This is a genomic window from Mesorhizobium sp. C395A (assembly GCF_030323205.1).
In the GTDB taxonomy this organism is placed as follows: domain Bacteria; phylum Pseudomonadota; class Alphaproteobacteria; order Rhizobiales; family Rhizobiaceae; genus Mesorhizobium.
In genome coordinates, this window is the sequence record NZ_CP100473.1 from 625969 (window position 1) to 681247 (window position 55279).

Annotated in this window: 58 protein-coding genes (2 of these 58 running past the window's edge); 28 read left to right on the plus strand and 30 right to left on the minus strand. The window is 63.7% G+C overall.

Going from position 1 to position 55279, the window contains the following annotated elements; genetic code table 11:
• Together NLY37_RS02975 and pssA are read left to right on the plus strand one after the other, a co-directional pair.
• Positions 1-10, plus strand: the end of a protein-coding gene (locus NLY37_RS02975) for a phosphatidylserine decarboxylase (RefSeq protein WP_280790543.1). The gene continues 773 nt to the left of window position 1, outside the view; 10 of the gene's 783 nt are visible here — the last part of the coding sequence; the start codon falls outside the window, past its left edge; it ends in the stop codon at positions 8-10.
• Positions 11-13: 3 nt separating this feature from the next.
• Entirely contained in the window at positions 14-829 is an 816-nt protein-coding gene (pssA, locus tag NLY37_RS02980) for a CDP-diacylglycerol--serine O-phosphatidyltransferase (protein WP_023672701.1), read from the plus strand.
• A 159-nt stretch (positions 830-988) separates the two neighbouring features.
• Here pssA and NLY37_RS02985 read toward each other — a convergent pair whose 3' ends face one another.
• Both NLY37_RS02985 and NLY37_RS02990 read right to left on the minus strand, forming a co-directional pair.
• Complete coding sequence (locus NLY37_RS02985) at positions 989-3211, minus strand: AMP-binding protein (protein WP_023743473.1); 2223 nt, start codon at positions 3209-3211, stop codon at positions 989-991.
• 166 nt (positions 3212-3377) lie between these two features.
• On the minus strand, positions 3378-3785 hold the full coding sequence (locus NLY37_RS02990) for a tautomerase family protein (protein ID WP_023743474.1): 408 nt from the start codon (positions 3783-3785) through the stop codon (positions 3378-3380).
• Between the two features lie 101 nt (positions 3786-3886).
• On the opposite strand from NLY37_RS02990, the gene NLY37_RS02995 reads away from it, so the two are divergent.
• The gene (locus tag NLY37_RS02995) at positions 3887-4750 is read left to right on the plus strand and encodes a LysR substrate-binding domain-containing protein (RefSeq protein ID WP_023743475.1); all 864 of its coding nucleotides are present in this window, start codon (positions 3887-3889) and stop codon (positions 4748-4750) included.
• Positions 4751-4884: 134 nt separating this feature from the next.
• On the opposite strand, the gene NLY37_RS03000 is transcribed toward NLY37_RS02995, so the two are convergent.
• The 3 genes from NLY37_RS03000 to NLY37_RS03010 form a co-directional block, all read right to left on the minus strand.
• Complete coding sequence (locus tag NLY37_RS03000) at positions 4885-5793, minus strand: DMT family transporter (RefSeq protein ID WP_023743476.1); 909 nt, start codon at positions 5791-5793, stop codon at positions 4885-4887.
• A 52-nt stretch (positions 5794-5845) separates the two neighbouring features.
• Positions 5846-6733 (minus strand): DMT family transporter, encoded by an 888-nt coding sequence (locus tag NLY37_RS03005; RefSeq protein ID WP_023743477.1) that lies wholly within the window; start codon positions 6731-6733, stop codon positions 5846-5848.
• A gap of 151 nt (positions 6734-6884) precedes the next feature.
• Positions 6885-8390 carry a S10 family peptidase gene (locus NLY37_RS03010; protein WP_023743478.1) on the minus strand — a complete coding sequence of 502 codons (1506 nt, stop codon included), beginning with the start codon at positions 8388-8390 and terminating at the stop codon, positions 6885-6887.
• A gap of 287 nt (positions 8391-8677) precedes the next feature.
• Here NLY37_RS03010 and NLY37_RS03015 point away from each other — a divergent pair, with 287 nt between their 5' ends.
• Entirely contained in the window at positions 8678-9184 is a 507-nt protein-coding gene (locus NLY37_RS03015) for an OsmC family protein (protein WP_023743479.1), read from the plus strand.
• A 326-nt stretch (positions 9185-9510) separates the two neighbouring features.
• On the opposite strand, the gene NLY37_RS03020 is transcribed toward NLY37_RS03015, so the two are convergent.
• From NLY37_RS03020 to NLY37_RS03090, 15 genes are all read right to left on the minus strand, one after another.
• Positions 9511-9843 carry a transposase gene (locus NLY37_RS03020; protein ID WP_353621661.1) on the minus strand — a complete coding sequence of 111 codons (333 nt, stop codon included), beginning with the start codon at positions 9841-9843 and terminating at the stop codon, positions 9511-9513.
• The gene (locus NLY37_RS03025) at positions 9759-10592 is read right to left on the minus strand and encodes a hypothetical protein (protein WP_286443029.1); all 834 of its coding nucleotides are present in this window, start codon (positions 10590-10592) and stop codon (positions 9759-9761) included. Before NLY37_RS03025 ends, NLY37_RS03020 begins: the two co-directional genes overlap by 85 nt.
• Positions 10593-10668: 76 nt before the next feature.
• Complete coding sequence (locus NLY37_RS03030) at positions 10669-10890, minus strand: hypothetical protein (protein ID WP_023689120.1); 222 nt, start codon at positions 10888-10890, stop codon at positions 10669-10671.
• 135 nt (positions 10891-11025) lie between these two features.
• On the minus strand, positions 11026-11655 hold the full coding sequence (locus NLY37_RS03035; protein ID WP_023733853.1) for a hypothetical protein: 630 nt from the start codon (positions 11653-11655) through the stop codon (positions 11026-11028).
• A gap of 77 nt (positions 11656-11732) precedes the next feature.
• Positions 11733-12488, minus strand: a complete 756-nt coding sequence (locus NLY37_RS03040) for an SDR family NAD(P)-dependent oxidoreductase (protein WP_023742309.1) — start codon at positions 12486-12488, stop codon at positions 11733-11735.
• Positions 12489-12518: 30 nt separating this feature from the next.
• On the minus strand, positions 12519-14000 hold the full coding sequence (gene purF, locus NLY37_RS03045; RefSeq protein WP_023711952.1) for an amidophosphoribosyltransferase: 1482 nt from the start codon (positions 13998-14000) through the stop codon (positions 12519-12521).
• A gap of 108 nt (positions 14001-14108) precedes the next feature.
• Complete coding sequence (locus NLY37_RS03050) at positions 14109-14795, minus strand: CvpA family protein (protein WP_023731145.1); 687 nt, start codon at positions 14793-14795, stop codon at positions 14109-14111.
• A 48-nt stretch (positions 14796-14843) separates the two neighbouring features.
• Positions 14844-16247 carry a DNA repair protein RadA gene (radA, locus tag NLY37_RS03055; protein WP_023672716.1) on the minus strand — a complete coding sequence of 468 codons (1404 nt, stop codon included), beginning with the start codon at positions 16245-16247 and terminating at the stop codon, positions 14844-14846.
• Positions 16248-16477: 230 nt separating this feature from the next.
• The gene (locus tag NLY37_RS03060; RefSeq protein ID WP_023672717.1) at positions 16478-17971 is read right to left on the minus strand and encodes a replicative DNA helicase; all 1494 of its coding nucleotides are present in this window, start codon (positions 17969-17971) and stop codon (positions 16478-16480) included.
• Positions 17972-18193: 222 nt separating this feature from the next.
• Positions 18194-19171: a small ribosomal subunit Rsm22 family protein gene (locus NLY37_RS03065; RefSeq protein ID WP_023742311.1), complete on the minus strand. Its 978-nt coding sequence runs from the start codon at positions 19169-19171 to the stop codon at positions 18194-18196.
• 157 nt (positions 19172-19328) lie between these two features.
• Positions 19329-20678, minus strand: coding sequence for a cyclopropane fatty acid synthase (locus NLY37_RS03070; RefSeq protein WP_023742312.1), 1350 nt, complete (start codon positions 20676-20678; stop codon positions 19329-19331).
• Between the two features lie 186 nt (positions 20679-20864).
• Positions 20865-21452 (minus strand): 50S ribosomal protein L9, encoded by a 588-nt coding sequence (gene rplI / locus NLY37_RS03075; RefSeq protein WP_023742313.1) that lies wholly within the window; start codon positions 21450-21452, stop codon positions 20865-20867.
• 265 nt (positions 21453-21717) lie between these two features.
• Positions 21718-21966 carry a 30S ribosomal protein S18 gene (gene rpsR / locus NLY37_RS03080; RefSeq protein WP_006203718.1) on the minus strand — a complete coding sequence of 83 codons (249 nt, stop codon included), beginning with the start codon at positions 21964-21966 and terminating at the stop codon, positions 21718-21720.
• Positions 21966-22466, minus strand: a complete 501-nt coding sequence (rpsF, locus tag NLY37_RS03085) for a 30S ribosomal protein S6 (RefSeq protein WP_023672722.1) — start codon at positions 22464-22466, stop codon at positions 21966-21968. Before rpsF ends, rpsR begins: the two co-directional genes overlap by 1 nt.
• A 311-nt stretch (positions 22467-22777) precedes the next feature.
• Positions 22778-24706 carry an LTA synthase family protein gene (locus NLY37_RS03090; protein WP_023742314.1) on the minus strand — a complete coding sequence of 643 codons (1929 nt, stop codon included), beginning with the start codon at positions 24704-24706 and terminating at the stop codon, positions 22778-22780.
• A 277-nt stretch (positions 24707-24983) separates the two neighbouring features.
• On the opposite strand from NLY37_RS03090, the gene fabD reads away from it, so the two are divergent.
• The 7 genes from fabD (at position 24984) to gmk (ending at position 31776) form a co-directional block, all read left to right on the plus strand.
• A complete protein-coding gene (fabD, locus tag NLY37_RS03095; RefSeq protein WP_023742315.1) occupies positions 24984-25931 on the plus strand; it encodes an ACP S-malonyltransferase in 948 nt (315 codons plus the stop codon).
• A 60-nt stretch (positions 25932-25991) separates the two neighbouring features.
• Positions 25992-26729, plus strand: coding sequence for a 3-oxoacyl-[acyl-carrier-protein] reductase (gene fabG / locus NLY37_RS03100; RefSeq protein WP_023685686.1), 738 nt, complete (start codon positions 25992-25994; stop codon positions 26727-26729).
• Between the two features lie 221 nt (positions 26730-26950).
• Positions 26951-27187 (plus strand): acyl carrier protein, encoded by a 237-nt coding sequence (locus NLY37_RS03105; RefSeq protein WP_006203723.1) that lies wholly within the window; start codon positions 26951-26953, stop codon positions 27185-27187.
• A gap of 34 nt (positions 27188-27221) precedes the next feature.
• Entirely contained in the window at positions 27222-28484 is a 1263-nt protein-coding gene (fabF, locus tag NLY37_RS03110; RefSeq protein WP_023685687.1) for a beta-ketoacyl-ACP synthase II, read from the plus strand.
• Between the two features lie 201 nt (positions 28485-28685).
• Positions 28686-29942 carry an endolytic transglycosylase MltG gene (gene mltG, locus NLY37_RS03115; protein WP_023715070.1) on the plus strand — a complete coding sequence of 419 codons (1257 nt, stop codon included), beginning with the start codon at positions 28686-28688 and terminating at the stop codon, positions 29940-29942.
• A gap of 262 nt (positions 29943-30204) precedes the next feature.
• A complete protein-coding gene (locus NLY37_RS03120) occupies positions 30205-31095 on the plus strand; it encodes a YicC/YloC family endoribonuclease (RefSeq protein WP_286441496.1) in 891 nt (296 codons plus the stop codon).
• A 6-nt stretch (positions 31096-31101) separates the two neighbouring features.
• Positions 31102-31776, plus strand: coding sequence for a guanylate kinase (gene gmk / locus NLY37_RS03125; RefSeq protein ID WP_023672729.1), 675 nt, complete (start codon positions 31102-31104; stop codon positions 31774-31776).
• A gap of 85 nt (positions 31777-31861) precedes the next feature.
• Here gmk and NLY37_RS03130 read toward each other — a convergent pair whose 3' ends face one another.
• The 8 genes from NLY37_RS03130 to lptF form a co-directional block, all read right to left on the minus strand.
• On the minus strand, positions 31862-32431 hold the full coding sequence (locus tag NLY37_RS03130; protein ID WP_348625866.1) for a Fic/DOC family protein: 570 nt from the start codon (positions 32429-32431) through the stop codon (positions 31862-31864).
• A 16-nt stretch (positions 32432-32447) separates the two neighbouring features.
• On the minus strand, positions 32448-32660 hold the full coding sequence (locus tag NLY37_RS03135) for a hypothetical protein (protein ID WP_156933956.1): 213 nt from the start codon (positions 32658-32660) through the stop codon (positions 32448-32450).
• A gap of 105 nt (positions 32661-32765) precedes the next feature.
• A complete protein-coding gene (rsmA, locus tag NLY37_RS03140; protein ID WP_023742317.1) occupies positions 32766-33602 on the minus strand; it encodes a 16S rRNA (adenine(1518)-N(6)/adenine(1519)-N(6))-dimethyltransferase RsmA in 837 nt (278 codons plus the stop codon).
• A 53-nt stretch (positions 33603-33655) separates the two neighbouring features.
• Positions 33656-34684, minus strand: a complete 1029-nt coding sequence (gene pdxA / locus NLY37_RS03145) for a 4-hydroxythreonine-4-phosphate dehydrogenase PdxA (RefSeq protein ID WP_031246316.1) — start codon at positions 34682-34684, stop codon at positions 33656-33658.
• A 12-nt stretch (positions 34685-34696) separates the two neighbouring features.
• Positions 34697-35626 carry a peptidylprolyl isomerase gene (locus NLY37_RS03150; RefSeq protein ID WP_023742319.1) on the minus strand — a complete coding sequence of 310 codons (930 nt, stop codon included), beginning with the start codon at positions 35624-35626 and terminating at the stop codon, positions 34697-34699.
• 91 nt (positions 35627-35717) lie between these two features.
• Entirely contained in the window at positions 35718-38150 is a 2433-nt protein-coding gene (locus NLY37_RS03155) for an LPS-assembly protein LptD (protein WP_023742320.1), read from the minus strand.
• A complete protein-coding gene (gene lptG / locus NLY37_RS03160) occupies positions 38150-39232 on the minus strand; it encodes an LPS export ABC transporter permease LptG (protein WP_023742321.1) in 1083 nt (360 codons plus the stop codon). The genes NLY37_RS03155 and lptG overlap by 1 nt, the downstream gene beginning before the upstream one ends.
• A 2-nt stretch (positions 39233-39234) precedes the next feature.
• Positions 39235-40434 (minus strand): LPS export ABC transporter permease LptF, encoded by a 1200-nt coding sequence (gene lptF / locus NLY37_RS03165; protein ID WP_023672737.1) that lies wholly within the window; start codon positions 40432-40434, stop codon positions 39235-39237.
• A gap of 32 nt (positions 40435-40466) precedes the next feature.
• Between lptF and NLY37_RS03170 the strand changes: the two genes are divergently transcribed.
• The 11 genes from NLY37_RS03170 (at position 40467) to NLY37_RS03220 (ending at position 49674) form a co-directional block, all read left to right on the plus strand.
• On the plus strand, positions 40467-40760 hold the full coding sequence (locus NLY37_RS03170) for a hypothetical protein (protein WP_156933957.1): 294 nt from the start codon (positions 40467-40469) through the stop codon (positions 40758-40760).
• Between the two features lie 49 nt (positions 40761-40809).
• Complete coding sequence (locus tag NLY37_RS03175) at positions 40810-42300, plus strand: leucyl aminopeptidase (RefSeq protein WP_023742322.1); 1491 nt, start codon at positions 40810-40812, stop codon at positions 42298-42300.
• Positions 42301-42308: 8 nt separating this feature from the next.
• Positions 42309-42758 (plus strand): DNA polymerase III subunit chi, encoded by a 450-nt coding sequence (locus NLY37_RS03180; protein WP_023738611.1) that lies wholly within the window; start codon positions 42309-42311, stop codon positions 42756-42758.
• A gap of 143 nt (positions 42759-42901) precedes the next feature.
• Entirely contained in the window at positions 42902-43840 is a 939-nt protein-coding gene (locus NLY37_RS03185; RefSeq protein WP_245270981.1) for a 3-oxoacyl-ACP synthase III family protein, read from the plus strand.
• On the plus strand, positions 43837-44841 hold the full coding sequence (locus NLY37_RS03190) for an NAD-dependent epimerase/dehydratase family protein (protein WP_031246318.1): 1005 nt from the start codon (positions 43837-43839) through the stop codon (positions 44839-44841). The genes NLY37_RS03185 and NLY37_RS03190 overlap by 4 nt, the downstream gene beginning before the upstream one ends.
• A complete protein-coding gene (locus NLY37_RS03195; RefSeq protein WP_023742325.1) occupies positions 44838-45662 on the plus strand; it encodes an MBL fold metallo-hydrolase in 825 nt (274 codons plus the stop codon). The genes NLY37_RS03190 and NLY37_RS03195 overlap by 4 nt, the downstream gene beginning before the upstream one ends.
• Positions 45659-46915 (plus strand): F390 synthetase-related protein, encoded by a 1257-nt coding sequence (locus tag NLY37_RS03200; protein WP_023824135.1) that lies wholly within the window; start codon positions 45659-45661, stop codon positions 46913-46915. The genes NLY37_RS03195 and NLY37_RS03200 overlap by 4 nt, the downstream gene beginning before the upstream one ends.
• Positions 46912-48045, plus strand: a complete 1134-nt coding sequence (locus NLY37_RS03205) for a GNAT family N-acetyltransferase (RefSeq protein WP_050588442.1) — start codon at positions 46912-46914, stop codon at positions 48043-48045. The genes NLY37_RS03200 and NLY37_RS03205 overlap by 4 nt, the downstream gene beginning before the upstream one ends.
• Complete coding sequence (locus tag NLY37_RS03210) at positions 48042-49046, plus strand: Rieske 2Fe-2S domain-containing protein (protein WP_023824134.1); 1005 nt, start codon at positions 48042-48044, stop codon at positions 49044-49046. Before NLY37_RS03205 ends, NLY37_RS03210 begins: the two co-directional genes overlap by 4 nt.
• A 45-nt stretch (positions 49047-49091) precedes the next feature.
• Positions 49092-49379, plus strand: coding sequence for a type II toxin-antitoxin system RelE/ParE family toxin (locus NLY37_RS03215; protein WP_023727340.1), 288 nt, complete (start codon positions 49092-49094; stop codon positions 49377-49379).
• Position 49380: 1 nt separating this feature from the next.
• A complete protein-coding gene (locus NLY37_RS03220; RefSeq protein WP_023672747.1) occupies positions 49381-49674 on the plus strand; it encodes an addiction module antidote protein in 294 nt (97 codons plus the stop codon).
• 58 nt (positions 49675-49732) lie between these two features.
• Here NLY37_RS03220 and NLY37_RS03225 read toward each other — a convergent pair whose 3' ends face one another.
• Positions 49733-50890 carry an ATP-grasp domain-containing protein gene (locus NLY37_RS03225; protein ID WP_031246321.1) on the minus strand — a complete coding sequence of 386 codons (1158 nt, stop codon included), beginning with the start codon at positions 50888-50890 and terminating at the stop codon, positions 49733-49735.
• 182 nt (positions 50891-51072) lie between these two features.
• On the opposite strand from NLY37_RS03225, the gene NLY37_RS03230 reads away from it, so the two are divergent.
• From NLY37_RS03230 to NLY37_RS03250, 5 genes are all read left to right on the plus strand, one after another.
• Positions 51073-51687 carry a hypothetical protein gene (locus NLY37_RS03230; protein WP_023684715.1) on the plus strand — a complete coding sequence of 205 codons (615 nt, stop codon included), beginning with the start codon at positions 51073-51075 and terminating at the stop codon, positions 51685-51687.
• 7 nt (positions 51688-51694) lie between these two features.
• Complete coding sequence (locus tag NLY37_RS03235; RefSeq protein WP_023705344.1) at positions 51695-52543, plus strand: 23S rRNA (adenine(2030)-N(6))-methyltransferase RlmJ; 849 nt, start codon at positions 51695-51697, stop codon at positions 52541-52543.
• Between the two features lie 238 nt (positions 52544-52781).
• A complete protein-coding gene (locus NLY37_RS03240; protein WP_023705343.1) occupies positions 52782-53285 on the plus strand; it encodes a MarR family winged helix-turn-helix transcriptional regulator in 504 nt (167 codons plus the stop codon).
• On the plus strand, positions 53273-53695 hold the full coding sequence (locus NLY37_RS03245) for a VOC family protein (protein ID WP_023684718.1): 423 nt from the start codon (positions 53273-53275) through the stop codon (positions 53693-53695). The genes NLY37_RS03240 and NLY37_RS03245 overlap by 13 nt, the downstream gene beginning before the upstream one ends.
• 202 nt (positions 53696-53897) lie before the next feature.
• Positions 53898-54344, plus strand: coding sequence for a hypothetical protein (locus NLY37_RS03250; protein ID WP_023673457.1), 447 nt, complete (start codon positions 53898-53900; stop codon positions 54342-54344).
• A 97-nt stretch (positions 54345-54441) separates the two neighbouring features.
• Here NLY37_RS03250 and NLY37_RS03255 read toward each other — a convergent pair whose 3' ends face one another.
• The gene (locus NLY37_RS03255) at positions 54442-55065 is read right to left on the minus strand and encodes a TetR family transcriptional regulator (RefSeq protein WP_031198064.1); all 624 of its coding nucleotides are present in this window, start codon (positions 55063-55065) and stop codon (positions 54442-54444) included.
• A gap of 62 nt (positions 55066-55127) precedes the next feature.
• On the opposite strand from NLY37_RS03255, the gene NLY37_RS03260 reads away from it, so the two are divergent.
• Positions 55128-55279, plus strand: the 5' end (the start) of a protein-coding gene (locus tag NLY37_RS03260) for a DinB family protein (protein WP_023742330.1). Its footprint extends 577 nt past the window's final position; the window shows 152 of its 729 coding nt (coding positions 1-152); it begins with the start codon at positions 55128-55130; its stop codon lies off the right edge, out of view.

Consider the following 55279-nt stretch of genomic DNA (forward strand, 5'->3'; position numbering starts at 1 on the left):
GATTTCGTAAGCGGTGGGCGCGCCGTTCAAAAAGTTCGAGGCCCATGGCAGCGGCGGCCCGCGCATCCGCGAAATTCCGATGCGCATGGTGCTGCCTAATCTGGTCACCGTGCTTGCCATCTGCGCCGGCCTGTCCGGTATCCGCTTCGGCTTCGAGGGCCGTTTCGAGCCGGCCGTGGTGATGGTGCTGCTCGCCGCCTTCCTGGACGGCATAGACGGGCGCCTGGCGCGCATGTTGAAGGCGACATCCAAATTCGGCGCGCAGATGGATTCGCTGGCCGACATCGTCAATTTCGGCGTCGCGCCGGCACTGGTGCTCTACGCCTTCCTGCTCGACCGCGCCGGCTCCTTCGGATGGATCGCAGCCCTTCTGTTCACCATCGCCTGTGGCCTGCGGCTGGCGCGCTTCAACGTGCTCGACGAAGACCATGACCGGCCGATCTGGCAGAGCGAATACTTCGTTGGCGTGCCGGCGCCGGCCGGCGCCGTGCTGGTTATGCTGCCGCTCTATCTGTCCTTCCTCCGGCTCGGTCTCGAGCCGGACCGCCTGACGGCATTCGTCGCCACCGGCTTCACTGTGCTGGTCGCTTTCCTGCTGGTCAGCCGGCTGCCGGTCTATTCCGGCAAAAGCCTGAAAGTGCCCGGCGACAAGGTGCTGCCGATCATCCTGGCGGTCGTTCTCTACGTCCTGCTGTTGATGACCTATCCCTGGTACACGCTGACCGCCTCTGTCGCAGGCTATCTCATCTTCCTGCCTTTCAGCGTGCGGGCGTATTCGAAGCGCGCCAAGCGCGAGGGCGAAAAAGTGCCGCCGTCGGATATTGGGTAGTTGTTATCTCCCCCCTTGAGGGGGAGATGTCGCCGAAGGCGACAGAGGGGTCGGTACGCCCCGGACGCGACCTCGTTTGAGCGAAGAGGACGTCGGCGCTTCACGCGAGGCGACCCCCTCTGGCCTGCCGGCCATCTCCCCCTCGAGGAGGGAGATACGCTAAGCCGCCAGGCCCAACCCCAGCTTCTCGATCGCCAGGTTCCGCGTCGAGACATAATCCGTCTTGCCGGAACCCAGCACCGGGATCTCCTCGACCTTGACGATGTCGTTGGGCACCATCAGTTCGGCCGCACCTGCCTTCTTGCCGAAGGCGCGCAGTTCTTCCGGATCGGCGTCGTCGGCGGTGGTGACCAGCACGATGCGCTCGCCGCGCCTCTTGTCCGGCACCGCCACCGCGGCGTGGCGCTCTTCCGGCCACAGCGACTGCACCAGCATCTCGACGGCGCCCAACGACACCATCTCGCCAGCGATCTTGGCGAAGCGTTTTGCCCGGCCGCGAATGGTGATGAAGCCTTCGCGGTCTACCGAGACGATGTCGCCGGTGTCGTGCCAGCCGTCCAGCGGCTGCAATTCGCCGGGCCGGTCAGCGGTCATGTAGCCCATCATCAAATTCGGCCCGTCGAGCCACAGGCGGCCGGCACCCTCGATACCCTCGACCGGTTCGAGCTTCATGCGCATCGCCGGCAACAGCCGTCCGACCGTACCGTCGCGGCCATGGATGGCGGTGTTGACGGCAACGACTGGGGCGGCCTCGGTCAGCCCGAACCCCTCGATGATCGAGGCATCGAAGCGCTCGCGATAAACGCGCCGCGTCTCCGGCTTCACCGCTTCCGCGCCGGCGACGACGAAGCGCAGGCTGGAGAAATCGCCATCCTTCGCGGTGCGGGCATAGTTGGCAAGGAACGTGTCGGTGCCGAACATGATGGTCGGCTTCACCTTGCGAGCGATCTCCGGGATGATCTTGTAGTGCAGCGGTGACGGGTAGAGGAACAGTTTCACCCCGGTCACCAGCGGCAGGATGGTGCCGCCGGTCAGGCCGAAAGAGTGAAAAACCGGCAGCACGTTGAGCAGGATGTCGGACGGCGAAATGGTAATGCGCGCCTCGGCCTGCATGGCGTTGGCGTGGAGATTGCGGTGCGACAGCACCACGGCCTTGGGCGTGCCTTCCGAGCCTGAGGTGAACAGGATTGCGGCGGGCTTGGCCGCATCCTGCCGCTGCAGCGGGAACCGCCAGAGCACCGCTGCTGCGAGCCTTTCCAGTGTGGTGACGCTTGCGCGCACATCCTCCAGCCACAGCATCTTGGCGCCGCCGGCCTCGACCGCGGCGATGATGTCGGCAAGCGCCGCCTTCTCGACGAACGCGCGCGAGGAAACCACCGTTCGGATGACTGCCGTGCGCACCGCGGCGGTTACGCTGGCCGGCCCTGCCGTGTAGTTGATCATCGCCGCCACCCGGCCGGCCGAGAGCAGGCCGACGAAGGACAGCACCACGCCATTGGCGTTGGGCAGCAAAACCCCGACCGCTTCGCCGGGCGCCGCCACCGCCTCGAAACGGCGGCCGAGCACGCGCGCGCCGATGAACATTTTTCGATAGCTGAGCGAGCCGCTGATCACATCCTCGATGATCGGATGCGAGGCGCCGGTGCGATCCGCGGCATCGCGCATGGCCAGGAACAGGCCGCGATCGAGGTTGCTGCCATAAAGCCGCGCCTCGGCGATGCGGTCGAACAACGCATTGGTGTTGGAAGCCTGGTCGGGGTTGCGCGCCACCAGTTCGGCAATCGTCATTGGCTCCAGCACGCTGATCGAGAGTTTTGGGAACCAATGGCGCGGCGCCCGGTTCTTTGGCGTCAAGGAAACCGGCAGGTCGTGCGCGCCGGTGACGAAGATCGGCACGATGCGGGCGTCGGCCTGCATGGCGATGCGGGTGACGGCGCGGAACAGGCGAAACGTCTTCACATCGGGCTCGACGTCACCGGGCAGATAGACGGCAAGCCGGCCTTTACCCTTCAGCACCCTGACCAGCCGCCGGCTGACGAAGAGATGCTCGGCGTTGAAGGCGATGGTGCGGCCAAGCTCGCGCCAAGGCTCCATCCAGGGCGAGCGCGCCGAGGCCTCGTCGAGAATGTGCAGCGTGTCGTCGGGCAGCAGCGACAGCATCAGCGCCGGCTCGAAGCGTGACTGGTGCGAGACCACATAGATCACCGGCGTCGGCGCGTTGCGGGCAATGCGGATGCGCCGGTCATCGATCCGGTAGGCGAGCTTGAACGGCACATAGAGTAGCGCCTGGGTAAAGCGCAGGTCGAGACGAAACGTCTCGATCGCGCCAATCAGCAGCCAGGCCAGCACGAGGCCTGCAAGCAGCGCCAGTGTCAGGATCATGCCGCGTCTCTCCCAACGTTCCGGTATCGCGGCTCTTCGTCCGCTTCGCAGGAGAGGGTAACGCAATGGGGGGCAAGGTCAATGTAGAGCCTCTTCCTTCTCCACGTTCACGGGGAGAAGGTGCCCCGAAGGGCGGATGAGGGGCGGCGCTGCGCTTCACGTTGGCTCAAGCCGCCTTGATCCGCCCGCTGATGAACCGGAACTCCTGGCTCTTGCCGCCATACCCATAAGCTGCGGCCGGAACCTCGTGCACGAAGGCATAGCTCTCCTCATGCACGCCACCGAGCAGCTTACCAAAGGTGTCGAAGATCGCCTTCAGATAAGCCTCCAGCTCCAGCTTGGTGTTGGTGCCGTCGACCACCTTGATGTCGAGCCAGAAAGTATTGGCGCCATGCTGTGCCAGCGACTTGCCGCCGGCGAACCAGTGCTGCGGGTCGATATAGGTGACAGCGACGGCGGTGATCGTCGGGTCCTTGCGCAGATGGGTTGCGGTCAGGCCGGTGATTTCCTTGGCGATTCTGGCGGACAGCTTGGCGTCGGGCTTACCGGTGACGCTGATGTTGATGATGGGCATTTTTCTCTCCTTCGTTTGAGCGGCGTTGGAGAGACAATGCCACCATCTTTGGGTCAAAAAAATCGAATTGTCTCGAACATAAGGTTCTGTATTATCGAAGTATGCAAGCTCTCGATCCCGATCTGCTCAAAACCTTCCTTGCCTTTGTCGATGGCGGCTCGCTGGCTCAGGCTGCGTCTGTTGTCGGCCGCTCGCCCTCGGCGGTGACCGCGCAGATGCAGCGCCTGGAGGAGATCGTCGGCGAACCGCTGCTGGTGGCGCAGGGGCGCGGGCGCGGGCTGACGCCGGCCGGCGAGGATCTTGTTGGTCATGCCCGCCGCATTCTTGCCGTGCACAGCGAGGCCTGGTTGGCGCTCAAGGGCGCGCGTGCCGCTGGTCGCGTCGCCATCGGCACGACACAGGATTTCGCTGATAGCGGCCTGCCGGAGTTGCTGCGCGCCTTCGCGACCAGCCATCCGCGCGTCAGGGTCGAACTGCGCGTCGGCCGTTCGGCCGAGCTTGGCGAGGCGCTGCAGGCCGGGCAGCTCGATCTGGCCGTTGTCATGCGCAAGACGCCGGCCAATGACGAAGTCGGGCTGTTCAGTGAGCCGATGCTGTGGCTGTGCTCGCAAAAAGGGCTTGCCGTGCGGGAAGAGGAATTGCCGCTGGCGCTGCTCGACCCCTATTGCGGCTTTCGCGAAGCAGCACTCGCGGCCCTCGATGCTGCCGGCCGCCGCTACCGCATCGCCGCCGGCAGCGCCAGCCTTGCCGGCTTGCGTACGGCGGTCAATGCCGGCATCGCGCTGACCTTGCGCACCGCCCGCTTTGCCCATTCAGGCATTGCCGAAGCGCCGCGCGACTTCGCCCTGCCGCCGGTGCCGACAGCGCAATTCGCGATAAAACTCGGCCAGGGCGCCGAGCGGCCGGCGCGCGATCTTGCCATCCTGCTCAGTGACAACCTCGCCTTGCCCGGCTTTGGCGGCTGATGTCCAAAGAAAAAGCCGACCTTTACGGTCGGCTTTGAGGAGGACGGGTCGAGGGGTTTGGGGGGACTTGGGGGGTGACCCGTCGCACATAAAACTGCCTGATCCGCATGATGGTTCCATGACTTGGAAAATAATTATTGGGTTGCCGCACTTTTTCTCGCGGCCAGCCAGTCGCGCCCCGCATGGGCGAAAACCGCGCACAGTACTATGGCGCCGCCGATCAGGCTGGCGGCCGGCGCGATCTCGCCGAGGAACAGGAAGGCGAACAGGATCGCAAACGGCACTTCGGCGGCACCGAGAAGGCCGGACTCAGGCGCAGGGATCAGCCGCGAGCCTTCCGTCCACAGGATCGACGCCGCCGCAAACGATCCTCCGAAGGCGACGAGCAGCACGGCGTCGCGAGCAGAAATCGCCAGGGGGTCGGTGACGAACCAGCCGAGCACGAACAGCAGAAGCGCCGAGACTGCGCCCGCCCACACCACCGGCGTGTCGCGGAAGGCGCGCACCATGATCATGTAGAGCGCACTGCCGGCGGTCATCAGCAGCGCGAGCCCATCGCCAAACAGATGACCGCTGCCGAAGCCGGAGCCGACCATGATCGCTACGCCGCACAGCGAAACGGCGGCGGCGGCAAGCGTCTGCGCCCGGAACGGCTCGCGCACCAGCACGAAGGCGAGCAGCGCGGTGATGAAAGGCGCGGTGGCGTAGATGACCGCGACATTGGCGACATAGGTGAATTTGAACGCCGAGATGAAGGCGATGCTGGCCGCGGCGCCCTCGAGGGCCAGCAGCCAGCCGCGCCAGCCAAGCCGCAAGCTTTCCCGCCCGCCGGAGCGGCGCCGGCGCCACAGCACATAGAAGGTGATCAGGATCGCGCCGACAAAGCCGCGCCAGCAAGTGATGGTCAGCGGGTCGGCGTGGATCGATTTGGTCAGCACGCCGGTGAGGGCGAAGAAAGCCGCCGAGGCCGCCACCAGCATGATGCCGAGCGTACGCTCGGCAGCGGTATCTGTGGTGCCTGGGCCGTCGAGCGCTTCCGTCATCTCAGCAGCCTATCCGTCTTCTCCTGCCACCATGCTGTCAGCACGGGGGTACTCATAGCCGCTTGCGGAAATGCTCGTTGCCGATGATCAGCAGGCCGGCGCCGACGATCAACGCCGCCCCCAGAAACACCTCGCGACGCGGCACGTCGCCCCAGATCGCAAAGCCGAGCCCGAAGGCCCAGACCAATGAGGTGTATTCGAACGGCGCCACGATCGACACCGGCGCCCGCTTCATGCCTTCGAACAGCATAAATTGCGCCACGCCGCCGAGCGCGCCGACGCTGATCAAAAGCAGCAACTGGCGCCAGTCCGGCATCTGCCAGACCAACAGCGCCGGCACCGTGGAAAACACCAGGAAGTAGAAATTGTTGAGCACAAGCTGGATCAGCGTGCGCTCGGCCAGCGCCGTCTTGCGCAACAGCACCACGACAATGCCCCACAGCACTGCCGCAGCCAGTACCAAGAGCATCGGCACGGACAAGCCGAGACGAGTGGGATCACAGGCGATGAAGACGCCGACGAAGCCGATGAACACCGCCAGCCAGCGCAACAGCGGCACCTTTTCGCCAAGCATCACCACCGACAGCACGGTGACGATGATCGGGGCGGCGTAATAGATGGTGGTGAGTTCGGCCAGCTGCAGGGAGCGGGCCGCGTTGTAGTAGCAGAGCCAGGCGCCGAGCGTGAAGGCGCTGCGCACCAGCATCGGCCGCACGATGGGCGAGCGCATTGTGTCGGCAAAGATGGGCGGTCCGCCGATTGCAGCACAGCCGATAAGCACAGCGATCGAGCGGAAGAACATGATCTGCCAGACGCTGATGCCGACGACCAGAAGCTTGATCGCGGCGTCCTGCGTCGAAAACAGGAAATAGGCGCAGCCGGTGAACAGGATGCCGGCAAGCACCCTTTCGCGGGTTTCCAGAATGGCAATATCGGCCATGCGGCGTGTCCGGCGCTGTCAAGAGGACGAAGAAGAAGCCTGCCCCAATCAGGCTCCCATTGCAGGCTATACGGGCGAAAGCCTGCGGGGCGCTACGCCAGTGGCAAGCTTGCGTTGGCGCAGCCGCCTGGCCGACAGCGTGGGCACGCCGTCACTGTGTTGCCTGGTAGAGCTGTGAAGCGGCCTCCTTCAGGGCGCGCCGGCCGCCCGGCCTGAGATACATCATGTGGCCGCCTTCGACGACGTCGAGACGGATGGGTTTTGCCGCGCCCAGCGTCGGGATTTGGCTCACCAGATAGCGTGAGGCCAGATAGGGCGTGACCAGATCGGTGTCACCGTTGACGATCACCACGCCAAGCCCCGGGTTGAGCGAGCGCGCCCGCTGCAGATCGTCCATCACCCCGGCATAGCCTTGCCGCGAGCCGCCATAGTCCCAGGCGTGGGTCACATCGCCATTGAGCAACCGGTAGCTGATATCGGTGCGAAAATTCAGCTCGTCGCGCGCATAACCGACAAAGGCCGAGGTCAGCGCCGGTACGCTGCGGTCGAGCACCGGATCCGGGCCGGCGCTGCGGGCGCTCTCCGGGGCGATGTCGCTGGTGGCGATGGTGCCGTCATACGGGCTGAGCACTTTGCCACTGGCGCGCTGGAATTCGCGCGCGAACAGGCCGGTCGGGATGCGGGCGAAATTGCGCTGCACGAGGTCGAGCGGCAGGCCGGTGATCTCGGCCACGCGCTGGCTGGCCAGCTGCCCGCCCTGTTCCAGCCCGCCGGTCAGAGCCGTGAGGTAGTCGCCCAGCGCATACTTTTCGACCTCGGCGAGCTTTTCGCGCAGTGCTTCGCCGCTGACGCCTTCGCTGCGCAGGCGCACCGCCGCCAGCGAGGGCAGTTCCAGCGCCCAATGCAGTGGCTGGAATTCGTCGGGCAGCACCAGCGTGAACTCCAGTGCAGGCGAGATCAGCACGATGCCGTTGGGGCTCAGGCCGACATCTTCCTGCAGGGTCCTGGCGAGAAGTGCCGCGCGGAACCCGCCATAGCTTTCGCCGGCGAGGAAGAGCGGCGATCCGGTGCGGCTGTTCTGGGCGAGATAGAGCCGGATGAAAGCGCCGATCGAACTGGCGTCCTGGCTGACGCCCCAAAAATCTTTCGTGTCCTGGCCGGGGGCCTCGCGGCTGTAGCCGGTGCCGACCGGATCGACGAAGACGAGGTCGGTCATGTCGAGCCAACTGTCGGGATTGTCGATCAGCTTTTGCGGCGGCAGCAGGAATTGGCCATCGGCGCCGGTCGCGACGACACGCGGGCCGAGTGCGCCGAGATGCAGATAGGCGGATGCCGCGCCCGGGCCGCCATTGAAGACGAAGGTGATGGGGCGAGCCTTCTCCGCGCCCGCCAGTGGCGGCAGCGTATAGGCGACATAGAAGATTTCCGCGGTGACCTCGCCCTTGCCGGACAGCAGCGACAGCGTGCCGGCCTTAGCCTGATAGTCCAGCTTGCGCCCGGCAATGGTGATTGAATGGCTGGTCGTCTGCGGTGCCGGCAGCAGCGACAGCACGCCGCCTGCCGGTGGGGGGCGCTCGGGCGTTTCGGCGAGGCCGGGCTGCGCGAAGGCTGCAACCACCAACAAGGTAAGCGAGATCAGTTTCAGCTTGAACGGCATGATGTCTCCGCGGGAATGACTCTGCTTAGGTATGGCTGGGGCGGTCTAAGTCAAAGTAACTCTTCGTGACGTAGCATTCCTTCACGCCCCCTCTGTCCTGCCGGACATCCCCCACAGGGATGGAGATTGGATGTCGCGACCGCCTTCGCTAATCGCCGGCGTAGAAAGCGCCATCGGCGGAGCTGCAGATCTCCCCCTGTGGGGAGGTGGCCGGTAGGCAGAGGGGGGCGCTGTCTCGCCGGCATATCAGTGCTATCAAAGCGCGAAGGACCTGAAAGGAATGCAACATGGATGCCACGGCACTCAAAGCCATGCAGGCGCCGCTCAAAGAGGCCTATCGGGGCGATGCCGCACAGGCGCTGATCACGCTTCGCGCCAAAGGCTCCATCGACGACCAGTCGATTGCCTGCAAGGTCGAGACGGGCAGGGCGCTGGCGGTCGCCGGCCTGCATCCGGCGACCGGCGGTTCCGGGCTCGAATTGTGTTCGGGCGATATGCTTTTGGAGGCGCTGGTGGCGTGCGCCGGCGTGACGCTGAAGGCAGTGGCGACGGCGCTGGAATTCAGGCTTGGCGCAGCCACCGTCGAGGCCGAAGGCGATCTCGACTTTCGTGGCACGCTGGGCGTGGCCAAGGACGCCCCCGTGGGCTTTCGCGCCATCCGGCTGAATTTCAACCTCGACACGGATGAGCCGCAGGACCGCATCGATTCGCTCATCAAGCTGACTGAACGCTATTGCGTGGTCTTCCAGACCATCAACAGCAAGCCGGAGCTGACGGTGAAGGCGCGCGCCTGATCTTCCCCCTTGAGGGGGAGATGTCGCCGAAGGCGACAGAGGGGGTCCGGCCGACTGGACGCGACGCCCTTTGTGCGGAAGGAGGTTGGCACTCTACGCGAGGCGACCCCCTCTGGCCTGCCGGCCATCTCCCCCACAAGGGCATAGGCGCTAAGATAGCTTTGGCATGGACTGAAACTTGCGCTTTCGTGGTGGTTCGCGCCAGCGATATCGCAAGGCATGGAGATTTTGGCGCAGGGCCGCCAAGGAAGGTTGAGTAAAGATGGTCGCGATCAGAGAGGCGACGATCTGGCGGGTTGCGCGCCACAGTAGCGGGCGCCCGTCGCTCAAGGGGGAGAGACACCCAACTCCTGCGAGAGGGGTTCGGTCACAAGCGCGATGAGGAAGTGTGCAAGGATCCAAGGCTTTGCGATCCTTGGGTCCTTGGCGGGAGGAGAGCGCAGCCCGATCAGGCTCTTCAGACGCTTGAAGGCGAGTTCGATGCGCCAGCGCATGCGGTAGAGCTTGAGGACCGTATCGGCGGGAAACTCCTCCCGGTCAAGCGAGGTCACAAGCAGGACGAAGCCGGCCGCAATCAGCGTCTGCGGTTGAACCTTGTTGCCCTTGGCCCTGGCTTCCTTGTTGATTTTGCGCGCGCTTCTTGTGCCGCGGCCTCGGATTTGCGCAAGGCGATCAGGCGCATCTTCACAGGCTCGCCCTTCTTGAGTGCCAGCCGGGCAGGCGTTTCGCAGACTTCCTCCCGGCAGTTCTCCAGGTAGCCGATGAGATCGAACGCCCTGCCGTTGGCGTCGAGCCATCGCGCGTTTTTCCACGACGCGCGCACAACAACATCGCCGCCTTGCGCCATCACCTTGGCGATCCGCTCGGCCTGCAGATAGGCGCGGTCACCGATGCGGATCTCGCCCGGCACCACCGGCACGCGGTCGATCAACTCGGCCTCGCTCTGATCGGTGATCTCGAGGAAGTCGAACTGCTCGCGCTCAAGCTCGAAGGCGCAGTGCATGCGCCAAAGACCATTGTTCTTCTTCTCATACGCACCGGCCTTGGCAACCGCTGTCGCATCGAGGATGCGAACCAGTCGGCCTTTGGCCAAACCTGCATCCTCGCGCTTCAAAAGGTGCCCAATCAACTGCTGCAGCCATGGTCCTGCATTGCGCAGCCGGCCAAGCAACGCCACGTCTGAAATGTCGGCAATCCCGCTCGCCGCCGCCCAGGCCACGACGCCCCGCATGCCAACCTTGCCAAGGCAGTAAGCCAGTGTCAGGCGCAACAGGTCGCTCGCCGACCTGACGCCGCGCGGGCGCAGGAACGCCTTCGTCTCGCGGGCACTTCCTGCGATCAACTCTTCGCCGCCCAGAAGCTCAATCGTCTCGGCCCAGCCGTCATCAACAAGCGATTCGTGTGTCATCGCAGTGTAGAATCACACCCGATTCCGCAGGGCAATACCTATCTTAGCGCCTATGCCCTCAAGGGGGGAGACTACGCTACTGCGCCGCCGGCTCTTCCGCATCACCCTCATCGGTGAAAGGCGAGGCGCTCGGCACGCAATTGACCGCCCAGCCGGCCGGCGTCGGCTGCTTCTGATATTCGGTAATCGCGTTTGTGCACTGTTCGCGGGTGTCGAAGGTGCTGGGCAGCACCACCATGCCGCCTTGCGGGCCGGCGATCACCAGGTACCAGACCAATGCTACGCTGGGAGCAGCCATGGGAATTCCTCGCTTTGCTGAGTGTCGGAGTCGGGTCGACCCTAGCAACTCCCGGCTGATGGCGAAAGCAGGGCGAGGGGGGAGGGACCTGCCGGATCATCACAGACCCGTGAACGAACCGCTCCCAGACGTCTCTCAGTTCGTCGCAAAGCAGTAGAACAGGCCGTCGCCGCCGGTGCCTTTCAGCGCCTCCTGGCTGCAGCCGCCGCGCGAGGCATGCGAGGAGTTCCAGGATTTCGCCGCCGCCGACTCGTCGAGGCCGGTGCGGTCGTGGTGGCCCATCATCGCCGCGCCCTTCGCCCCGCTCAAGGTCCAGTCGCCGCAGGTCTGGTCGGCGATCTTGGTGCCGTCAGGCTTCGAGCCGGTCAATATGTCGTGCCGGTTCGGCTTGTCGCCGCGGCCGTTGACCACCTCGCCCTTTTCGTTGAGCGCCGTCTGCTTGGTGATGGCGTTGGCGTCGCTGTGCAGCGAGGCGACATCGTCAGCTATCTTGTCACCCTTGGCGTTGACCCAGGGACCCTTGCCGATACGGTCGCGCGCATCGACATTGGCGCTCGAGAGATAGGCGTGCCATTCCTTGCCGGTAACCCCAGCCGCTTCCGCCAGCGAGGCGCAATGCGCGTCGGCACCCTTGAGACCGCCGAGATCGGCGCCCTTGCCGGAACCGACGCTGGTGACGAAGAAACTCATCTTTGCGTCTTGCGCCAGCGCCACGCCGGCTGTGGCGGCAATCGCGGCGGCGGCAACGAGAAGAAGTCTACGCATGTCGGTCCTCCGGTTTCGAATGTCCTACATTCGAAGAAACGTAACTGGAGGTCTGTTTAATCCCGCTACAACCCGGTTTATTCCGGCTGCCGGTAGGCGACGAAGCGGTTGTTCTTGACCTGGAAGATCAGCCCCGTCTCTTTCAGCTCGGGGCTCGCCAGCGGCACGATGCGTTTTGCCACCTCTGACGGGTGCGGCAGCGTTTCCGGATCCTCGCCGGGCGCGGCCTGCGCACGCATGGCGGTGCGGGTGGCGCCGGGGTCGACGGCATTGACGCGGAGCGGCAGGCTCTGCGTCTCATGTGCCCAGGAACGCGTCATGGCTTCCACCGCCGCCTTCGACGCCGCATAGGGCGCCCAGAAGGCGCGCGCCGAATGCGCGGAGCTGGAGGACATGAGAATGGCGCGGCCGGCGTCGGACAGCCTGAGCAGCGGGTCGACCGAGCGGATCAGCCGCCAGGTCGAGGTGACATTGATGGTCATTACCTTCTCGAAGGTTTTGGCCTCGACATGGCCGATCGGCGAGATGACGCCGAGCACGCCGGCATTGGCCACCAGAATGTCGAGCTTGCCCCAACGCTCGTGAATGGCCCCGCCCAGCCGGTCGATGCCGGCCATGTCTGAGAGGTCGAGTGGCACCAGCGTCGCTTCGCCCTTGCCGGTTTTCGCGCGTTCGGCCTTGATCTGGTCATCGAGTTCTTCCAGCCCGCCGACGGTCCGGGCAACCGCAATGACATGCGCGCCGGCGGCGGCAAGTTCCTTGGCGATGAAGTAGCCGATGCCGCGCGAGGCGCCGGTAACGACCGCGACGCGGCCGGAGAGGTCGAGGGTCATGCGAGCGCTTTCAAGGATAGCAGTTGGGCTTTACGCCCCGTTGTTCGCCAGCAGCGACAGCGTGCGCACATTGTCGTGGCCTTCGAAGTCGAGCAGGCGGGTCGGGTACTGGCCGGTGAAACAGGCGTCGCAGAATTGCGGCTGCTCATTGTCGCGGCTGGCTTCGCCGACGGCGCGGTAGAGCCCGTCAATGGTGAGGAAGCCGAGCGAATCGACACGGATGAACTCGGCCATTTCCTCGATCGACATGCGCGATGCCAAAAGCTTCGACTTCTCCGGCGTGTCGACGCCGTAGAAGCACGACGCGCTGGTCGGCGGCGAGGCGATGCGCATATGCACTTCCTTGGCGCCGGCGTCGCGCACCATCTGCACGATTTTCTGGCTGGTGGTGCCGCGCACGATCGAATCGTCGACCAACACCACGCGCTTGCCCTCGATCATCCGGCGGTTGGCGTTGTGCTTGAGCTTGACACCCATATGGCGGATCGAATCGCCGGGCTGGATGAAGGTTCGGCCGACATAGTGGTTGCGGATGATACCGAGTTCGAAGGGGATGCCCGCCGCCTGGGAGAAGCCGATTGCCGCCGGCGTGCCGGAATCCGGCACCGGCACGACGATATCGGCATCGACCGGGCTTTCCTGCGCCAATTCGGCGCCGATACGCTTGCGCACTTCGTAGACATTGCGGCCTTCGACCGAGGAGTCCGGGCGGGCGAAATAGACATATTCGAAGATGCAGAAGCGGGTCTTCTGCGGCTCGAAGGGGAACAGGCTCTCGATGCCCTTCGAGGTCACCACGACCATTTCGCCGGGCTTCAGGTCGCGCACGAAGCGGGCGCCGATAATGTCGAGCGCGCAGGTTTCGGAGGCCAGGATCCAGGCGCCGTCGAGGTCGCCGAGCACCAGCGGGCGGATGCCGAGCGGATCGCGGCAGCCGATCATCTTCTTGGAGGTCATCGCGACCAGCGAGAAAGCGCCTTCGACCTGACGCACGGCGTCGATGAAGCGCGAATTCAAATCGCGTTCCTTGCTGGTGGCAACGAGATGCAGCAGCGTCTCGGTGTCGGAGGTCGACGAGAAGATCGCGCCCTGTTTCTGCAGCGCGCGCTGCACGGTCATGGCGTTGGTGAGATTGCCGTTATGGGCGACGGCGAAGCCGCCATCGGCGAGTTCGGCGAAGAAAGGCTGGATGTTGCGCATGCCGGCGCCGCCGGTCGTGGCGTAGCGCGTGTGGCCGATGGCACGGTTGCCTTGCAGGCTGTCGATGACGTGCTGCTTGGTGAAGGTGTCGCCGATCAGGCCGACATGGCGTTCGACATGGAACTGCGTGCCGTCATAGGAGACGATGCCGGCCGCTTCCTGGCCGCGATGCTGCAGCGCATGCAGGCCTAGCGTGACGATGGCCGCAGCGTCCTGCCGGCCGAAAATGCCGAACACGCCGCATTCGTCGTGGAAATGATCGTCTGCTTCGGCGGAAAGCACGTCGTCCGCGTCTGCCTTCGAAACTGCCATGGGGCTCAAGCTCCGCTAAAATGGCCATATAGTGCGATAGCACCGCGAAAGCAACGTAGTCAGGCCGGAACTGCCGGGATGGCGCCTGTCCGGCACCATCCGTCCGTATCAGTTTGCCGGCGCGGCCGGAGCCGGAGCAGCGGGCGCGGGTGCGTTATCGGCCGGAGCGTCGGTCTCGTCGTCGGGCGCCGGCGTATCGTCACCGGTTGCCGGAGTATCGTCACCGGTTGCCGGAGCATCCGCCGCCGGTGCATCGGCCGCCGGAGGCGTCTCGGCTGCCGGCTGATTCGGATTGAGCTTCTTCAGGATGGCGTTTTCCGGATCTTCGGGCAGCAGGCTTTCCAGCTTGGCGCCGATGGTCTCGAGCAGCGGCTTCGACTTGGCGTTGGCGATCCAGGCAGGCGCCTTGGCGCCGGCCAGCCAGTTGAAGAACAGCAGCGCCACGGCGACGACGAGGACGCCGCGCGCGGCTCCATAGAGGAAGCCCAGCGTACGGTCGAGCGCGCCGATCCTGGAATCGATGATCCAGTCGGCTAGCTTCATGGTGATGACGGAAACGACGATCAGCGCGATGAGGAAGACGATGCCGGCGGATGCCGCCATGGCGATCTTGTCGCTTTCGACATAGGGCTGAACGTAAGGCAGCACCGGCTTGTAGAAGAAGAATGCCGCCGCGGCGGCAGCCGCCCAGGACACGACGGACAGGATTTCGCGTGACAGGCCGCGAACCATGGCGAGCATCGCCGAGACCAGGGTGAAGCCGACGAGAATTCCGTCCAGCAGCGTAATCGGCATGTCTTTCGCCCCACTCAGATTGTCTTTTCACGGCTCGGGCGAGCCGCGTCAATCTTCCACGTCGACACGGCTGCGCCGTGAGCCGGCTATCCGCGCGACGAGATCGGCAAGTTCGGTCGGCTGGAAAGCGCCGGCCCCGATCCCCCCGACAACCTCCTCGCTGCCCAAGGGCAGAACCGCACTTCCAAAACCCAGCTTTTCGGCCTCTTTAAGGCGCTGCTGCGCATGCGCAACCGGCCTCACTGCGCCCGACAGGCTGATTTCGCCGAAATAGACGCAATCGGCGGGAAGGGCAAGACCGGTGAGCGACGAAACCAGTGCAGCGGCAACCGCCAGATCGGCCGCCGGCTCGGAAATCCGGTAGCCGCCGGCGACGTTGAGGTAGACATCGTGGGTGCCGAAGCGCACGCCGCAATGGGCTTCGAGCACGGCAAGGATCATCGACAGCCGTGCGCCGTCCCAGCCGACGACGGCACGGCGCGGCGTGCCCAATGTGGACGGCGCCACCAGCGCCTGGATCTCGACCAGCACCGGACGTGTGCCTTCCATGCCGGCAAATACCGCGGCACCCGGCGATTTTGCGTGGCGTTCGCCGAGGAACAGCTCCGACGGATTGGCGACCTCGCGCAAGCCCTTGTCCGACATCTCGAAGACGCCGATCTCGTCGGTCGGCCCAAAACGGTTCTTCACCGTGCGCAGGATGCGGTAGTGATGGCCGCCTTCGCCTTCGAAATAGAGAACGGCGTCGACCATGTGCTCGACGACGCGCGGACCGGCGATCTGGCCTTCCTTGGTGACATGGCCGACCAGCACGATGGCAGCACCGGTGGATTTGGCGTAGCGGATCATCGCTTGCGCCGAGGCGCGCACCTGGGTGACGGTGCCGGGCGCCGAGTCGGCCATGTCGGTCCACAGCGTCTGGATGGAATCGAGGATGACGAGGTCCGGCCTTCTGCCATCGGCTATTGTTGCCAGGATATCCTCGACATTGGTCTCGGCGGCAAGTTCGACCGGCGTGTCGGCGACGCCAAGCCGCTGCGCCCGCAGCCGGATCTGCGCGACAGCCTCTTCGCCCGAGACATAGACGATGCGGTGGCCTTTTGACGCCAATGCTGCTGCGGCCTGGGTAAGCAGCGTCGACTTGCCGATGCCGGGATCGCCGCCGACCAGCAGCGCCGAGCCGCGCACGAAACCGCCGCCGGTGGCGCGGTCGAGTTCGCCAATGCCGGAGATGATCCGCGGCGCATCCTCGATGTCACCGGACAGGCTGGTCAGCACCACGGCGCGGCCCTTGCGCGCATTTCGCGTGTTGGCCGGTCCCGAGCCGATGCCGCCGGACGTGCCTTCCTCGACGAGTGTGTTCCACTCGCCGCAGGCATCGCATTTACCGGCCCAGCGCTGATGCACCGACCCGCAATTCTGGCAGATGAACTGGACGCGCGATTTAGCCATGGAGTGATGCTGCCTGCAAATGACCGAAGGAGGGTGATCCTGCACACCCCTCTCTGTCCTGCCGGACATCTCCCCCGCAAGGGGGGAGATTGGCTATCGTCGCTGCTTTCGCCAATCGCCAACGTCGCAAGATGAGCGCCATCCGCAAAGCTGCTGATCTCCCCCCTTGCGGGGGAGATGGCCGGCAGGCCAGAGGGGGGTGTGACGGAGCGCTGCGGTAGGCCAAAAAGCTACTCGAACCTCTCCGCAATATGATGCTCTTCGGCGAGGTCGGAAAACCGTGTGAACTCGCCATGGAAGGCGAGGCTCACCGAACCTGTCGGGCCGTGGCGCTGCTTGGCGACGATGACTTCGGCCTTGCCGCGCATCTCGTTCATCTCGTGTTCCCACTTGATGTATTCGTCGGTGCCGGGCTTCGGTTCGCGGTTCTTCAGATAATATTCCTCGCGGTAGACGAACATCACCACGTCGGCGTCCTGCTCGATCGAGCCGGATTCGCGAAGATCGGACAGCTGCGGGCGTTTGTCTTCGCGGCTTTCGACCTGACGCGACAGCTGCGACAGCGCGATGATCGGAACGGAGAGTTCCTTGGCCAGCGCCTTGAGGCCGGTGGTGATCTCGGTGATTTCCTGCACCCGGTTCTGCGACGATTTCGCGCTCGACCCCTGCATCAGCTGGATATAGTCGATGACGATGAGGTCGAGGCCGCGCTGACGCTTCAGCCGCCGCGCCCGCGCCGACAGCTGCGCGATCGAGATACCGCCGGTCTGGTCGATGAACAGCGGGATCTTCTGCATGGTCTGCGAGCAGGCGACCAGCTTTTCGAAATCCATCTCTGAAATCTCGCCGCGGCGGATTTTTGACGACGAAATTTCCGTCTGTTCGGAAATGATGCGGGTGGCGAGCTGCTCGGACGACATTTCCAGTGAGAAGAAGCCGACGACGCCGCCGTTGGCTGCCTTGAACGAGCCGTCGGCCTGTTGCGCCGGCTCATACATCTCGGCGATGTTGAAGGCGATGTTGGTGGCGAGCGATGTCTTGCCCATGCCCGGACGGCCGGCAATGATGATCAGATCCGACGCCTGCAGGCCACCCATGCGGCGGTCGAGATCGCGCATGCCGGTGGCGAGGCCCGACAAATGGCCGTCGCGCATATAGGCGGCGTTGGCCATGTCGACGGCGGTCTTGACCGCGTCGGTGAAGCTCTCGAAGCCGCCATCGTAACGGCCGGTTTCGGCCAGTTCGAACAGCCGCCGCTCGGCATCCTCGATCTGTTCGGACGGCGCCATGTCGACCGGCGCGTCATAGGCGATGTTGACCATGTCCTCGCCGACGGTGATCAGTGCCCGGCGCGTGGCCAGATCGTAGATGGCGCGGCCATAATCGGTGGCATTGACGACGGTGACGGCTTCGACCGCCAGACGAACCACATATTGCGCCACCGTCATGTCGCCGACCTTCTCGTCGGCCGGCAGGAAGGTTTTCAGCGTGATCGGCGTCGCCACCTTGCCCATGCGGATGAGCTCGGCCGCGACCTCGAAGATTTTCCGGTGCAGCGGCTCGTAGAAATGGCCGGCCTTGAGGAAGTCGGACACGCGGTAGAAGGCATCGTTGTTGACGAGGATGGCGCCGAGCAGCGCCTGTTCGGCCTCGATGTTGTTCGGCGCTTCACGATAAAGCGGTTGCTGCTCCGCCACGCCGAATTTTCGCGCTGCCTCTGCCATGATGTCCCCGATTTTGATCCCGGCTTCTCGATATCAGAACGAGATAAATCGGTGCTGACCTTTCTGCATCACCGCACGACCAATCAACCTCGATGCCCCGTTTGTTCACAGGGGCGGCAAACCGTCCACAGAAGAGTGTTTCCGCGCCCCGATTCCGGTTGACTCAGAAAGGCGCTGACTTTTATCCGAGTCGTTGGAACAGAGCAAGAACAATCTCGGTGATTATCCGCTTCTTCCGTCCAATGTATCGCCCCAGTCCAGCCGCCGCGCTGCCTTGAACAACTCGCCCTCGCGCTTGGTGAAAAGTGTCTCGCCGGCGCCGCCATCCGGCTGGCACAGTTTGAGCAGCACCTTGCCGGAGCCCGATTTCGGCGGCGCAATCACGCGCGGCTGACGTACAGGCGCGGCTTGCCGCGACGCCGCGACGTAGATGAATTTCTCGTCCTCCCACGGCACGTCGGCGTCTTTGGCCAGGCGGTGCAGGCGCGAGCGGGCGACGCGGCGCGAAAAATGGCACCAGTCGGGCGGCTCAAGCGGGCAGGGCGCCTCATGCGGACAAGGCGCCAGCACATGCGCCCCGGCCTCCAGCAATTGCCTGCGCACTGCCAGGATGCGCTGCCAGCCTGCCGGCGTGCCGGGCTCGACGATCAGCAGTGTGTCGCCGGTCAAATGCCAGAGCCGGCCGACAAGCTTCGGCAGCGATGCCGGCGCGATCTCGTCCAGCACATAGGCGCAGGTGACCAGATCGGCAGGCTTGAGATCGGCAAGGTCGATGGTCACGTCGCCGGCGCGCCAGTCCATCCTGGCGGCGATGGTATGATGAGCGAGCGACTGGCCAACCTTGCGCACCGCGGCGCTTGCTTCAACCAGAACCGCCTCTTCGAGGTCGGGCCACAGGTCTGTAGTGGCCCAAAGCACCGTGCCAGGACCGGCGCCGACATCGAGCAAGCTCGTTGGCTGGAAATCGGGCCGCGCATAGGCGAGTTCGTCGAGACCGGCCCGTACCGCCGCGTAGGTCGCCGGCAGCCGCGTCGCCAGATAGGCTTTTACCGCCATCTCTTCGGCCATGTGAAGGCGGCCGTCGCGCAATTCGGCGCGGTAGCGGTCAGACAGCGTCTTCGCCGCCTGGCGCAGCACCGCCAGCGGTATCGTTTCGAGCAGGCGCTCGACGCCCTGTCGCAGGGAGGCGGGGAGTTCCACGCTCAGGCTCCGCGTGCCGCGAGCACCGAGGCGCCGGCGAACTCGACAAGGGTGGTGGCGATGGTGGGCAGGCAGGTCATTAAAAAAGGTCTCGCGAGAACGAGACCTTTTTCAGTGTCAGAGCCGTCAATGGCAAGCGGCAATCGCAATCGAGGCGTTATTCGCGATCCGCCACCTTGCGACGGCGCGCTGGCTTGGCCGCAACGGACCTGACAGCAACGGACCTGGCAGGCACAGACCTGGCGACAGCAGGCTCGGCGGCCGCCGCCTCCTGACGATGCCCCATTTCGCGCATTTCGAGCGCCTTTTCACATTTGGCCATGTAGTCGCGCGTCACCGGCAGCGTGTCGTTCTTCTTGGCGATCTGGATCTGGAAGATCACCAGATCCTGCCAGCGGAAGGCGGCTTCCGAAGCCGCCAGATAGAACTCCCACATCCTGCAGAAGCGCTCGTCATAGATGGCCTTGGCCTTGTCGCGGTTGGCGGCAAAGCGCTGGCCCCAATGCTTCAGCGTATCGGCATAGTGCAGCCGCAGAATCTCGATGTCGGTGACCACAAGCCCCGACTTCTCGATCGCCGGCATCACCTCCGACAGCGAGGGAATGTAGCCGCCCGGAAAAATGTACTTGCGGATAAAGGCGCTGGTCGCCCACGGCACGCCGGAGCGGCCGATCGTGTGCAAGAGCATGACGCCGTCGGGCTTCAACAGCGTCGCCGACTTGTCGAAGAAGGTGCGGAAGTGGTTGACGCCGACATGCTCGAACATGCCGACCGAGACGATGCGGTCGAAGCGTTCGTTGAGTTCGCGGTAGTCCTTGAGGTCGAAATGCACGCGGTCCTGCAAGCCTTGCGCATGCGCCCGGTCGGTGGCGACGCCGTGCTGCTCGGTCGACAGCGTCACGCCTTGGACGTGGACATCGAAAGCCTTGGCGAGATAGAGGCCGAGCCCACCCCAGCCGGAGCCAATATCGAGCACGGTCTGGCCGGCCTTCAGCCTGAGCTTGGCGGCGATATGGCGTTTCTTGGCCATCTGCGCCTCGTCGAGCGTCATGTCCGGCTGTTCGAAATAGGCGCAGGAATACTGCATGTCGTCGTCGAGGAAGAGCCGGTAGAGGTCACCCGACAAATCATAGTGGCGCTGCACGTTGCGGCGCGCCCGTGATGCGGTGTTGATCTGCTGCAGGCGGCGAAAGGCGTGGCGCAGACCCTCGATGGCCTTCGACCAGGTGGCGTCGATACCGCCGCTGCCCATGTTCTGGAAGGCGATGCGCATCATACCCAGTACGCCGCCCTCGATGATGTCGAGTTCGCCGTCCATATAGGCTTCCGGCACGGCCAGCATCGGATCGAAGGTAATGGCGCGCTCGGCATGCGCGGTCTTGATGTGCATATGAACCGGCTCGCCGCTGCCGTCGCCGAAAACCACTGTCGAGCCCTTCGGCCCGGTGACTTTCAGATCGCCCGTACGCACCAGGCGGTCGAGAACGCGTTTCAACAGAATATTCATCACCAAATGTCCCCTCACGGTCAGACTGGCGGACCAATTCTGCAACAAGATATAGGGGTTCGAAAAGTTCCATTTGGCACAAAAATGCCCGGGCGAGAGGCCCGGGCATTGGTCCAGAAAGGCTGGATGACGAGGAAGTGATTGGAGCGCTGCTCCCCTCGCTTCCCGATCAGGCCCGGTGCGGGATCAGGCGTTCTCTTCTTCGCCGCCTTCGAACTCGGTGTTCGGGTCGAAGAAGTTCTCCGGCCGTGCGTTGTCGTTGATGTCATCGCCATAGATGGCTTCGGCGGTGGTCAGCGTCTCGCCCTTGGCCTGGCGCTCGGCTTCGTCGGCCGTGCGGGCGATGTTGAGGCTGATGGTGACCTCGACTTCCGGATGCAGCGCAATCGCCACATTGGTGACGCCGATAGTCTTGATCGGCTGGTTGAGCTGGATCTGGTTGCGGTTGACCGAGAACCCTTCGGCGGTCAGCAGGTCGGCGATGTCGCGGGTCGACACCGAACCGTAGAGCTGGCCTGTCTCGCCGGCCGAACGTACGGCGATGAAGCTCTTGCCGTCGAGCTTTTCGGCAACCTGGCTGGCTTCCGACTTGCGCTCGAGGTTGCGGGCTTCGAGCTGCGCGCGCTGTCCTTCGAACTTCTTCTTGTTGGCTTCGTTGGCGCGCAGCGCCTTGCCCTGCGGCAAGAGGAAGTTGCGGGCAAAGCCGTCCTTGACCTTGACGGTATCGCCCATCTGGCCGAGGCGGGAAACGCGTTCGAGAAGAATCACTTGCATGGTCTTGTTCCTTCGTCTGGCACCGACCGCGGGATCGGCGCCGAATTGAATGGAACAGGTCAGGAAGCTCTGAGCGCCTTTGCGCCGGTGTCGCTGTCCTGCCTGTCGCGGCAGTTAGAGGCTTTTCACCTCAACTCGGGATTTCAATGCACGTCGCCAAGAGTGGTCCCGGTTTTGGGACAACGACATGCATCATCAAATTACCCCTGGGCGCCCGTCGCCGTGGGAGAAGGAAGCAGGCGGCGAACCGCCTGCTTCGGAGATCTTAGCGAACCACGTAGGGCAGCAGGCCGAGGAAGCGGGCGCGCTTGATCGCCTTGGCGAGTTCGCGCTGCTTCTTCTGGCTGACGGCGGTGATGCGCGACGGCACGATCTTGCCGCGCTCGGAAATGTAGCGCTGCAGAAGACGCACGTCCTTGTAGTCGATCTTGGGCGCGTTGGCGCCGGAGAACGGGCAGGTCTTGCGGCGGCGATGGAACGGGCGCCGGGTCGGGATCTGATTGATGTCGACCATTATTCTGCACCTCCTTCAACGCCTTCGCGCGGACGGCGCGGACCACGATCGCCACCGGCATCGCCAAATGAGCGCGGCGGACGATCGCCACGGTCGCCGCGATCACGGTCGCCGAACGAGCGCGGACCACGATCGCCACGGTCGCGGTCGCCGAAGCCGCCGCGTTCCGAGCGCTCTTCGCGCTTCTGCATCATGGCCGACGGGCCTTCCTCATGCGCCTCGACCTTGACGGTCAGGAAACGCAGCACGTCCTCGGACAGGCCCATCTGGCGCTCCATCTCGTTGAGCGCTGCCGGCGGGCAGTTGAGGTCCATAAGCGTGTAGTAAGCCTTCCGGTTCTTGTTGACCCGGTAGGTGAGGGACTTCAGTCCCCAGTTCTCGACCCGGCCGACGGACCCGCCATTTGCGGAGATGACGCCCTTGTACTGTTCGACAAGCGCATCGACCTGCTGCTGCGAGAGGTCCTGCCGGGCAAGGAACACATGTTCGTATAGAGCCATAGTGGTTCAGTGCCTTTCTTCGTTTCTCTCCCGGATCCTCGCGGCAAAAGCCTCTGCAACTTCTCTGACCCGCTGGTCCCGAGGGGGCGAGGAAGAAAGGAGCATTTCGAGACGGTCGAGAGCGGAGACACGGGAGGCGGAAGCGCTTCTGGCTTCACACGAAGGTTTTGGATAAAACCTCCGGCCCTCCGTTCAGCCCCCAGCAAGGACCGGCAGATTGCGGGCGTCTATATAGCAATTTGGCTGGAAGGCAAGGGTAACGCATGCTCCGGACAGCGTCCTGGCGTCGCAGGGTTGGAAAAGACCAGGCATCAACTCGTATGCGGGGTACGACCGTTGATCGTTTCGGGGAAGAAGTCCGGAGCCGCCTTACGCTTGCCGAACATCATATCGTATTGCAGCAGGCGGAAGTCGTTGATCGCCGGATCGATGTCCTTCTGCCGCGCCCAGTCCGCCGTGGCCTCACCTGACGGTGTCAGAAGCAGATTGCGATCCACGACGCGATAGCGTTCGCGCAGCGCGCCCAGGAAGCCGGTATAGTAGGGGTGCGTGATCCCGGCCGTGGTAAGGATATGGTAGGGCAGGAAGGCCGGGCTCACCGCGCCCATATCCTGCGCCGGACCGGTGCGGTTAGACCAGATGACCAGCGGCGTCTGATGATGCTCCAGTGCCGCCTCCGGCGTCGGTTCCTTGCGCGGCGCGACATTGTCCTTCAGGTAACCGGTTTCGACATAGACGGGGCCGAGCGGCGGCAGATGGTCGCCGAAGAAGGCGATGACCGTCGGCCGCTCGCGCTTCTTCGCCCATTCGATCAATCGTTCGAGGCCACGGTCGGCATCGGCGGAGCCTTCGGCGTAGCTGAGCAGCGATTCCCGCGCCCATGTGCTGATCGGTGCCGCGACCTTGTGGGTCGGATTGTAATAGCGGTACGGCTCGTAGGGACCGTGGTTCTGCAGGCTGACGGCGAAGAAGAACACCGGCCGCTCGCTGGCGTCGGCCTCTGCGATGATCTCGTCGGTCATCGAGGCATCGGAAGCCAGCGGCCCGCGCTTTTCCAGTGGCGGCAGCGTCTCTTCCGAGCGGAAATCGTTGAAACCGAAATCGGCATAGACGGCGCCTCTGTTCCAGAACCAGTTGGTGCCCGGATGGATGGCGCGCGCCCGGTAGCCCTCGCTTTTCAGGAAGGTCGCCAGCGACGGCGTCGGCGTGCGCACATATTGCTGGTAGGGGATCGAGCCCGCCGGCAGGAAGGCATTGGAAAAGCCGGTCAGCGCCTCGAATTCGATGTTGGCGGTCATGCCGCCGAATTCCGGCGAAAACATATAGCCGGAACGCAGCGCCCGCACATTGGGGATCGGGTCAGGCGTGATTGTGACGCCGGGCAGCTTGGTCGGATCCCAGAAAGATTCGCTCATCACCACGATGATGTCGGGTTTCTCATCCGGTACCGAGGCCGCCACATCAGGCCTGTCGATCGCGTCGATCGCCTTGTCGGAATAGCCCGCCGGCGCCGAGACATGCGCCATCGGCACGTTGAGCGCGAAGGCCAGCGCAAACCCGTTGGAGGCGTAGTTCTCCTTCTGGTCCCACATGATCGGGATGATCTGCAGCCGGTCGCGGGTCCACGAGAAGGTGGCGTAGTCCATGATCGAGACGAAGAAGGCGAGCAGCGGCACTGCCAGCGTCAGCCGCGCCAGCCGCCCTTTGCGGCTGAGGATCGGAACCTTGCGGCGCCACAAACGCCAGCCATAGATCAGCAGCGACAGGCCGGCGACGATGCCGACCGCCATGGCGAGCGCCGTCCAAGGCCGTTCGCGCACCAGGAGCGGCATCAGTGCCATGATCTGGCGCGAATAAAGAAAATCGGTTGGGTAGAGCGGATCGCCGAGATAATGCGACTTCTGATGCCCGACAAAGGCCAGTGCCAGCGTCAGCGGCGCCACGATCATCAGGCTCTGGTGACTGCGGCCAAGCACGGCGTCCAGTCCCATCAGCACCAATGCAAAGACAATGATGGTGGTCCAGCCCGGCTTGAATGGCTGCAGGAAGAAGTCGACCGTGCCGAAGAAGTCGCCCCGCACGATCCATTCGATGGCGAACACCAGGATGGCGGAGGCAAGCACCGTGACCAGACCGTAGCGGATGACCGGCCATCTGCGCCCCGGCAGGTAGCCGGTGGACGGATCGTCTTCCAAGAACTGTGGCGCGGGTACGGCCGCGCCCTTCCTGATCCTAGCCACGTCTCTTCCCCCGGCCCAAGCAACGCGTATTTCCACTCGCGCCACCGTTCTGTCATAGAACTGTCATGCAAAAGCTAGCGCCTGTGGCGAAAATAAGAAGAGCCAGCAAACGATTCGTGAGCGGTTTTCATCAGGTGTGATCGGCAAAAAGCCCTTTGGGAACAGGGACTCGAGGTCAGCTCCGGTTCAAGCGAGAGCCGAAATGCCGCCTTCGGGCTTGACTTGGCGGTCCGCCTTGCGTCACAGGCAGGAAAATCAGCCGCTGGAGAGCGCCCAAATGGCCGTCGCATTCACCTTTCCGGGACAGGGCAGCCAGGCTGTCGGCATGGGCAAGGACCTCGCCGACGCCTTCCCCGAGGCACGCAGGGTGTTCGAGGAAGTCGATGATGCGCTGGGCGAAAAGCTGTCGAAACTGATCTGGGAAGGCCCGGAAGAGGCGCTGACCCTGACTGCCAATGCCCAGCCGGCGCTGATGGCGGTCTCGCTGGCGGCGATCCGCTCGCTGGAAGTGCGCGGCTTTTCGCTGAAGGACAAGGTTGCCTACGTTGCCGGTCATTCGCTCGGCGAATATTCCGCCCTTGCCGCGGCCGGTTTCGTTTCGGTCGCCGATGCCGCCCGGCTGCTGCGCATCCGCGGCAACGCCATGCAGGCGGCGGTGCCGGCCGGCGAGGGCGCCATGGCGGCGATCATCGGACTGGAACAGCCCGACGTCGAAGCCGCTTGCACCGAGGCCGCAACGGGATCCGGCAAAGTCTGCCAGATCGCCAACGACAATGGCGGCGGCCAGCTGGTGATCTCCGGCGCCAGGGCGGCGGTGGAACTCGCCGCGAAACTGTGCACCGAAAAGGGCGCCAAGCGGGCGCTGATGCTGCAGGTCTCGGCCCCCTTCCATTCGGCGCTGATGGCGCCGGCGGCCGATGTCATGCGCGAGGCGCTGGCCGGGGTGACCAAGAATGCACCGGTCGTGCCCGTCGTCTCCAACGTCACTGTAGCCCCGAGCAGCGACCCCGACGAGATCGCGCGCCGCCTGGTCGAGCAGATCACCGGCCGCGTGCGCTGGCGCGAAACGGTGGAGTGGTTCGGCGCCAATGGCGTCGCCACGCTCTATGAGATCGGCGCCGGCAAGGTGCTGTCGGGCCTGGCGCGGCGGATCAACCGCGACATCGCCACATCAGCTGCCGGCACCCCGGCCGATGTCGAGGCGGCACTGGTCGCGCTTGCATAATCCACTGGCGATTCAACCCCTCCCGTGGGAAGGGTGTTCTCTTAAGATCAGGAGACGAAAATGTTCGAACTGACCGGCCGCAAGGCGCTCGTCACCGGCGCATCGGGCGGCATTGGCGAGGCGATTGCCCGGGTGCTGCATGCGCAAGGCGCCATTGTCGGCCTGCACGGCACCCGCATCGAGAAACTGGAGACCCTGGCCGGCGAACTCGGCGACCGGGTAAAGCTGTTCCCGGCCAATCTTGCCGACCGTGACGAGGTCAAGGCGCTTGGCCAGAAGGCCGAAGCCGAACTCGAAGGCGTCGACATACTGGTCAACAATGCCGGCATCACCAAGGACGGCCTGTTCGTGCGCATGGCGGACGCGGATTGGGACAGCGTGCTGGAGGTGAACCTCACCGCCGTGTTCCGGCTCACCCGCGAGCTGACCCATCCTATGATGCGCCGCCGCCATGGCCGCATCATCAACATCACCTCGGTGGTCGGCGTCACCGGCAATCCTGGCCAGACCAATTATTGCGCCTCCAAGGCCGGCATGATCGGCTTTTCCAAGTCGCTGGCGCAGGAGATCGCCACCCGCAACATCACCGTCAACTGCGTCGCCCCGGGCTTTATCGAATCGGCCATGACCGACAAGCTCAACGACAAGCAGAAAGACGCGATAATGGCCGCGATCCCGACGCGCCGCATGGGCACGAGTGTTGAAGTGGCGTCGGCCGTCGCCTATCTCGCCTCCAACGAGGCAGCCTACGTCACCGGCCAGACCATCCACGTCAACGGCGGCATGGCCATGATCTGACGGGATATTGCCGGGTGATAAGAAGACATGGCCGGCTTGTGAAAAGAGACCATTTCGCCTTGGACCTCAGCCATTTTTCGTGTAATGCGGCCCGCAACCCGGCGGTTCGGGCAAAAACCGGTCCGGCACCGTTGCGTTTCCGGCAGGACCATCTTTCAGCTTGATTAGCGGCATTCTGCCCGCTAACGAAGACAGACAAACAAAAGACGAGGATGCCCCAAATGAGTGACACCGCAGAGCGCGTCAAGAAGATCGTCATCGAACATCTTGGCGTCGATGCCGACAAGGTGACGGAGCAGGCGAGCTTCATCGATGATCTGGGCGCGGACAGCCTCGACACGGTCGAACTCGTCATGGCCTTCGAAGAAGAGTTCGGCGTCGAGATTCCGGACGATGCGGCCGAGACCATCCTGACCGTCGGCGATGCCGTGAAGTACATCGACAAGGCTTCGGCCTGACACTATCCGCAGTCATCACCGGGGAGGACCTGCGATGAGGCGTGTCGTCGTCACGGGCCTTGGCCTGGTTTCGCCGTTCGGCATGGGCTTCGAGCACAGCTGGAAGGAACTTCTGACCGGCCGCAGCGCCGCCAAGCGCGTCACCGAGTTCGAAGTGGAAGATCTTGCCTGCAAGATCGCCCACGTCATTCCTCGCGGTGACGGCACCAACGGCACGCTCAATCCCGAAGCCGTGCTCGAGCCCAAGGAACTGCGCAAGATCGGCGACTTCATCCTTTACGGGATTGCGGCCGCCGACGAAGCGCTGAAGGATTCCGGCTGGGAGCCCAGCACCGAAGCCGAGCGCTGCGCCACCGGCGTCATGATCGGCTCCGGCATTGGCGGCCTCGAGGGCATCGCCGAGAACGCTATCATCCTGAAAGAGCGCGGACCGCGCCGTATCAGTCCATTCTTCATTCCCGGCAACATTATCAACCTGGTATCTGGCCAGGTATCGATCCGGCATGGGCTGAAAGGCCCCAACCACGCCGTCGTCACCGCCTGCTCGACCGGCGCGCACGCCATTGGCGATGCCGCCCGGCTGATCATCTTCGGCGATGCCGACGTGATGCTGGCCGGCGGCGCGGAATCGCCGGTGACCAGACTATCGCTTGCCGGCTTCGCTGCTTGCCGGGCACTGTCCACCGACCGCAACGACACGCCTGAGAAGGCCTCGCGTCCCTATGACCGCGACCGTGACGGCTTCGTCATGGGCGAGGGCGCCGGGGTCGTCGTGCTGGAAGAACTCGAACACGCCAAGGCGCGCGGCGCCAAGATCTATGCCGAGGTCACCGGCTACGGCCTGACCGGCGATGCCTATCACATCACTGCACCGGCCGAAGACGGCGACGGCGCCTTCCGCTGCATGACGGCGGCGTTGAACCGGGCCAAGCTGACGCCCGCCGACGTCGACTACATCAACGCGCACGGCACCTCGACCATGGCCGACACGATCGAACTCGGCGCCGTCGAGCGGCTGGTCGGCAACGCCGCCTCGAAAATCTCGATGTCGTCGACCAAGTCGTCGATCGGCCATCTCCTGGGTGCCGCGGGTGCCGCCGAGGCGATCTTTTCGATCCTCGCTATCAGAGACAACATCGCGCCAGCCACCATCAATCTTGACAACCCGGAACGCGAAACCGCGATCGATCTTGTTCCGAACACGCCACGGCATCGCCAGGTCGACGTGGCGCTGTCCAACTCATTCGGCTTCGGCGGCACCAACGCTTCGCTGGTATTCCAGCGTTATACAGGCTGATGCGGTATCGACCGGCGCGCCAGCGGTCTGTCGTCAATTTTGCCATATTCAAGCCTACTCTGCCGCTGGGGATTCGTCGCATCGGCCTGAAACCGAAGGCGCTTTTTTTTAAAGCACGATGCGTAGGCTTGAAATGTTAGGGCACGCTGTGCGTCCAATCGGGCGCATGGTCGCTCTAAGAGATCAGATGGTAGGGCGCTAATGAACACCAATCCGGGCGGCAGCGGACAATTCGGACAAAACCAGCAGACCGGCCCGATCGTGCCGAAGACCGCGGCCGAAGCTTTGCGCCCGGAAGCCGGCACACCACCACCAAAGCGCTCGCGCGCCTCGCGCAGCCAAGTCGTCGTGTTCATGAACTTCGTCATCTCCGCGGTGATGTTGATGATCCTCGCCGCCGGCGTTTCGCTCTATTTCGGCAAGCAGGCATTCAACGAACCGGGCCCGTCGGTGGCCGGCGACACCTTCCTGGTCAAGCCGAGCACCGGCGTCCAGGATATTGCCGACCAGCTCGAACGGCGTGGGCTGATCAGCGATGCCCGCATCTTCCGCATCGCCGTGCGGGTCTATGGCAATGATTCAGCGCTGAAGGCAGGCGAATACGAGATAAAGCCGCGCGCCTCCATGCGCGACATCATGGAGCTTCTGAAGAGCGGCAAGTCGGTGATGTATTCGCTGACCATTCCCGAGGGCCTGACGGTCGAGCAGGCGCTGCAGCGCATCGCCGAGCAGGATGCGCTGACCGGCGACATGCCGGCCGCCAAGCCGGCTGAGGGCAGCCTCGCCACCGACACGCTGCGCTTTACCCGCGGCGCCACGCGCCAACAGATGGTCGACAAGCTGCTCGCCGACCAGAAGAAGCTGGTCGACGAGGTCTGGCAGCGGCGCGCGCCCGACCTGCCTCTGGCCAATGTCGACGACTTCGTCACCTTGGCCTCGATCGTCGAAAAGGAAACCGGCCGGGGCGACGAGCGCTCGCGCGTTGCCGCCGTCTTCCTCAACCGTCTGGCCAAGGGCATGCGGCTGCAATCCGATCCGACCATCATTTACGGCCTGTTCGGCGGCAAGGGCAAACCCGCCGACCGGCCGATTTATCAATCTGACATCCAGAAACAGACGCCTTACAACACCTATCTGATCAATGGCCTGCCGCCGACGCCGATCGCCAATCCCGGCCGCGCCGCGCTCGAAGCCGTCGCCAACCCGTCGAAGACCGATGATCTCTATTTCGTCGCCGACGGCACCGGCGGCCACGTCTTTGCCACCACGCTTGCCGAGCACAATGAGAACGTTGCCCGCTACCGGGCACTGCAGAAGAAGCAGGCTGAAGACGCCGCCAAGGGCGCCAAGACTCCGGGCCAGACCGATGCGCCGGCGGATGGCGACGACAACGGTGACGCAAGTGGCGATGCCGCCGGTGACAGCGGTGATGCCGGCGATACGGGTGCCGCCCAGTAGCAGGCCGGCGCTTTCAGACGGATCGACCTTAAGCGACGCGGACAGAGGCGGACGCGCTGCTGCTTTGAACGAGTAGCGGGGTTCGAAGCGTTTTCGGTCTTGCTCGGGTGCCTCTGAATCTCGATTTCAGCCCCGCGAGATCGAAACGACAGCGGAAATCAACATCTTGCCGGTATTGCGATTCTGACATTCGCGCTGCCCGTGATATCGAACGCATGCGCAATTGTTAGAATCGGACCATCAGGGAGACACGAGCCGCATCATGAATTTGCAGAGCATGACCGGATTTGCACGCACTGTTGCCGAACATGACGGCGCCTCGATCGCCTGGGAGGTCAAGTCGGTCAACGGCAAGAGCGTCGAGGTCAGGTTGCGGCTGCCGCAAGGTTTCGAGCGGCTCGAACCGACTGTGCGGCAGACGCTGCAGAAGCGCTTTTCGCGTGGCAATTTCCAGGCGACGCTGACCGTCGGCCGCGCCGCCGGCCAGCAGGCGCAGCCGGTGGTCAACGAAGCCTTCCTCAGGGATCTGGCGGGCTTGGCCAAGCGGCTGCAGGACCAGTTCGGTGTTGGTCCGGCAACTGCCGACGGTCTGCTTTCCCTGCGCGGCGTGCTCGATATCCCTGAAACCAGCGAAACCGAGGAGGTGCGGGCAGCACTCGACGCGTCAATCCTGTCGGCGCTGGAAACGGCGCTTACAGGCCTCGAGCAGGCACGCCAGAGCGAGGGCGAAGCGCTGCGTTTGCTGCTTTCCGGCCATATCGACGCCATCGAGGCGTTGACGCTTCAAGCCGAGGCCGACCCGTCGCGCGAGCCGGCGGCAATCCGCGAGCGGATCGCCGAACAGGTGCGGCTGCTGATGGATGCGTCGGCAAATCTCGATGCCGGCCGGCTGCACATGGAAGCGGCGTTCCTGGCCACCAAGGCCGATATCCGTGAAGAGATCGACCGGCTGAAGACGCATGTGACGTCGGGCAGAGCGCTGCTGGCAAATGGCGGCGCCATCGGCCGCAAGCTCGATTTTCTGGCGCAGGAATTCAACCGCGAATCGAATACGCTGTGTTCCAAGTCGAACGCCGCCACTGTCACCGCCATCGGGCTGGAACTGAAGGCGGTGGTCGACCAGTTTCGCGAACAGGTCCAGAATCTGGAGTAAACCCGAATGGGTGGCAAGGAGCCGATGGTTGCCAGGGATCTCGGATCCCGCATTCGCCGCCGCGGGCTGATGCTGGTCCTGTCGTCGCCGTCGGGCGCCGGCAAGTCGACGATCGCGCGCAACCTGCTGGAAAGCGACGGCAGCCTGGAATTATCGGTCTCGGTGACTACTAGGCCGCGCCGCGGCTCGGAGATCGAGGGCGTCCACTATCACTTCCGCACCACGCGCGAGTTCGAGCGGCTGCGCGATTCCGACGCATTGCTCGAATGGGCCGAGGTGCACGGCAATTGCTACGCGACGCCGCGCGAGCCGGCCGAACTGGCGCTGGCGCAGGGCCGTGACATGCTCTTCGACATCGACTGGCAAGGCGCCCAGCAGCTCAAGGAGAAGATGCGCGCCGACATCGTCTCGATCTTCATCCTGCCGCCGTCGATGAAGGAATTGAAGTCGCGCCTCAAGCGCCGCGCCGAGGACCAGGAGCACGTGATCGAGACCAGGCTGAAGAACGCCCGCAACGAGATCGAGCACTGGAAGGAATATGACTTTGTCATCGTCAACGACGATCTCGACCGCGCCTTCGCCGAAGTGCGTGGCATCGTGACGGCGGAAAGGCTGCGGCGCGACCGCCGGCCCGGGCTGTTCGATTTCGTCTCGGGGTTGCTGGACGAGAAGACGGAATAGGCAGCTGTCGTTCCCCGATGGCCGGCTGTCCCCATGAAGGCGTCTTTGGCAAACGATCTGGCAATATGGACGCTGTGGGCATCTGTTACTGGCTCGCGATATCTTTTATGAGTTCTGCCAATGGGGTTTCCTCGCCGGCAAAGCTCTCAATCATCGCATTCAGGACGTTTTCGCGACCGAGCATATCGGCATTGAATGGGAATCCCGCATTCTCCATCAGCATTGCCAGAAAGGTAAGCTGCGTGCGGCCGTTGCCTTCGCGAAACGGGTGGACGGCATTGATTTCGGCCAAAACATGCGCGGCCCGAACGGCGAAGGCGTCGAGGTCGAGTTCGCAGAGATAATCACCGTCGGCGAGTTCGCCGAAAATTCTATGCATTTCCTGGTTGATATACTCAGGATAGCAGAACCAGTTGCCCCCCTTGCCGATGGGGATGGCGCGAACCTCTCCCGCCCATTCATAAACGTCCTGGAACAGGTGATGATCGACGCCTTGTAGTGCTCGAAATCCAGACGGCCTGCGGGGATATGTTCGTCGGCCCTGGTCAGGAAAAGTGCCAACTCGAATGCATCGAGTTGGGCCTGGTCTTTGATATTCAGCCTGTTGCGGAGAACGGTCGTGCCTGGGTAGCACAGCGATCATGTTCAGCGGCATAGACCACCTGCCGATCCTACTTCTTGCGGGTTACTTGGTCCTTGATAAGCGCCCTGCGCTCATCCCCGCTCAGGCCGCGCTCACGGCTTTCCTTCAGAATGAAGCCCATACGTTGCGATAGCTTCAAGCCTTCAACCGCGCTGATTTTTCGCCCCTGCCGCTGGTCAGGACAAACTGGCCATTTTGGGTCGGCCGAAGGCTTGAGGTACTCTTTTTCATATGACGACAATATCACGCTCGGCGACTCACCGGCAACTGCATGCCGCTATATGCTGCTTGTCGTCGCTGTCACACAGCATGCGATTTGGGTCCACGGCCGCGCCAGCGCCGCCGGTCAAAGCGCGTTTGTCAGCCGCACGAATTCCTCGACGCTGAGCGTCTCCGCACGCCGGGTCGGATCGATGCCGGCGCGCGTCAGCAGTGCCTCGCCACCCAGGCTCTTCACGCTCTGCCGCAGCATCTTCCGGCGCTGGCCGAAAGCGGCTTCGGTGACGCGGCCGAGTTTTTTCACGTCGGTTGACAAAGGGTTGGCGCGCGGCACCAGATGCACCACCGAGGACGTTACCTTGGGGGGCGGCGTGAACGCTTGCGGCGGCACGTCGAAGGCGATCCTCGCCTCGGTCCGCCAGCCGGCCAGCACGCCGAGCCGACCATAAGCATCGCTGCCGGCGCTGGCGACAATGCGCTCGGCCACCTCGCGCTGGAACATCAGCGTCATCGATTGATAGAAGGGCGGCCAGTCCGCCACGGTCAGCCAACGGATCAACAGCTCGGTGCCGATATTGTAGGGCAGGTTGGCGGCAATCCTCACCGGGCCGCCTTGTGACGCGGCATTGGCAAGAGCGGCAAAATCCGTCTTCAGCGCATCGCCGCTGATCACCTCGAGCCGGCCCGGATAGTGGTTGGAGACCTCGGCCAAGGCCGCCAGGCAGCGTTCGTCGCGCTCGATGGCGACGACGCGACGGGCACCGGCAGAGAGCAGCGCCCTGGTCAGCCCGCCGGGGCCGGGGCCGACCTCGATCACCGTGCTGTCGCTGAGGTCGCCGGCGACCCGCGCGATCTTGCCGGTCAAATTGAGGTCGAGCAGGAAATTCTGGCCAAGCGCCTTCTTTGCCTGCAGTCCATGGCGCTCGATCACCTCGCGCAGCGGCGGCAGCCCGTCAATGCTCATGAATTTTGGGCTCATGAATTTTGGGCTCATGATTTGGGCTCATGATTTTTGGCTCATGCAACTGCGGGCTTTGCGCCGGTATCGGCCAGCCGGCGGGCCAGCTTCAGCGCCGCGATCAGGCTGTCGGGACGTGCGATGCCCTTGCCGGCGATGTCGAAGGCTGTGCCGTGATCGGGCGAGGTGCGGATGAACGGCAGGCCAAGCGTGACGTTGACGGCCTCGTCGAAGGCCAGCGCCTTGGCCGGGATCAACGCCTGGTCATGATACATGCAGACCGCCACGTCGTAGCCGGCGCGGGCGCGCGCATGAAACATCGTATCGGCCGGCAGCGGCCCGAAGGCATCGATGCCTTGCGCCCGCAACATGTCGACCGCAGGACGAATGATGCGCTCGTCCTCTGTCCCCATGGCGCCGCTTTCGCCGGCATGCGGATTGAGGCCGGCAAGCGCGAGCCTCGGCCTGGCGATGCCGAAACGGCGTGCAAGATCGCCGGCGGTGATGCGCGCGATGGCAACGATCAGCTCCGTCGTCAGCGTCTTCGGCACCTCGGCCAGCGCGATGTGGATGGTGACCGGAACGGTGCGCAATTCGGGGCCGGCGAGCAGCATCACCGGCGTCACCGTGCCGCCGGTGTGGACCGAGGCCAGATACGCCAGATATTCGGTGTGACCGGGAAAGCCGAAGCCGGCATCGTAAAGCGGCTTCTTGGCGATCGGGCAGGTGACGACCGCGGCCGCGTGACCGGCAAGGCAGTCGGCGACGGCGCGATCGATGGCCTCGATGATACCGGCGGCATTGGCCGGGTCGGGCCGGCCGGGATCGTCGGTGAAGTGGGCCGCCAGCGGCACCACGGGCAAGGCGTGTTGAAAGACACCAGCTGCTTGGGCCGGCACCGTCTCGGCGATTGCCACCGCCGCGCCGAGCCGGCGCGCCCGCGCGGCAATCAGCGCCGGATCGGCGAGAAGATAGAAGGGCGCGGCACCGGAACCGCGGGCGCTCTGCCACGCGGCAATGGCGATTTCCGGACCGACGCCGGATGGATCGCCGACGCTCAGCGCCAGCGGAAGCTCTGTCTCATGCACGGCTGGGCCGGTTCAGCGCGTAACGATCTTGGCTTTCGCCTTCAGCTCTTCGACATACTTGGCCGAGAGCTCGTCGGCGTTCTTGTCGCCGCTGCCTTCGCTCTGGAACACCATCTGGGCCGCCTTGTCGTCGGAAACCTCGCGCGATGAGCAGATGCCGATGAATTCGATGCCGCGATCGGTCTCGCGCACGGCCGTGGCGGCGCCCAGCTTGGTGGCCTTGATCTGCTCGGCCCAGTCCGGCGGCAGTTGCGGCGCCAGCAATCGGGGGAGGTCGCGAACGGTGACGTCGATCAGGCCCTTGGCGAATTCACGCGTGGTGTTGCAGCCATTGAAGCGGGCGCGCATGGCTTCGGCCTCGCGCTTGCGTTTGGCGAGTGTGGCACTGCGCTCGGCCTTCGGCACCACGAAGATTACCTGCTGCAGCATGTACTCGGTGGCGCTTGGCTTGGCGCCGCCTTTTTCGAGCATGCGCTTGACCAGATCCTGTTCGCTCACCTCCCCGCCGCCGCCGCTGTAGCGTGCGCTCAGCGCCTGGTTCCACGCCATCTGGGAGCGGATGAATTCCTTGAAATGCTCCTTGGTCACGCCGGACTGCGCCATGACACCGTCGAGCTGCTTGAGCTGCATCTTGTTGCTCGAGGCAAAGCGCTGATAGGCAGCCTCTACCTGGGCGTCGGAGATGCGGATGCCGAGACGCCTGGCCTCCGCCATACGCAGCGTCTGGTCGATCATTTCCTGACCCGCGTCACCCTTCTTGCGCTGCAGTTTCAGGAAGGCAGCCCGGTGCGCGATGTCGCCGGTGGTGATCGGCATGTTGTTGACGACATACTTTATTTCACTGGCGAAGGCCGGCGGTACTATCATGGTGACGGAGACCGTGGTCGCCGCCAACAGGAGCGCGAATCCTGCCGAAAACAGGTATTTCCTCATCGAAAGCATCCCAATTCTAGCCCGGTTTTGGCCGATTCCAGCCCGATATTGGCGAAATCCGTGCCCGCTTTATGCGGCAAAACGATGTCGTCAGCCGGCTCTACTGGATGGAGTCGATCGAGCTTTGGGACGAGCCGAAATCGCCGAGCGTGCGGAACGACAGGTTGAAGCCGACATTCTGCGACACTTCCTTGGTGTTGATGTCGCGTGATTCCGAGTACGTCATCAGGTAGGTGAAGCAGGAATCATTGTAGGCAAAGCCGACGCCGTCCTTGACCAGCACGCTTTGTTGCAGGTCGTAGGTGCCGGTGCCGAAGACGCGCCAGTTTTCGGCCAGGTGTGTCGAGGCGCCGAGCGTGACTTCGTGGCGGTCGGTGGTGAAACCATAGAGGGGCTGCGCCTGGATGAAGGCGTATTTGGCGCTCAGCGAAACCGGCAGCCCGGAATAGGCGGCCTTCACCTCGGCACGGCGAACTTCGAAGGTCTGCTCGTCGAAGCGGCCGCTGAGCGAACCGGAGAAGCCGCTCGGGCTGCTGAAGCCGACAAGGCCGACATAGTCGGAGGTCGAAGTCTCCAAGCCGGAATCGGCGCCCGCATTGACCAGATCCGGTGAATCGAACGAGTTGCGCCCGCCCAACTGGTAGGATTGGCCGAAGATCGCGTTGGTGCCCCAGCCATTGTCGTAGGCGCCGGAATAGCGGAACCCGACATTGGCGCGGCTGCCGCCTTCGACGCGGTCGTAGCCGGAGAACTTGTCGCGCTCGAACAGCGTCGTGGCGTCGAAGACGAAGCTCTGTGCATCCTCGTTGGGAACGGCGAGCCCGCCGACATACTGCTCATTCGGGCGCATGAAGACCTGCGCCATCGGCTCGACGATATGGCTGGAGCCAGTCATCGAGAACAGCACCGGCCAGCGCATTTCAAGTCCGGCGGTCGCCATGTACCGGGCGAAGGAAGACCGCATGTCGTCGGCGGCACCGACATTCGTCGCCATCTGGTTTACCGCAGTCAGCGAAGCCGAAGAAGCGTTGAGATAGTCGACGTCGCCCTGCAGAGCCAGAAGCGGCGTCAACTGCAATCCGCCGTCCGTGGTGAAGGTACGCTTCCATTCGGCCTCGGCGGTGAGGCGACCGGATTCGCCCTCGATGCCGCGCACGCGCTGGACGCCTGAGCCCGGCACATAGGGGGTAAAATAGGCCTGATCGAGATCGTCGCGGCGGATGATGCGCGCATTGACGTTGAACGACAGCTGGCCGCCGGCCACCGACATGTCGGGGATGTAGGCATAGTCGAGCGACGGCAACACCCAGGGCTGCTTGTCGCTGCGCGATGCGACGTTGCCGTCCGGTGTGTTCTCCTGAACCTGGAAGCGCATGGCGCGCACATCGAAATAGTTGCGGTCGTTTAGGCCGGTCAGGTAGACCGACGATTGATGCACGGCGTCGTTGTAGCCTTCGATCGTGTAGGTACGCGAAAAATTCTTGTCGGTCTGAAGCAGGATATCCCAGCCGAAGTCCCAGCGCGGATTGATGGCGAACTGGCCTTTGGTGCCCATCATGCCGCGGAATTTGTTCGGATCGCCTGCTGGCCCCGAATTGACATTGTAGCCGTCGGGGAAAGCCGCGAAATCACGGAAAGCGCCAGGGTCCTGCTGGTTGATTCCGGCAAGCTTCAGCGTGTACTGGCCATTGTTGAAGCGCTGGCGCCACTCGGCCTCGCCGAGGAAACCCTGCTTGGTGTAGCCGCTGCCGGTAACGGTGAGGTCGTAGGTCGGCGACAAAGCGAAGTAGTAGGGGACTTTGACGCCGACGCCGAGACGGTTGTTGTAGCCGATGCTGGGGATCAGGAAGCCGCTTTTGCGCTTGACCGTCGGGTCGGCGATCTCGAACGCCGGCAGATAAGCCAGCGGGAAACCGAAGAATTCGAAATTCGCATTCTCGAAGCGAACCGTCTTCTTTTCGCCGTTCCAGATGATCTTCCTGGCTTTGATCCGCCAGGTCGGCGCCTTGTCCGGCTTGTCTTCGCAAGGCTCGCAGGCCGTATAGACGCCGTTGTGGAACGTCGTCAGCACGCCGCCCATGCGCTCGGCGCTTTCGGCGGCGAAATAGGCCTTTTCGGGCGTTTCGACGCGCAGCGCATTAACGAAACCGTCAGCGAAATCGTCGGTAATGTCGATATGCTGCGAGTTGATCTTGGTGCCGTCGCTGTTGACGATCTCGACATTGCCGCTGGCAACCAGCCGCTTGGTGTTTCGATCATAGACGACGCGCTGGGCGACGAGCTTGTTGCCGCCATAGTCGATCTGGACGCCGCCGATGGCGGTGACCGTCTGGTTGTCGTTGTTATAGACGAGCGTGTCGGCCGCCAGCAGCATCTGGGAGCCGGAGGGAACCTTCGTTGCCACGTCGGTAACGTCCTGCGCCAGCGCAGGGGCCGTCAGCACGCCGCAGGCGAGCAGGCATGCCAAGGCGCTCGCCGAATAGAGGCGCGCCAAACCGGCCTGCCTATGGCTGCGCAAAGCCGCCTCCCTCACTAGCCGTCTTCCTTGTATAGCAGGAATGTCACCCCAAAGAACATAGCCACGACAACCGGAACCCATGCAGCCACGGCTGTGGGCACGAATCCCGCAACGCCGAATGCCTTGACCAATACCGAAACGACATAAAGCAGAAAGCCGGCGAGGACGCCACCCAGAATCATCGTTGCCGACTGCCCCATCCTCGCAAATCGCATTGAAACTGTTGCCGCAATCAGCGTCATGGCCACAAGCAGGAACGGTAACGCCACCAGCGAATCGAACTGCATGGCGAAGGCATTTGCCTTGAGGCCGAAGGAGCGGGCAACCTCAATCTTGCCGGGAAGGTCGTAAAACGGGATGGTTTCGGGGCGCGCCAGCCGTTCCTGCACGAATTCCGGCTTGAGGTTGGTCGGCAACTGGTCGGTCGTTTCGGAACGGATGTTGCCGTCATTGAACACCTTGACGTCCTGCAATTCCCAGTAGCCGTCGCGCAGAAAGGCCCGGGCCGCGTCCTTGCGCTCGACGATATTGCCCTGCGGATCGAGGACGAAGAACACGGTGTCGGCCATTTCCAGGCCCTGGTTCAGGATGGCGCGGGCGCCGATGATGGTATCGCCGGAGTTGGTTTTCTGGCGGATCCACGGCGTGGCATCGGCCGCCACCGCGTTCGAATTGCCGGATCGCAGCTGGTTTTCCATCTGCTCCGACCATGAGAAGCCATGCGCGGCGATCGGATTGAGCACGCCGACCGACAATATGCCGAATAACAGCGCACCGATGCAGCAGGGCAACAGAAACTGCCAGGCCGACACTCCGGCCGAGCGCGCAATCACCAGCTCGTATTTTCGGTTGAGCGAGACCAGCGTCGCCATCGCCGAGAACAGGCCGACGAACGGCACCGTCTGCAGCATGATCATCGGCATCCTCAGCGCCGAGATGGCGACCGCCGTGCCGTAGGTGAAGCCCGGCAGGCCGGTGATGCGGCCGGACAGCTCGGTGAAGTCGATCAGGAACACCAGCGCCAGAAGGCCGATGAAGAACCAGATCGTGATCGACACGTAGCGAAAGAAGAAGTAGCGGCCCAGGGTCCAGCCCATCGTCAGGCTCCCTGGCCGGATGTGTAGCGCCGATTGAGGCGCAGCTTGAGCGCCGTCCAGCCATCGCTGACGCGGCCGGCGAAATTCGTCATCCAGTCGGCCCAGCTGCCGGGCAGTTCCATGCTTCGCGAGGTGACGATGAACCAGATGGCGACCGCCGAGGCGATGACCGGCACGCCATAGACCATATAGGCGTATTGCGGGATCTTGTCGGCCTTGCCGGCGGCAAAGAAGCCCAGCCAGCGCACGAACAGCGCAATGGCGATGGCTGTGATCAGCGGGTGGATGCGCGCCTCGCGGTGTGAGCGCGCATCGCCTGCCACGGCCAGCGCGATCAGCGCGAACACCAGCGAATAGGACCATTCGGAAAAGCGCTGGTCGAGCTCGGCCTTGTAGGCGCCGGGCCTGCGCTGGAAGATCTTGTCGTTCGGATCCGGGTTGAGCAGGTATTGCGTCGTTCGGTCCTTGGGCAGGAGCATGATATCGTTCGCCGCCGACATGAAGGCGGAAAGGTCGAAGGCGTAGGACGTGAAGCGAATGACCGACAGGTCGCCGGTCAGCGTCTTGCGATGAATGACGCCGTCATTCATCATCAGCACCTTCTCGTCACCCTTTTCGACGACGCTGCCGCTCTTGGCATAATAGATCAGATTGGCGCCTTCCTCGCGCGAATCGGCCACGAAGATGCCGCCGAGCCGGTTGTCCGGCAGCCGCTCGCCTATCTGCAGGAACAGCCCGTCGTCGATCTTGCGGAACGTGCCTTCCTGGATGATCAGCGACAAGAGATCGGCGCGCGAGGATGCTATCAGCTGGCGGTTCTTCTGCCTGGCATAGGGTTCGACGCCATTGTCGACCGCGAAGGAAAAGACGCTGGCCGCCAGCGCGATCAGCAGGACCGGCCGCACAATCGTCCAGCGCGAGGCGCCGGCGGCGTTGATGACGGCCAATTCCGAATCGGAGTTCATGACGCTGAGCGTCTGGGCCACCGCCACCACCAGGGCGAATGGCACCACGATCGGGATGATGGTGGGGATGATGAGGCCCGCGACCTCGAAAAAAGTGAGCGCCGATTGGCCACTGTCGGTGACCAGGTCGATGCGGGCAAGCACCTGCGTCGTCCAGACAATGGCCAGCGTCCAGATCAGCGCAGCGAGAAACACCGCCAGTGCGCGACGCATGATGTAGCGTTCAACGACCTTCATGTAAGGCTTTTCTCGATTTGCCGAACGGCATCATGCCCGCCGACAAGGTAGTCGTCCGGCTGCGGCTGTACAACTGGGTGCGTTTGGCCATTTCTTTCAGGCGGTTCGATCCGATTCTCCGTCCCACATCGCCCGTTCCGCAGGCCGGAGTGTCGGCGGCAATGAATAAGAAAGGGAGAACATCAATGGTTAACAACAGTTTGCGGCAGGAAAGCGGAGCCGTGCCGCGACGAATCGTTATCGATTCCGCTGCGCATATGATCCCTGATTCCGGCAAAGTCTTGCCAAATCAAGGAAAACGACCAAATGTCGCGCATCTTCCCTGAGAATGCATTTTTCCTGAAAATCTGAGCCGTTTCCCGAAAGCAGGACCTGATGACTTTGAGACCATTGATCGCCTTCGCCAAATTTGCCGCACCCAAAAAGGGCAGCATCATCGTGCTGGCGGCCGACGATGGTGGTCTTGGCGAACCGGCAAAGGCCTGCGACCCCTCAGGAACGCTGGCGCGGGCGTTTCCGGTGGCGGAGTTTTCCGGAAAATTCGCCGGTGTCGTCGAAGTGCTGGCGCCGCAGGGAACATCGCTCGACCGACTGGTGGCGGTCGGCGCCGGCAAGGTCGCCGGCCTCGATGACTTTGCCTGGCTGAAGCTTGGCGGCACCATCGCCGCGTCCCTGCGCAAGGCAGCGGAGGTGGCCGTCATCCTCGATGTGCCGGGCGCAAAGATTGGCGGCAGGCAAGCGGCGAACCTTGCCGCCGGCATCATTCTTCGCAGCTACTCCTTCGACAAATACAAGACCAGGAAAGACAAGGACGATGCCGAGCCGAAGAAACCGGTCAAGGTGACCATCCACACCGCCGATCCTGCCGCGGCGAAAAAGGCCTTCGCCGACGAGGTTGCGGTCATCGACGGCGTGCTTCTGGCGCGCGACCTTGTCAACGAACCGGCCAATACGCTCGGCCCGATCGAATTCGCCGCCCGCGCCAAGGAACTGGAAGCGCTCGGCGTCGAGGTCGAAATCCTCACCGAGAAGGAAATGAAGAAGCTCGGCATGGGCTCGCTCCTCGGTGTCGCGCAAGGCTCGCCACGCGGCGCCCGGATGGCTGTCATGCAATGGAAGGGCGGCAAGGCCAAGGACGCACCGGTCGCCTTCGTCGGCAAGGGCGTCACCTTCGACACCGGCGGCAATTCGATGAAACCGGCTTCCGGCATGGAGGACATGAAGGGCGACATGGGCGGCGCCGCGGCCGTCATCGGGCTCATTCAGGCGCTAGCCGCGCGCAAGGCCAAGGCCAATGTCGTCGGCATCGTCGGGCTGGTGGAAAATGCCGTCGACGGCCATGCCCAGCGCCCCGGCGACATCGTCACCTCGATGTCGGGTCAGACCATCGAGGTGCTCAACACCGATGCCGAAGGACGCCTCGTTCTGGCCGACGCGCTGTGGTATTGCAACGACCGCTTCCAGCCGAAATTCATGGTCAATCTGGCGACGCTGACCGGCGCCATCATGGTCGCGCTCGGCCAGCATTATGCCGGCCTGTTCTCCAACAATGACGAACTTTCGGACAGGTTGACGGCGGCCGGCCAGGCGACTCAGGAGCGGCTGTGGCGCATGCCGCTTGGGCCCGAATACGACAAGCTGATCGATTCCAAGAACGCCGACATGAAGAACATCGGCGGCCGCTATGGCGGCGCCATCATCGCCGCGCAGTTCCTGCAGCGCTTCGTCAAGGAAACGCCGTGGGCGCATCTCGACATCGCCGGCACCGCGATGGGCTCTCCGCCGAGCGAGATCAACCAGTCCTGGGGCTCGGGTTTCGGCGTCAGGCTGCTCGACCGGCTGGTGCGCGACAATTACGAGGGATAAGGCAGGGAATGGCCGATGTCCTGTTCTACCACCTGACCGAATCGACGCTGGAGGATGCGCTTCCCGGCCTGCTCGAGCGCAGCGTCGATCGCGGCTGGCGCGCCGTGGTGCAGACCGGGACCGAGGAGCGGCGCGATGCGCTCGACCTGCATCTGTGGACATTCAGGGACGATTCGTTCCTCGCGCACGCGACCGACCGTGAAGCCCATCCGGCCGAACAGCCAATCCTGCTCACCACGAGCGACGCCAACCCCAACCAGGCGCAGATACGCTTCCTCGTCGATGGCGCCGCACCCGCCGATCTCGCCGGCTACGAACGTGCCGTGTTCCTGTTCGACGGCCATGACGCGGCCCAAGTCGAAAGCGCGCGGACACATTGGAAGGTGTTGAAAGAAGCGGGCCACGCGGTCACCTACTGGCAGCAGACGCCCGACCGCCGCTGGGAGCGCAAGGCGTAAGCGCTTTTGCCGGCGCGTCTTGAAAACGACGCTGTTGTCGCCGAACGATCCGATCTAAGGATTGCGAAAAGCGCAACTCAAGCGGCGGGCTGAGAATGCGGATCAGGATCATCGGAACGGGGCGGGCCGTGCCGGCTCGATGCGTGACGTCGCGCGCCCTCGATGCGCGGCTGGGGTTTGGCGATGGACATTTCGAGGCCGCGACCGGCATCATCGAACGCTATGTCTGCGAGGCCGAATCGCAGGTCGACCTTGCTTGTGCCGCAGCCCGTCTGGCGCTTGCCGATGCCGAACTTGAGGCAGGCAGTGTCGATCTGGTCATCGGCGGTTGCGGCGTGCCTTACCAGCCGTTGCCGTCGACGGCGCCGCTGGTCATGCAGCGCCTCGGCCTTGCCGATGGGTCGGCGGCCGCCTTCGACGTCAACAGCACCTGCCTCGGCTTCCTCACAGCCTTCGAGACCGCGTCGCGCCTGATCGAGGCCGGGCAATGCCGGACGGCGCTGGTGTTCTCGTCTGAAATCGCCTCGCGCGCCCTGCCGTGGCAGGACCAGCCGGAAATTGCGGCCCTCTTCGGCGATGGCGCGGCGGCCGCCGTGCTGCAACAGGCCCCAAGCGAGGGTCGGGTCGCGGCCAACCTGATGCGCACCTACCCTTCCGCCTATGAGGCCTGCAGCATCGGCTCCGGTGGCACCCGGTTCGACTTTCATCGTGAGCCTGAGGAATTCGCCCGCCACAGCCTGTTCCACATGGAGGGTAAGGAACTGTTTCGCGTCACGTCACGCCATTTCAACGGCTTTGTAGCGGAGTTGCTCGATCGCGCCGGCTGGCGGCACGACGATGTCGACCTCGTCGTGCCGCATCAGGCGAGCCCTTTGGCGCTCGCCCACATGGCGCGCCAGACCGGCTTCGCCAGGGAAAAGCTGGTCGACATCGCGGCGCGCTACGGCAATCAGATCGCCGCTTCCATCCCCTTTGCGCTCGACGTCGCGCGCCGCGAACAACGCATTGTGCCCGGCGCCAAAGTGCTGTTCCTCGGCACCTCGGCCGGCGTGTCGTTCGGCGGCATGGCGCTGGAAGCATGACCGTGGGACGCGTCCTCGTCACCGGCGCCAGCGGCTTCCTCGGCGCGCATGTCATGGCGCGGCTGGCTGCACTGGGCACACCGGCGCTGGGTCTTGGCAGGGACGCCAAACGCTGCGCGGCGCTCGAAGCCGCTGGTCATCGGGTCGTTCGGCTCGATTTGTCTCAACCATTCGATGCAGCTGCCGCGCGCGCTCTCGACGGCGTCGATGCGATCATCCACTGCGCGGCACTTTCCGCGCCCTTCGGCAGGTTGGCGGATTTCCAGACGGCAAATGTCACAGCTACCCGCAACCTCAGCGATTTCGCGCGCGGGCAAGGCGTGCGCCGCTTCGTCCATATCTCCAGCCCGACGGTCTGTTTCGCCTATCGCGACCAGCTCGGAGTTTCCGAGAATGCGGCCTTGCCCCCTCCGGTCAACCACTATGCCCGCACCAAGCGGCAGGCCGAGGAGATCGTGCTGGCGGCGCCTGAGATCAGCCCGGTGGTGCTGCGGCCGCGCGGCCTCTACGGTCCCGGCGACCGCACGCTGCTGCCGCGTCTGCTGCAGGTGGCACGGCAGCGCCGGCTGCCGCTGTTTCGCGACGGCAAGGCGCGCATCGATCTCACTTATATAGAGGATGTCGTCGATGCGGTGCTTGCCGCGCTGTCCGCCGGCAGCGCTGCCGAGGGACAGGTATTCAACATCTCCGGCGGCGAAGTGGTGCCGGTCCGCCGCATTGCCGAGGCGGCCTGCGCCCGCGCCGGCGTGCAGCCGCGCTGGCGCAGAATGCCGCTCTGGCCCGCCATGCTGGCGGCCGGGATAGCGGAGACGGTAGCGAATATATTGCCCGGCTGCCCGGAACCGCCGGTGACGCGCTACGGTCTTGGCCTGTTCGCCTATGCGCAGAGCCTCGATCTTTCCAAGGCAGGCCGCATCCTCGGCTGGGCGCCGAAAGTGTCGTTCGAGGAAGGGCTCGATCGCACATTCGGCAAGGCGATGGAAAGCAGGAGGGCAGCGTGAAGATCGTCTTCGCCAACAGCGCCTCTGTCAGCGCAGCCGAGCGCCTGATCCTGCGCGGCGGCAGCTGGGCGAAGGTCAGGCTACGTGTCCGCTACGGCCTGATCATGCATCCGCGAGCCGGCCCCGTCCTGATCGATACCGGCTACACGCCGCATGTGACACAAGGCAGTGGGCGCAGCACGGCGCTGCGTCTTTACAGTGCGATCCTCCGGCCCCAGCTCAACGAAGCCGAGCAGCCGCTCGCGGTACTGGCGCGCTTCGGCCTGTCTTTGCAGGATGTGCGCACCGTCATTGTCACGCATTTCCATGCCGACCACATGTCGGGCCTGTCGCTGTTTCCCAACGCTCGGCTTATCGCCAATGACACCGCCTGGGCGCGGGCGAAGGCCAAGACTTCCCGGCAGAATCTGCGCCATGGCGTCTTCAAGGAACTGTTCCCGGCCGATTTCGAGAGCCGGCTCGACGGGCTGTCGTCGAAGCGGCGGATCGAACCTCGCGGCGGCGTGCCAGGCGGCGCCGATCTGTTCGGCGACGGCAGCGTCATCGCAGTCGGTCTGCCCGGCCATGCCGATGGCCAGTTCGGCCTTTCGTTCCCAAATCTCGAGCGGCCGCTGCTCTACGCCGTCGACGCGCAATGGTTGTTCGCGGCCCTTGTCGAAAACCGAACTCCCGGTCTGCCGGCAACCCTGCTGGCCGAGGATGCCGCCGCGATCGAGCCGACCAGCGTAATGTTGCGCCGGTTTCTGGCGACCGGCGGCGAGGTTGTTCTTTGTCATGATCCGGCGGTGACGGCCTACGATCTGGCCGGAGAGAGCGCATGAACGGGCCGACGGAAGCGGCCCGTTCGTTTGTGTTGACGCAATGGCTCTCGCGCAAGAGCCGTGAGAATTTCGAACGCTGGCAAGGTCATGCCTTGCGCCGCTTTCTCGACCGCGACCTGCCGCGCGCGCCGTTCTACGGCAAGACGCCGCGTCATCTCGGCGATCTGCCGGTGACCGACAAGGCGACGCTGATGGGCAATTTCGAGCGCTTCAACATCCGCGGCGTCTCGGCCGCCGAGGCCTGGAAGGCGCAGGCAGGCGATGGCCGCATTGGTGAACTGACAGTCGGCGCCAGCACCGGCACGTCGGGCAATCGTGGCCTGTTCATCATTTCCGAAGCGGAAAAATACCGCTGGCTGGGCACCATCCTGGCCAAAGCAGTGCCCGATCTGCTCTGGCGCCGGCAGCGGGTTGCGGTGATCCTGCCGCAAAACACCGGGCTCTACGATAGCGCGCGCAAATCGCGGCGTATCGACCTGCGCTTCTTCGATCTGACGCGCGGTCCGGAGAGCTGGCGCGGCGCTCTCGAAGGTTTCGCGCCGACGGTGATCATCGCGCCGCCGAAGATGCTGCGGCACTTCGCGGTCGAGGGCTTTAGGCTCAAGCCGCAGCGTGTCTTCAGCGCCGCCGAAACGCTCGACCCGGTTGACCGGCCGGTCATCCAGGCATTCTTTGGTCGTCAGCTCGACCAGATCTACATGGCGACCGAAGGGCTGTTCGCCGTCACCTGCCGCCAGGGCGGGCTGCATCTGGCCGAGGATTCGGTGTTCTTCGAGTTCGAACCGGCCGGCGACGGCCTGGCCATGCCGCTGATCACCGCCTTTCGCCGCCGGACCCAGATCATGGCGCGCTACCGGATGAACGATCTGCTGCGGCTGTCCGAAAAGCCATGCCGCTGCGGCTCGCCGCTGCGCACGCTGGACGAGATCGTCGGCCGCATGGACGACGCTTTCCGGCTCGCCTCGCCGCACGGGCAGCTCCTCGTCACGCCCGACATACTACGCAATGCGGTGCTCAAGGCCGACCGGCGCATCGACGATTTCCGCCTGGTCCAGACCGCTGCCGACGTCATCGAACTTAGCCTTGCGCCCGAGCTCGCCGACGAAGCCGCCACTGCCGCGCATGCAGCCGTGCGAACGCTACTGGCCGCGCGCCAGGCGACGGTGAGAGTCAGCCTCCTGCGCAAGAGCCTGCCGCTGGAGACCAGCCGTAAACTGCGCCGTGTAGAATGCCGACTGGGGATGAGGACGTGAATCGGCCTGCCGCATTGCCGGTCGCTCAAGTGGACCAGGTTGAAAACAACCCGCGTGAGGTCGAAGCCTTCGTTCAGCTATTCAACGAGGTGCCGGTGCGCGACCTCGTGCGCAATCTGACAGTGGCTGTCGAAACCTTCGAGATCGCCGGCCGCTCCTTTCCGCTGACGCTGAACGACAGAAGCGAAGCGCCGAACTGCTACATCTGCTGCCCGTCCAGCGCCTATATCGACTATGCCATCGACGAGACCCGCAATTTCGTCTCCTCGCCCTTGCTGCAAAAAACGATGCGGATGCTGATCGGCCTGTGCGCGCCGCTGGTCAGGATGAGCGGCCTCGACCATCAGGTTCAGGTCAACAACTGGCTCTATTCGACCAATCCGGTGCCGCTGCTCGATCGCAACGCGGTCGCGGCGATGCGCGACGATCTCACCGCGCGTTTTCCCGATCGCGCTGTTCTCATCCGCTCCCTGAACGAGATCGCCGATCCCTCGACAATCGCAGCGCTGAAGGCGGAGGGTTTTCGAATGCTGGCGGCGCGGCAGATCTACATCTTCGCAGGCGACGGTTCGGCCATGACCAACGACATGAAGCGCGACCGCAAGCGGCTGCCCACGACGCCTTTCGAGCAGGTCGGCAATGGCGACTTCACCGAGGCCGACTATGCGCGCGCCGAAGCGCTCTACCGGATGCTCTATCTCGACAAATACACGCCGCTCAACCCGCACTACACGGCCCGCTATATCGGCGAGACGCACCGTCGCGGCATCCTGCAACTGGCAGGCCTGCGTCGTCCCGGCGGTGAACTGGTCGCCGTCGCCGCTTTGTCTCAGAACGGCAGGACATTGACGCAGCCCATCGTCGGCTACGACACCGGCCTCCGGGTGAGCGAAGGCCTTTACCGCATGATGATGGCGCTGGCGCAGGATCATGCGATGGCGCACAGCCTGTTCTTCAACATGAGCGCCGGTGCCGCCGCCTTCAAACGCTTGCGCGGCGCCGTGGCGACGGTGGAATACAACGCCGTCTATGCTGCCCATCTGCCGCGCCGCCAACGCATGGCGGTGCGGATCATGGAATTTGTGCTCGCGAAGATCGGCATTCCCCTGCTCAGGAGATTTGAACTTTGAGCGACACCCGGCAGCAGAAAGACAAAGACTATTGGCAGGCGGTGATGCGGTCTGCCGATATCAAAGCCAAGCCGAAGCGCATCCTGTTCGACGGCGCGCCACTGGTGCTGTTCCGCTCGGCGCAGGGGATTGCAGCCCTCTTCGACCGCTGCGCTCACCGCCTGGTCGAACTCTCGACCGGCAAGGTCGTCGGTGGCGAGATCGAATGTCCCTATCATGGCTGGCGCTACAATGGGGAAGGGCGCTGCACCGCCATTCCCGGCCATGTCGGCGACGTCCCGCATTACCGTGTCCGCCGCTACAGCGCGATCGAGCGCGACGGCGTCGTCTTCGTCTCGGCAGGCACGCCTGAGGGCGAGCCCTATCTCCATTGCATGCAAGGCAAGGATGTCGTCGTGAAGCGGGTGCGAAGCTCGGCGCGATCGACGGTGCTCGACGCCGCCGAGAACATTCTCGACGCCACTCACACCCACTTCACCCACAAGGGTGTGCTGCGCGGCCTGACCGCAAAGCGCCATCTCGTGCGCGTCGAGGTGACCGGCGGCAAGGGCTGGGTCGAAAGCTGCTACACCGGCGAGGACCGCCAACAGGGGCTGGTCAGCCGGCTGCTGGAAGGCGAGCGCGCCAGGACCATCGGCCGCTACCGCCATCCCGGCATCGTCGAACTCGAATATTGGGGCAAGGGCGGCTTGGCGCTGGCGACCACTTTCCATTTGCGTCAGGCGGACGAACGGACCGTCGAAGGCGTCGGCTGGCTGATCGGCCCGCGACAGGGCCTGTTCGGCGAACTCAAGGCGCTTGCTTTCCGGCCGCTCTTTGCCTTTGCCCTGCAGCAGGATCGCCGTGTGCTGAAATCGGCCAGCGACAACGCCCGTATATCGCCGCAGGTTCAGCCGGCGATCGGCCCGCTGGATTTCCTGCGCCGCGACATAGCGGCGATCATCGACGGCAAGATGCCACCGGCGGCGGCAGAGCCGCGGGTGCACCAAATCGAGCTGTAATTCACGGCACTTGATTCCAGTTCTGCTGTAAATTATAGTTCACGGATGATCGAAGTTCGATCCACTGACGAATTCCGAAAATGGCTCAGAGGGCTCACGGACATTCGCGCCGTAAAGAAGATCACCCAACGGATTGTCCGCGTTCAGGCTGGGCTGGCGGGAGACGCCAAGTTCTTCGATGGCATAGGAGAATTGCGCGTAGATTACGGTCCGGGATACCGCGTGTACTTCGTCCGGCGCGGCAACACGGTCATTATCCTGCTCTGCGGCGGTGACAAAGGCTCGCAGGACAGGGACATCGGAAAAGCCAGGAAAATGGCAAAGGAAGTTTGATATGACCCTCAGAACCACACCATTCGACGCCGCCGAATATCTTGATGATGCTGAGTCTCAAGCCGAACTGCTCGCTGATGCGTTCGAGACCGGGGACGCGACTTATATTGCGCACGCCCTCGGCATTGTCGCGCGCGCCCGCGGCATGACAAGCATAGCGAAGGACGCCGGCGTGACCCGAGAGGCACTCTACAAGGCGCTGAGCGAAAAGGGCGATCCGCGCCTCAGTACATTGCTGGGCGTAACCAAGGCGCTTGGCCTGCAATTGTCCGCAAAGCCAGTTAATCCCGTTTAGGCAACCTTAGCAGGACTTACGCACTCAGCTGAAAACGGGAAGTTCCGCTTCAACTCGACTAGTCCTGCTCCGGCCCATTCCACTCGATATCGCGCGTCGACGCAGCCTGAAGGCTGATGCGCTGGCGCAGTGCTGTGCCGGCGATCTCGGCCAGCGTGCGCCACTGCGCCCGCTTCGGCGCGGGGTCGCCCGGCCAGTCGAGCAGCTCATCGGCATCGTGCATCGCCTGGCGAAAGCTGCCGAGACCACCGGAGCGCAGTGCCGCCGGCATCCCGTAGATCCACATCGCAAGCCTCACCGTCTGCGGCGCCGTCACGTCGGGCTTCACCTCGGCGCCATCCTCCAGGACCGCGTCGGCGAAGCGCCGCGGATCGCGAAAGAAGTGCAGGCCGCTCACGGCGCGCGGATTGCACTCCAGTGGCAGCACCCTGCCGTTGTTCTCGCGCATCAGGTCGAAGGATATCTGGCCGGTCCAGCCGGCGCCGGCGACGAAGGTTTCGACGAAGCGCCGCGCCGCGATATCCTCGACCGGCTCGAAACAGATGCCGGCGCCCTGGCCGGCGCGATAGAGCGAACGGTAGAGCGCCAGCGCTTTGAGTTCACCCTCGATCGCCACCGCATAGGCGCTGATCTCTTCACCGGCGACGTAGCGCTGCGCCACCCAAGGAGCGGCGGGCGAGGGGCGGACGGCGTCGAGTTCGTCCGGCGATGGCCGCAGCAGTACGTCACGGGCAAAACGTGACCACACAGGTTTGAACACCAATTCGCGCGATTGGCCACGAACGCCGTCGAGATCGGCCTCGCTTTGCAGCAGTATCGTTTCCGGCACGTCGAGCCCAAGGCTCTGCGCCAGCCGGATGAAGGCATGCTTGTCGTGAACGCGGGCGAGCATCGCCATCTCGGGTGCGAAGAGGCGGGCCGGCATGGCGCGGTGCTGCCAGAGACGACCGAGATAAAAGACTTCCTCGCAGGTCGGGATAACGAGTTCGATGCCTTCCGCGCGGACAAGCGCTTCCACCGCCTTGGCATAGGCGTCGGCGGCAAAGCGCGGCGGCGGCAGGCGATGGTAGGCGGCGCAGGCCGTGCTCGCTGCGGCGATCGGCCGGGCCGGGCTGTCGGCCAGGATCACCCGGCGACCGGCGCCATGCAGCAGCCGCGCCAGGTGCAGCGCCACCGGCGCGCGGGCACCGGTGATCAGCACGGTGCTATTGGGCATGAGCCACCGGCATCGGTTGGAAAAGACGAGTCGATGCTTCTGCGGAAGGCTTCATTCGCCATAAGTGCCACATGGCTTGCGTGCCGCCAACGCACTCCACAAAGGTGGCTCCGCTGCGTCAGCCATCGCTTTTTGGCCTTCGGGGCGTTATTGGCAATCTGTCGAACACCCGGATCTCCTCAATGCGCTTTCTGTTTGTCCTGATACTGCTTGCCGGCGCCGCCATTGGCTTCGTCTATCCCTGGGCCATGAGCAATTTCTCCGGCCACGAGATCGGCACCTGGCGCGTCTACGACCAGGGACGGTTTAGGCCTGTGACGGTGACGCTGAAAGCTGGCGACGCGCCGGTCAGAGTGCTGGTCGACCTGACGGCAAAGGCCGAGCGCATTGTCTCGCAGCAGCGCACCGTGCTGACGCTGACTGCCGCCACAGCCGGGCGCACGGTGCTTGCCTCGACGCTGCAATTCAACCACGCCGACAATCCGCGCCAGGTCAGCCCGCAACTGCCCGACAAGATCTTTCGCGACGAGGCCGGCGTGATCGAAACCGTCAGTCCAGGCGCCTATCTCTTCACCGCCGGCCCGGGCGACGCCGACGATATCCCGATACGCGCAGTGGATCTGATACTGCGCTCCGGCGCCGGTGAGATCGATCAACGCGCACGGCCGGTTGGCTATGGGCTGATGGCCGTCGGCCTGATCGGCTTCCTGCTTACTCTGGCTTTCGGCGGTCGCCGGCCGGAGAACCCGAACTCGAAGCCGCCACCGCCGCGTTGGGGCAGAGGCTCCTCGACATGAGCGCAGCATGAACTACCGTCACGCCTATCACGCCGGCAATTTCGCCGACGTCGTCAAGCATGTCGTGCTCAGCCTTCTGCTCGACTATCTGAAGCAAAAGGACAAGGCGTTCCGTGTCGTCGACACTCATGCCGGCATTGGCCGCTACGATCTTTCGTCGGCGGAAGCGCAAAAGACCGGCGAATGGCAAGGCGGCATCGGCCGCCTCATCCACGCCCCGATCGAAAAATCGGCGGCTGCGCTGCTTGCCCCCTATCTTGAAGCGGTGCGTTCGCTCAATCCCGATGGCGGGGTGAAGAAATATCCGGGCTCGCCATTGATCGCCAGGTACCTCATGCGAAAGCAGGACCGGTTGTCGGCGATCGAATTGCACGACGCAGATGCTGCCAGGCTGAAGACGCTGTTTGCCGGCGATTTCCAGACAAGGGTGATCGAACTCGACGGCTGGCTGGCGCTTGGCGCGCATCTGCCGCCAAAGGAAAAGCGCGGCCTGGTGCTGATCGATCCGCCGTTCGAAGAAGCCGGCGAATTCGACCGCCTGGTCGACGGAATGCAGAAAGCGCACAGGCGCTGGCCGGGTGGCATCTACGCGCTGTGGTATCCGATCAAGGACCGCAAAGCGATCATCGCCTTCCGCAAGGCGCTCAAGCAATCCGGCGTTCCAAAACTGCTCGACATCGAGTTCGAGATCCGGCCGGCATCGCGTGAACCAAGCCTCGACGGCAGCGGCATGGTGGTGGTCAACCCGCCCTTCACGCTGGAGCGCGAACTGCGCATCGTGCTGCCGGTCCTGCACAGATTGCTGGCGGTCGAAAAGCCGGCGCACTGGTCGCTGGAATGGCTGGCCGGGGAGTAGCGACGCTTCGCAGCGGGCGACGCCCGCGGCAAAGACACAAAGTCGCTAGAAGTTTTGACGGTGGCGCCATCCGCGAATGCTCAGCTGTGTTCAACGAACCGAAACCATGGAGATGCACATCTAATCGGCTTGGCGTTGACGCTAATCCCAGAATCAGATAGATAGATGTCTAATTATTAGATTTCGAATCGAAGCCAAGATCGACAAAAAGGAACGGGTCAACGCGATAGGCTTCGCGATGTCGCGCTGGCAGGATGCCGTTGAAACGTTCGATGGGACCGTTGCCGAAATCTATGTGCTGAGCGCTGCCGAGCGCCGCTGTCTCGGCGCGATCAGTCACGGCCCGCGGCCGGCAAACGTCGTAGCGAGGGAGACAAATCTCACGCCGGCGGCGGTTACGACGTTGATTGACCGGCTGGAAAAGCGCGGCTTCGTCAGCCGCCAGCCGGATCCCGATGACAGGCGCAAGGTCATGGTCGCGGCGGGCACCGAGGAACTCGTCCGGCGCTGCTACCATCCGATCCTCGAGGCGGGCGACGCATTGCTGGAGAAATATTCGGCGGCCGAGATGCAGTTTTTGCTCGGCTTATCAAGAGGTCGAAGCGATGCAGAAGGCGCAGACCGAGAGGGTGCGCGGCAAAGCAAAACCGGTGCGTTGAGAGAAGGCATCGGAGGATGGTCCGGCGCAACGCCGGTCCGGTTTCAACTGTGTACTGTCAAGGAGACGCTATGCCCCGTATGATCTTCGTCAACTTGCCCGTCGCCGACCTCGCTGCGTCGATGGCCTTCTACAAAGCTCTCGGTTTCGACAACAACCCGCACTTCACCGACGACACCGCAGCCTGCATGGTGCTGAGCGAAACGATCAACGTCATGCTGCTCACCCATGCCAAATGGCGTCAGTTCACCGATCGCCCCATCCCGCCGGCCACCTCGAGCGAGGTCATGCTTGCCGTGTCCTGCGACAGCCGCGCGGCGGTCGATGCGATGAACGAGGCGGCGGCGAAAAATGGCGGCGCCGCCGACATCAACGCCCAGCAGGATTATGGCTTCATGTACAATCGCAGCCTGGCCGATCCTGACGGCCACGTCTGGGAAGCGATGTGGATGGACCCGGCCGCCATACCGCAGGGCGACGCCAAGCAAGGCTGAACCGGGTTTCGGCGGCCCGCCGGCCATGGGCAGGCCGCTTTTCCTAATGGGCAAGGCGAGCTTTTTCGAAGGTCAGGACGTGGTTTCGCAGCTTCGCACCGGCAAAACCGGTTGCGGAGCGGGAAACCATCGTCAGGGCGACCGCTTGACCGCGCGCCGCCGAATCCGCAAAGTGGGCGCAGTCGACCTTTGAGAGGCTGCCATGACTCGCTTTGCCAAATCCGCTCTTGCTGCCCTGATTTCGCTTTGCACGCCGCTGGCCGCACCCCTTGGCCAGCCAGCACAGGCCGCCGACCTTTCCGTCTATTCCGACGAGGACAGCGGCGTTTGCGGCGAGGCATGGGTGCTAAGCAAGATCTCCAGCCGCTTCTCCTACCAGGTGCATCACGTGCCGCATCTGCCGGATGTTTCGATCACCGATTTTCAACGCATCCACCAGCATCGCTATCTCCCGGCCAGCGAAGAATGGCCGATCGGCCGCCGCTATTGCGGCGCCACCGTCAGCCTTTCCGATGGCCGCGCCCGCACCATCTGGTACTTGATCGAGGAAGGCCAGGGTTTTGCCTCGATCGGCGACAATGTCGAATTCTGCGTCTCGGGCTTCGACCGCTGGATGGTCTACAACGGCCGCTGCCGCGTCCTGCGCTAAGGTCGGATAAGAACCGCCGTTGAACCTGCCATCTCCCCGCAAGGGGGAGATCTGATGTCGCTCCGGATTCGCCAATCTCCGAACTGCTGCCGCTGCCTCACACCGCCTTCCCACCAGATACGTAAGCGCAGATCAGCTCGACCAACTGCTTCTGCAGTTCCGGCGCGTCGAGCATGTCTCGCCGCGCGGCATTGTGGATGACGCCCTCGACCGCTGAGGACAGCACCCGGGCCACGGTCTCATTGTCCTTTCTGCGCCTGCGATATTGCGCCACCGCCGCCGTGTAGTGATCCAGATAGCGCGACTGGAACGAGGCATGGGCGGCGCGTGAGCCGCGATCGCCCGGCGCCTCGTCGAGCAGCACCTGATGCAGCGTCGGATGGATGCTGTGCGCATCGATCATGCCGCGCACCAGCTCCTGCGCGAATCGCTTGAGCGGCTTGTCGCCTTCTGCTGATTCGGCGATCACCGACAGCACCTGATCGAAATGTCGCCGGCGAATTGCTTCGACCAGCGACAGCTTGTCGGGAAAATATTGATAGAGCGAGCCGATGCTGACGCCGGCCGCATCGGCCACCTTGTTGGTGGTGAAGCCGGCCCAGCCGAGCGCGCTCAGAACATGAGCACCGGCTTCGATGAGCGCCTCGACCGTCGCTCTCGAACGCGCCTGGCGCGGCTGCTTGCGCATGCGTGAGCGCGGCTTTGCAATGCGAGTAGACATGTCTGCTCCAGCAGCCAAGAATATAGATAACATACTCACATTTTTTGCAAAGGATATAGACCATGGACGCGCTGGATTTGCTCCGCAGCCTCTTCGTTTATCAAGCCTGGGCGAACGGTGAATTGCTGGAGAAGCTTGCGGGCCTCGACCAGCAGGAGCATATCGATCAGAGCCACACGGCGACCCGTCTCATCAACCACAACCTTGTCGTATC

What these genes read in the sequence shown, in the direction of transcription:
- NLY37_RS03225 (WP_031246321.1), bottom strand. Translation starts at nt 50,890, where the DNA reads ATGCCCAATAGCACCGTGCTGATCACCGGTGCCCGCGCGCCGGTGGCG.
- NLY37_RS03035 (WP_023733853.1), bottom strand. Translation starts at nt 11,655, where the DNA reads ATGCGTAGACTTCTTCTCGTTGCCGCCGCCGCGATTGCCGCCACAGCC.
- NLY37_RS03060 (WP_023672717.1), bottom strand. Translation starts at nt 17,971, where the DNA reads ATGGCAGAGGCAGCGCGAAAATTCGGCGTGGCGGAGCAGCAACCGCTT.
- NLY37_RS03030 (WP_023689120.1), bottom strand. Translation starts at nt 10,890, where the DNA reads ATGGCTGCTCCCAGCGTAGCATTGGTCTGGTACCTGGTGATCGCCGGC.
- NLY37_RS03215 (WP_023727340.1), top strand. Translation starts at nt 49,092, where the DNA reads ATGATCGAAGTTCGATCCACTGACGAATTCCGAAAATGGCTCAGAGGG.
- rplI (WP_023742313.1), bottom strand. Translation starts at nt 21,452, where the DNA reads ATGCAAGTGATTCTTCTCGAACGCGTTTCCCGCCTCGGCCAGATGGGC.
- rsmA (WP_023742317.1), bottom strand. Translation starts at nt 33,602, where the DNA reads ATGAGCATTGACGGGCTGCCGCCGCTGCGCGAGGTGATCGAGCGCCAT.
- NLY37_RS03050 (WP_023731145.1), bottom strand. Translation starts at nt 14,795, where the DNA reads ATGCCGATTACGCTGCTGGACGGAATTCTCGTCGGCTTCACCCTGGTC.
- NLY37_RS03240 (WP_023705343.1), top strand. Translation starts at nt 52,782, where the DNA reads ATGTCGCGCTGGCAGGATGCCGTTGAAACGTTCGATGGGACCGTTGCC.
- lptF (WP_023672737.1), bottom strand. Translation starts at nt 40,434, where the DNA reads ATGAAGGTCGTTGAACGCTACATCATGCGTCGCGCACTGGCGGTGTTT.
- radA (WP_023672716.1), bottom strand. Translation starts at nt 16,247, where the DNA reads ATGGCTAAATCGCGCGTCCAGTTCATCTGCCAGAATTGCGGGTCGGTG.
- NLY37_RS03245 (WP_023684718.1), top strand. Translation starts at nt 53,273, where the DNA reads ATGCCCCGTATGATCTTCGTCAACTTGCCCGTCGCCGACCTCGCTGCG.
- NLY37_RS03025 (WP_286443029.1), bottom strand. Translation starts at nt 10,592, where the DNA reads ATGACACACGAATCGCTTGTTGATGACGGCTGGGCCGAGACGATTGAG.
- NLY37_RS03005 (WP_023743477.1), bottom strand. Translation starts at nt 6,733, where the DNA reads ATGGCCGATATTGCCATTCTGGAAACCCGCGAAAGGGTGCTTGCCGGC.
- NLY37_RS03250 (WP_023673457.1), top strand. Translation starts at nt 53,898, where the DNA reads ATGACTCGCTTTGCCAAATCCGCTCTTGCTGCCCTGATTTCGCTTTGC.
- NLY37_RS03220 (WP_023672747.1), top strand. Translation starts at nt 49,381, where the DNA reads ATGACCCTCAGAACCACACCATTCGACGCCGCCGAATATCTTGATGAT.
- fabF (WP_023685687.1), top strand. Translation starts at nt 27,222, where the DNA reads ATGAGGCGTGTCGTCGTCACGGGCCTTGGCCTGGTTTCGCCGTTCGGC.
- lptG (WP_023742321.1), bottom strand. Translation starts at nt 39,232, where the DNA reads ATGGGCTGGACCCTGGGCCGCTACTTCTTCTTTCGCTACGTGTCGATC.
- rpsR (WP_006203718.1), bottom strand. Translation starts at nt 21,966, where the DNA reads ATGGTCGACATCAATCAGATCCCGACCCGGCGCCCGTTCCATCGCCGC.
- NLY37_RS03190 (WP_031246318.1), top strand. Translation starts at nt 43,837, where the DNA reads ATGACCGTGGGACGCGTCCTCGTCACCGGCGCCAGCGGCTTCCTCGGC.
- fabG (WP_023685686.1), top strand. Translation starts at nt 25,992, where the DNA reads ATGTTCGAACTGACCGGCCGCAAGGCGCTCGTCACCGGCGCATCGGGC.
- purF (WP_023711952.1), bottom strand. Translation starts at nt 14,000, where the DNA reads ATGGCAGTTTCGAAGGCAGACGCGGACGACGTGCTTTCCGCCGAAGCA.
- gmk (WP_023672729.1), top strand. Translation starts at nt 31,102, where the DNA reads ATGGGTGGCAAGGAGCCGATGGTTGCCAGGGATCTCGGATCCCGCATT.
- NLY37_RS03150 (WP_023742319.1), bottom strand. Translation starts at nt 35,626, where the DNA reads ATGCTTTCGATGAGGAAATACCTGTTTTCGGCAGGATTCGCGCTCCTG.
- NLY37_RS03170 (WP_156933957.1), top strand. Translation starts at nt 40,467, where the DNA reads ATGCCCGCCGACAAGGTAGTCGTCCGGCTGCGGCTGTACAACTGGGTG.
- NLY37_RS03010 (WP_023743478.1), bottom strand. Translation starts at nt 8,390, where the DNA reads ATGCCGTTCAAGCTGAAACTGATCTCGCTTACCTTGTTGGTGGTTGCA.
- NLY37_RS03180 (WP_023738611.1), top strand. Translation starts at nt 42,309, where the DNA reads ATGGCCGATGTCCTGTTCTACCACCTGACCGAATCGACGCTGGAGGAT.
- NLY37_RS03105 (WP_006203723.1), top strand. Translation starts at nt 26,951, where the DNA reads ATGAGTGACACCGCAGAGCGCGTCAAGAAGATCGTCATCGAACATCTT.
- NLY37_RS03130 (WP_348625866.1), bottom strand. Translation starts at nt 32,431, where the DNA reads ATGCCGCTGAACATGATCGCTGTGCTACCCAGGCACGACCGTTCTCCG.
- NLY37_RS03015 (WP_023743479.1), top strand. Translation starts at nt 8,678, where the DNA reads ATGGATGCCACGGCACTCAAAGCCATGCAGGCGCCGCTCAAAGAGGCC.
- NLY37_RS03040 (WP_023742309.1), bottom strand. Translation starts at nt 12,488, where the DNA reads ATGACCCTCGACCTCTCCGGCCGCGTCGCGGTCGTTACCGGCGCCTCG.
- NLY37_RS03175 (WP_023742322.1), top strand. Translation starts at nt 40,810, where the DNA reads ATGACTTTGAGACCATTGATCGCCTTCGCCAAATTTGCCGCACCCAAA.
- NLY37_RS02990 (WP_023743474.1), bottom strand. Translation starts at nt 3,785, where the DNA reads ATGCCCATCATCAACATCAGCGTCACCGGTAAGCCCGACGCCAAGCTG.
- NLY37_RS03255 (WP_031198064.1), bottom strand. Translation starts at nt 55,065, where the DNA reads ATGTCTACTCGCATTGCAAAGCCGCGCTCACGCATGCGCAAGCAGCCG.
- NLY37_RS03200 (WP_023824135.1), top strand. Translation starts at nt 45,659, where the DNA reads ATGAACGGGCCGACGGAAGCGGCCCGTTCGTTTGTGTTGACGCAATGG.
- mltG (WP_023715070.1), top strand. Translation starts at nt 28,686, where the DNA reads ATGAACACCAATCCGGGCGGCAGCGGACAATTCGGACAAAACCAGCAG.
- NLY37_RS03070 (WP_023742312.1), bottom strand. Translation starts at nt 20,678, where the DNA reads ATGAATATTCTGTTGAAACGCGTTCTCGACCGCCTGGTGCGTACGGGC.
- NLY37_RS03230 (WP_023684715.1), top strand. Translation starts at nt 51,073, where the DNA reads ATGCGCTTTCTGTTTGTCCTGATACTGCTTGCCGGCGCCGCCATTGGC.
- NLY37_RS03000 (WP_023743476.1), bottom strand. Translation starts at nt 5,793, where the DNA reads ATGACGGAAGCGCTCGACGGCCCAGGCACCACAGATACCGCTGCCGAG.
- fabD (WP_023742315.1), top strand. Translation starts at nt 24,984, where the DNA reads ATGGCCGTCGCATTCACCTTTCCGGGACAGGGCAGCCAGGCTGTCGGC.
- NLY37_RS02995 (WP_023743475.1), top strand. Translation starts at nt 3,887, where the DNA reads ATGCAAGCTCTCGATCCCGATCTGCTCAAAACCTTCCTTGCCTTTGTC.
- rpsF (WP_023672722.1), bottom strand. Translation starts at nt 22,466, where the DNA reads ATGGCTCTATACGAACATGTGTTCCTTGCCCGGCAGGACCTCTCGCAG.
- NLY37_RS03235 (WP_023705344.1), top strand. Translation starts at nt 51,695, where the DNA reads ATGAACTACCGTCACGCCTATCACGCCGGCAATTTCGCCGACGTCGTC.
- NLY37_RS02985 (WP_023743473.1), bottom strand. Translation starts at nt 3,211, where the DNA reads ATGATCCTGACACTGGCGCTGCTTGCAGGCCTCGTGCTGGCCTGGCTG.
- NLY37_RS03120 (WP_286441496.1), top strand. Translation starts at nt 30,205, where the DNA reads ATGAATTTGCAGAGCATGACCGGATTTGCACGCACTGTTGCCGAACAT.